Origin of the sequence: Pseudonocardia sp. 73-21 (genome assembly GCF_001899645.1) — a bacterium.
In the GTDB taxonomy this organism is placed as follows: domain Bacteria; phylum Actinomycetota; class Actinomycetes; order Mycobacteriales; family Pseudonocardiaceae; genus Pseudonocardia.
Map to the genome: position 1 here is coordinate 1 of NZ_MKVV01000043.1, position 57671 is coordinate 57671.

46 protein-coding genes, 7 pseudogenes and 1 riboswitch (1 of these 54 running past the window's edge) are annotated in these 57671 nt (G+C 70.5%); of the genes and pseudogenes, 26 read left to right on the forward strand and 27 right to left on the reverse strand.

Going from position 1 to position 57671, the window contains the following annotated elements; translation table 11 throughout:
• Together BGP03_RS11945 and BGP03_RS11950 are read right to left on the reverse strand one after the other, a co-directional pair.
• Positions 1–235 (reverse strand): annotated as a pseudogene (locus tag BGP03_RS11945) (cation acetate symporter); the annotation flags it as partial.
• A gap of 519 nt (positions 236–754) precedes the next feature.
• Positions 755–1510 carry an SDR family oxidoreductase gene (locus BGP03_RS11950; RefSeq protein WP_296377632.1) on the reverse strand — a complete coding sequence of 252 codons (756 nt, stop codon included), beginning with the start codon at positions 1508–1510 and terminating at the stop codon, positions 755–757.
• An 87-nt stretch (positions 1511–1597) separates the two neighbouring features.
• On the opposite strand from BGP03_RS11950, the gene BGP03_RS11955 reads away from it, so the two are divergent.
• Complete coding sequence (locus BGP03_RS11955) at positions 1598–2080, forward strand: Rrf2 family transcriptional regulator (protein WP_296377634.1); 483 nt, start codon at positions 1598–1600, stop codon at positions 2078–2080.
• 6 nt (positions 2081–2086) lie between these two features.
• On the opposite strand, the gene BGP03_RS11960 is transcribed toward BGP03_RS11955, so the two are convergent.
• The 6 genes from BGP03_RS11960 to benA all read right to left on the reverse strand — a co-directional run bounded on the left by BGP03_RS11960 (position 2087) and on the right by benA (position 9989).
• Positions 2087–2218, reverse strand: coding sequence for a hypothetical protein (locus tag BGP03_RS11960; RefSeq protein ID WP_298800841.1), 132 nt, complete (start codon positions 2216–2218; stop codon positions 2087–2089).
• 477 nt (positions 2219–2695) lie between these two features.
• Entirely contained in the window at positions 2696–5410 is a 2715-nt protein-coding gene (locus BGP03_RS11965; RefSeq protein WP_296377630.1) for a LuxR family transcriptional regulator, read from the reverse strand.
• Between the two features lie 20 nt (positions 5411–5430).
• Positions 5431–7815 carry a benzoate diol dehydrogenase BenD gene (benD, locus tag BGP03_RS11970; RefSeq protein WP_298800842.1) on the reverse strand — a complete coding sequence of 795 codons (2385 nt, stop codon included), beginning with the start codon at positions 7813–7815 and terminating at the stop codon, positions 5431–5433.
• 56 nt (positions 7816–7871) lie between these two features.
• Positions 7872–8105: a 2Fe-2S iron-sulfur cluster-binding protein gene (locus BGP03_RS11975; RefSeq protein WP_298800843.1), complete on the reverse strand. Its 234-nt coding sequence runs from the start codon at positions 8103–8105 to the stop codon at positions 7872–7874.
• Positions 8106–8115: 10 nt separating this feature from the next.
• Complete coding sequence (gene benB, locus BGP03_RS11980; RefSeq protein ID WP_298800844.1) at positions 8116–8631, reverse strand: benzoate 1,2-dioxygenase small subunit; 516 nt, start codon at positions 8629–8631, stop codon at positions 8116–8118.
• Between the two features lie 5 nt (positions 8632–8636).
• The gene (benA, locus tag BGP03_RS11985; protein WP_296377627.1) at positions 8637–9989 is read right to left on the reverse strand and encodes a benzoate 1,2-dioxygenase large subunit; all 1353 of its coding nucleotides are present in this window, start codon (positions 9987–9989) and stop codon (positions 8637–8639) included.
• 210 nt (positions 9990–10199) lie between these two features.
• Here benA and BGP03_RS11990 point away from each other — a divergent pair, with 210 nt between their 5' ends.
• From BGP03_RS11990 to thiC, 5 genes are all read left to right on the forward strand, one after another.
• A complete protein-coding gene (locus BGP03_RS11990) occupies positions 10200–11120 on the forward strand; it encodes a LysR substrate-binding domain-containing protein (RefSeq protein ID WP_298800845.1) in 921 nt (306 codons plus the stop codon).
• Positions 11117–12217: an enolase C-terminal domain-like protein gene (locus BGP03_RS11995; RefSeq protein WP_298800846.1), complete on the forward strand. Its 1101-nt coding sequence runs from the start codon at positions 11117–11119 to the stop codon at positions 12215–12217. Before BGP03_RS11990 ends, BGP03_RS11995 begins: the two co-directional genes overlap by 4 nt.
• Positions 12218–12243: 26 nt before the next feature.
• A complete protein-coding gene (gene catA / locus BGP03_RS12000) occupies positions 12244–13098 on the forward strand; it encodes a catechol 1,2-dioxygenase (protein WP_298800847.1) in 855 nt (284 codons plus the stop codon).
• Positions 13095–13427, forward strand: a complete 333-nt coding sequence (gene catC, locus BGP03_RS12005; RefSeq protein ID WP_296377623.1) for a muconolactone Delta-isomerase — start codon at positions 13095–13097, stop codon at positions 13425–13427. Before catA ends, catC begins: the two co-directional genes overlap by 4 nt.
• Positions 13428–13664: 237 nt before the next feature.
• Positions 13665–13798: riboswitch (TPP riboswitch) on the forward strand.
• Positions 13791–15494 (forward strand): phosphomethylpyrimidine synthase ThiC, encoded by a 1704-nt coding sequence (thiC, locus tag BGP03_RS12010; protein ID WP_298800848.1) that lies wholly within the window; start codon positions 13791–13793, stop codon positions 15492–15494. Its footprint overlaps the riboswitch before it by 8 nt.
• A 94-nt stretch (positions 15495–15588) precedes the next feature.
• Here the strand turns inward: thiC and BGP03_RS12015 are convergent.
• Positions 15589–15786, reverse strand: a pseudogene (locus BGP03_RS12015) (IS30 family transposase); the annotation flags it as partial.
• A 124-nt stretch (positions 15787–15910) separates the two neighbouring features.
• On the opposite strand from BGP03_RS12015, the pseudogene BGP03_RS12020 reads away from it, so the two are divergent.
• Positions 15911–16057, forward strand: a pseudogene (locus BGP03_RS12020) (hypothetical protein); the annotation flags it as partial.
• A 160-nt stretch (positions 16058–16217) separates the two neighbouring features.
• Here BGP03_RS12020 and BGP03_RS12025 read toward each other — a convergent pair.
• Positions 16218–16430, reverse strand: coding sequence for a response regulator (locus BGP03_RS12025; protein ID WP_296377621.1), 213 nt, complete (start codon positions 16428–16430; stop codon positions 16218–16220).
• Between the two features lie 616 nt (positions 16431–17046).
• Here BGP03_RS12025 and BGP03_RS12030 point away from each other — a divergent pair.
• From BGP03_RS12030 to BGP03_RS12045, 4 genes are all read left to right on the forward strand, one after another.
• Complete coding sequence (locus BGP03_RS12030; protein ID WP_298800849.1) at positions 17047–19335, forward strand: hypothetical protein; 2289 nt, start codon at positions 17047–17049, stop codon at positions 19333–19335.
• The gene (locus BGP03_RS12035) at positions 19332–21632 is read left to right on the forward strand and encodes a phosphotransferase (protein WP_296377619.1); all 2301 of its coding nucleotides are present in this window, start codon (positions 19332–19334) and stop codon (positions 21630–21632) included. Before BGP03_RS12030 ends, BGP03_RS12035 begins: the two co-directional genes overlap by 4 nt.
• 365 nt (positions 21633–21997) lie before the next feature.
• Positions 21998–22168, forward strand: coding sequence for an SDR family oxidoreductase (locus tag BGP03_RS12040; protein ID WP_296377618.1), 171 nt, complete (start codon positions 21998–22000; stop codon positions 22166–22168).
• 157 nt (positions 22169–22325) lie between these two features.
• The gene (locus BGP03_RS12045) at positions 22326–23348 is read left to right on the forward strand and encodes a helix-turn-helix domain-containing protein (protein WP_298800850.1); all 1023 of its coding nucleotides are present in this window, start codon (positions 22326–22328) and stop codon (positions 23346–23348) included.
• 42 nt (positions 23349–23390) lie between these two features.
• Here the strand turns inward: BGP03_RS12045 and BGP03_RS12050 are convergent, their stop codons facing one another.
• From BGP03_RS12050 to BGP03_RS12070, 5 genes and pseudogenes are all read right to left on the reverse strand, one after another.
• Entirely contained in the window at positions 23391–24788 is a 1398-nt protein-coding gene (locus tag BGP03_RS12050) for an acyl-CoA dehydrogenase family protein (RefSeq protein WP_363093639.1), read from the reverse strand.
• A gap of 39 nt (positions 24789–24827) precedes the next feature.
• A pseudogene (locus BGP03_RS12055) lies at positions 24828–25028 on the reverse strand (hypothetical protein); the annotation flags it as partial.
• Between the two features lie 100 nt (positions 25029–25128).
• On the reverse strand, positions 25129–25596 hold the full coding sequence (locus tag BGP03_RS35885; protein WP_363093641.1) for a phosphatase PAP2 family protein: 468 nt from the start codon (positions 25594–25596) through the stop codon (positions 25129–25131).
• 60 nt (positions 25597–25656) lie between these two features.
• Positions 25657–25818: a lmo0937 family membrane protein gene (locus BGP03_RS12065; RefSeq protein WP_296377614.1), complete on the reverse strand. Its 162-nt coding sequence runs from the start codon at positions 25816–25818 to the stop codon at positions 25657–25659.
• Positions 25819–26591: 773 nt separating this feature from the next.
• Positions 26592–28040, reverse strand: a complete 1449-nt coding sequence (locus tag BGP03_RS12070; protein ID WP_296377613.1) for an alpha/beta hydrolase — start codon at positions 28038–28040, stop codon at positions 26592–26594.
• A 20-nt stretch (positions 28041–28060) separates the two neighbouring features.
• Between BGP03_RS12070 and BGP03_RS12075 the strand changes: the two are divergent.
• A pseudogene (locus BGP03_RS12075) lies at positions 28061–28418 on the forward strand (ISL3 family transposase); the annotation flags it as partial.
• A 57-nt stretch (positions 28419–28475) separates the two neighbouring features.
• Entirely contained in the window at positions 28476–29048 is a 573-nt protein-coding gene (locus BGP03_RS12080; protein ID WP_298800852.1) for a VanZ family protein, read from the forward strand.
• A gap of 163 nt (positions 29049–29211) precedes the next feature.
• Here the strand turns inward: BGP03_RS12080 and BGP03_RS12085 are convergent, their stop codons facing one another.
• Positions 29212–29688, reverse strand: coding sequence for a plastocyanin/azurin family copper-binding protein (locus BGP03_RS12085; protein WP_296377611.1), 477 nt, complete (start codon positions 29686–29688; stop codon positions 29212–29214).
• Between the two features lie 151 nt (positions 29689–29839).
• Here BGP03_RS12085 and BGP03_RS12090 point away from each other — a divergent pair, with 151 nt between their 5' ends.
• Positions 29840–30421 carry a sigma-70 family RNA polymerase sigma factor gene (locus BGP03_RS12090; protein WP_296377610.1) on the forward strand — a complete coding sequence of 194 codons (582 nt, stop codon included), beginning with the start codon at positions 29840–29842 and terminating at the stop codon, positions 30419–30421.
• Positions 30414–31082 (forward strand): hypothetical protein, encoded by a 669-nt coding sequence (locus BGP03_RS12095; protein ID WP_298800854.1) that lies wholly within the window; start codon positions 30414–30416, stop codon positions 31080–31082. The genes BGP03_RS12090 and BGP03_RS12095 overlap by 8 nt, the downstream gene beginning before the upstream one ends.
• Positions 31083–31404: 322 nt before the next feature.
• Here the strand turns inward: BGP03_RS12095 and BGP03_RS12100 are convergent, their stop codons facing one another.
• Positions 31405–31869: a hypothetical protein gene (locus BGP03_RS12100; protein WP_298800855.1), complete on the reverse strand. Its 465-nt coding sequence runs from the start codon at positions 31867–31869 to the stop codon at positions 31405–31407.
• A gap of 111 nt (positions 31870–31980) precedes the next feature.
• Here BGP03_RS12100 and BGP03_RS12105 point away from each other — a divergent pair, with 111 nt between their 5' ends.
• Complete coding sequence (locus BGP03_RS12105) at positions 31981–32316, forward strand: tyrosine-type recombinase/integrase (protein ID WP_296377607.1); 336 nt, start codon at positions 31981–31983, stop codon at positions 32314–32316.
• A gap of 249 nt (positions 32317–32565) precedes the next feature.
• On the opposite strand, the pseudogene BGP03_RS12110 reads toward BGP03_RS12105, so the two are convergent.
• The 4 genes and pseudogenes from BGP03_RS12110 to BGP03_RS12125 all read right to left on the reverse strand — a co-directional run.
• Positions 32566–33036, reverse strand: a pseudogene (locus tag BGP03_RS12110) (MaoC family dehydratase); the annotation flags it as partial.
• A gap of 10 nt (positions 33037–33046) precedes the next feature.
• The gene (locus BGP03_RS12115; protein WP_298800857.1) at positions 33047–34267 is read right to left on the reverse strand and encodes an acyl-CoA dehydrogenase family protein; all 1221 of its coding nucleotides are present in this window, start codon (positions 34265–34267) and stop codon (positions 33047–33049) included.
• A 49-nt stretch (positions 34268–34316) separates the two neighbouring features.
• On the reverse strand, positions 34317–35855 hold the full coding sequence (locus tag BGP03_RS12120) for an AMP-binding protein (protein ID WP_296377604.1): 1539 nt from the start codon (positions 35853–35855) through the stop codon (positions 34317–34319).
• Between the two features lie 105 nt (positions 35856–35960).
• The gene (locus tag BGP03_RS12125; protein ID WP_296377603.1) at positions 35961–36770 is read right to left on the reverse strand and encodes a LuxR C-terminal-related transcriptional regulator; all 810 of its coding nucleotides are present in this window, start codon (positions 36768–36770) and stop codon (positions 35961–35963) included.
• Positions 36771–36879: 109 nt separating this feature from the next.
• Here BGP03_RS12125 and BGP03_RS12130 point away from each other — a divergent pair.
• Positions 36880–37054, forward strand: a pseudogene (locus BGP03_RS12130) (MFS transporter); the annotation flags it as partial.
• A gap of 55 nt (positions 37055–37109) precedes the next feature.
• Here BGP03_RS12130 and BGP03_RS12135 read toward each other — a convergent pair.
• Positions 37110–37664, reverse strand: coding sequence for a TetR/AcrR family transcriptional regulator (locus tag BGP03_RS12135; RefSeq protein WP_296377602.1), 555 nt, complete (start codon positions 37662–37664; stop codon positions 37110–37112).
• Positions 37665–37758: 94 nt separating this feature from the next.
• On the opposite strand from BGP03_RS12135, the gene BGP03_RS12140 reads away from it, so the two are divergent.
• Positions 37759–38499: an SDR family oxidoreductase gene (locus BGP03_RS12140; RefSeq protein ID WP_296377601.1), complete on the forward strand. Its 741-nt coding sequence runs from the start codon at positions 37759–37761 to the stop codon at positions 38497–38499.
• Between the two features lie 61 nt (positions 38500–38560).
• Here BGP03_RS12140 and BGP03_RS12145 read toward each other — a convergent pair whose 3' ends face one another.
• Complete coding sequence (locus BGP03_RS12145; protein ID WP_298800858.1) at positions 38561–39322, reverse strand: SDR family oxidoreductase; 762 nt, start codon at positions 39320–39322, stop codon at positions 38561–38563.
• A gap of 37 nt (positions 39323–39359) precedes the next feature.
• Positions 39360–40289, reverse strand: a complete 930-nt coding sequence (locus tag BGP03_RS12150; protein ID WP_296377299.1) for a TIGR03619 family F420-dependent LLM class oxidoreductase — start codon at positions 40287–40289, stop codon at positions 39360–39362.
• A gap of 99 nt (positions 40290–40388) precedes the next feature.
• Here BGP03_RS12150 and BGP03_RS12155 point away from each other — a divergent pair, with 99 nt between their 5' ends.
• From BGP03_RS12155 to BGP03_RS12170, 4 genes are read left to right on the forward strand one after another with little or no spacing between them, the layout of a single operon-like run.
• The gene (locus tag BGP03_RS12155) at positions 40389–41114 is read left to right on the forward strand and encodes a TetR/AcrR family transcriptional regulator (protein ID WP_296377298.1); all 726 of its coding nucleotides are present in this window, start codon (positions 40389–40391) and stop codon (positions 41112–41114) included.
• Entirely contained in the window at positions 41111–41902 is a 792-nt protein-coding gene (locus BGP03_RS12160) for an enoyl-CoA hydratase-related protein (protein WP_296377297.1), read from the forward strand. Before BGP03_RS12155 ends, BGP03_RS12160 begins: the two co-directional genes overlap by 4 nt.
• Positions 41903–41912: 10 nt before the next feature.
• A complete protein-coding gene (locus BGP03_RS12165; RefSeq protein WP_296377296.1) occupies positions 41913–43058 on the forward strand; it encodes an acyl-CoA dehydrogenase family protein in 1146 nt (381 codons plus the stop codon).
• Entirely contained in the window at positions 43055–43831 is a 777-nt protein-coding gene (locus BGP03_RS12170) for an enoyl-CoA hydratase/isomerase family protein (protein ID WP_296377295.1), read from the forward strand. Before BGP03_RS12165 ends, BGP03_RS12170 begins: the two co-directional genes overlap by 4 nt.
• A gap of 13 nt (positions 43832–43844) precedes the next feature.
• Here BGP03_RS12170 and BGP03_RS12175 read toward each other — a convergent pair whose 3' ends face one another.
• The gene (locus tag BGP03_RS12175) at positions 43845–45473 is read right to left on the reverse strand and encodes an AMP-binding protein (protein ID WP_298800860.1); all 1629 of its coding nucleotides are present in this window, start codon (positions 45471–45473) and stop codon (positions 43845–43847) included.
• A gap of 433 nt (positions 45474–45906) precedes the next feature.
• Here BGP03_RS12175 and BGP03_RS12180 point away from each other — a divergent pair, with 433 nt between their 5' ends.
• A complete protein-coding gene (locus BGP03_RS12180) occupies positions 45907–47616 on the forward strand; it encodes a CocE/NonD family hydrolase (RefSeq protein WP_298800861.1) in 1710 nt (569 codons plus the stop codon).
• A gap of 296 nt (positions 47617–47912) precedes the next feature.
• Here the strand turns inward: BGP03_RS12180 and BGP03_RS12185 are convergent, their stop codons facing one another.
• Positions 47913–48710, reverse strand: a complete 798-nt coding sequence (locus tag BGP03_RS12185; RefSeq protein ID WP_296377292.1) for a LytTR family DNA-binding domain-containing protein — start codon at positions 48708–48710, stop codon at positions 47913–47915.
• A 757-nt stretch (positions 48711–49467) separates the two neighbouring features.
• On the opposite strand from BGP03_RS12185, the gene BGP03_RS12190 reads away from it, so the two are divergent.
• Positions 49468–50139 (forward strand): helix-turn-helix domain-containing protein, encoded by a 672-nt coding sequence (locus BGP03_RS12190; RefSeq protein ID WP_363093648.1) that lies wholly within the window; start codon positions 49468–49470, stop codon positions 50137–50139.
• A 118-nt stretch (positions 50140–50257) separates the two neighbouring features.
• Positions 50258–50401: a hypothetical protein gene (locus BGP03_RS12195; RefSeq protein ID WP_296377290.1), complete on the forward strand. Its 144-nt coding sequence runs from the start codon at positions 50258–50260 to the stop codon at positions 50399–50401.
• 93 nt (positions 50402–50494) lie between these two features.
• Here BGP03_RS12195 and BGP03_RS12200 read toward each other — a convergent pair whose 3' ends face one another.
• A complete protein-coding gene (locus BGP03_RS12200; RefSeq protein WP_296377289.1) occupies positions 50495–50671 on the reverse strand; it encodes a LuxR C-terminal-related transcriptional regulator in 177 nt (58 codons plus the stop codon).
• Positions 50672–51061: 390 nt separating this feature from the next.
• Here BGP03_RS12200 and BGP03_RS12205 point away from each other — a divergent pair, with 390 nt between their 5' ends.
• A protein-coding gene (locus tag BGP03_RS12205) for a hemopexin repeat-containing protein (protein WP_363093651.1) crosses the window boundary here: on the forward strand, positions 51062–57671 show its 5' portion. 7094 nt of this gene lie beyond the right edge of the window; 6610 of the gene's 13704 nt are visible here — the first part of the coding sequence; it begins with the start codon at positions 51062–51064; its stop codon lies off the right edge, out of view.

The window sequence follows — 57671 nt, forward strand, 5'->3', positions numbered from 1 at the left end:
CGACCGCGCCCGCGATCCCCAGGAACGCCGCCGCGGACAGGTAGTCACCGGCCAGCGCCGTGCCGTTCTGGGCGCCGGTGAAGGCACTTCCACCGGTGTAGTAGTCAGCGGCCGACCTGGCCCCCCGACCGGACAGATACACCACGATGACGGCCACCAGCGCGAACACCGCGAACACCGCGATATTGATCGCCGGACTCCCGACGACCGGCGCCTGAGCAAGCTGGACTGTCATAGTCAAACCTCCGCAACCCCGGACAGGGCCCGGACACCCACGTTGCTCGCCTCAACGACTCCCCACCCAGAAGGTCACGAAGCATCTGCCGACCTGACGGCCTTCCTGCCTGCCAGGAGTGTCTCCGGAGTCGGCCGCAGCTGCCCCGGCCAAGAACTGTGCAGGCGCGCTGGAGCAACGAATCGGCCAGCGTCAGTTGCGATCGTGAGGGTCTGGATTGCGGCAGCGAGCTCGGACCTGGGTCCCGCAGCCAACTCGGGTCGACGGCGCGTCGGGATTGACCCCCTGACGACGCTAGAGGGTCAGTCACAGCACGTCGTCGACTGGCGCCGGCGGGTCCGCCGGTTGCAGCAAGCACCTCATCTGATCATCGTGTGGTCCGATCCGGGAACTGCCGCCACATTCGGCCTCGCCGCAGCGGGCGCCGACCTCATCCGACGCTCGGCGGCATCGACACGGTGAACGGTTCGCAGGGTGAACTGACCATGTCCACCCTCTGACCACCACGCGACGTCGAGCTCAGACGCGGGCGGAGCGCTCCGCAAGCCATGCCTCGAAGCCCGTCGGGGCGATGCGGGCCTCGCCGGTCGGAACCAGCTCGTCGTGTTCGAGCACGGCGCCGAAGTACGGGGCGTCAGGGCTGGCCGTGACCGGGCGCTCGTCGTTCTGTGCGGCGAGCACGGGGCGGACGAACTCGGCGAACGGCCGCCGCTCCGGTCCGGCCAGGTCGATGTGGCCGTTGCGCGGTGGCGCGACGGCGACCTCGGCGAGCGTCGCGGAGACGTCGGCCGCGGCGACGGGCTGGAGATCCGCGGTCGGGAGCACGACCGTGCCGTCCTGCCCCGAGCCCGCGGCGATCAGGTCGAGGAACTCGAAGAACTGGGTGGCCCGCACGATCGTGAACGGCACGCCACCGGCACGGATCAACTGCTCCTGCCTGGTCTTCGCCCGCAGGTAGCCGCTGGCGGGAACGCGGTCGGTGCCGACGATCGACAGGGCGACGTGGTGGCCGACACCCGCCACGAGTTCGGCGTTCAGCAGCGTCCGGGTCGAGCGGGTGAAGAAGTCCAGCACAGGGCCGTCCTCGAACGACGGGGAGTTCGTCACGTCCACCACGACCGTCGCGCCCGCCAGCGCCTCGGCCACCCCGGCACCGGTCAGTGTGTTCACCCCGGTCGACGGCGACGCGGGCGCCGCGTCGTGGCCCGCCTCCCGCAACAACGACACCAGTGCCGACCCGATCAACCCGGTTCCACCCACGACGACGATGCGCACGGCCACCACTCCTTAATTCGGATACCTTCTGTCCGAGAAGATACCCGGACAGTACCTGTCCGAGTCAAGTACGCTGTGGCGGTGAAGATGTCCGGTGGTGTCGAGTGGGGTCTGCACTGCTGCGTCGTTCTCAGTGGCGTGAGCGGTTCCCCGGAGCCGGTGTCCGCTGCACGGCTCGCGGAGTTCCATGACGTGTCGCCGACCTACCTGGCCAAGCAGATGCAGCTGCTGTCACGAGCCGGACTCGTGCGCTCGACGCAAGGCCAGGCGGGTGGATACCTGCTCACCCGGCCCGCGACAGAGATCACGGTGCTGCAGGTCGTCGAGGCGATCGACGGTGGGCAGCCCGCCTTCCGCTGCACGGAGGTACGGCAGCGGGGGCCGCTCGCCGCCCCGCCACAGAGCTGTACGGCACCCTGCGGGATCGCCGCGGTCATGGATGCCGCCGATCGGGCCTGGCGGGCGGCGCTCGCAGCGGTCAGCATCGCGGACCTCGCCGCTGATCTGGCCCGGACCGTCGGGGCCGGCACCCTCCCCCGGGTCCGGGAGTGGCTACGGACGGGCGTCTAGCCTCCGTTACCTGCCGCTCGCGGAGGTGCCGTGCCGGGGCGACGACGTCGAGCTCGCGGCGTGATGGGTCCGCAGCAGCATTGCCAGGTCGGCGACGCTGGCGTCACGGGTGGTCAGGAAGGTGTCGGTGCTGGTCACGATGGCTCCGAAGATCCGCAGTACGCTCGATGAATTCGGGCGGCCCCGCTGTCGTGGTGGGGCGCGACTCGCAGGCCCGGCGTCCGGTCCGACCACGGAGTACCTGGGCGCTCGCCGGATCGACGTGGGAGCGTCGGCCGTCCGAATGATCGAGGAGCAACTCACCAGCGGGCCCACTCGGGCCGGGCGCACAGCACTTCGCGGCGAGGGCGGCGTCGGGCAGAGTCGGCAGCCCTACCGCTCCCGCCGGGCCGGCGACATCATCAGCCTCGGTGGTCCGCCATTGCGGTCGACACCGCCTGGTTTGCTTGGTCCGCTGCACGTCCACATAGCCGCGGATGAAGGCGTCGTCATCGAATCACCCACCGACGCCGGCTCGACCCGGCGGTGCCGACTCATGACCGGCCGGGCCGCAGCGAGTTCGCTGGGGACTGATCGTGACCGAACTCCGGGTCATCGTGGGGACGGCGGGCGTGGTCAGCGTCGTGTCGTCACCCTTGCTGCGTGTGCTGCCAGCTCCGTGCGGGACCGCAGGCCCAACTTGGCGTACACCCGAGTGAGGTGGAACTGGACCGTCTTGACCGACAACATCATCTCGGCCGCGACCTCCCTGTTGCTCATCCCCTTGGCCACGAACACGGCCACGGTCCTCTCCTGGTCGGTGAGAGTATCCACAAGGGATCCGCCACCACGGTGTCCCGGACGGCCGGTATTCAGCTCGCGGTCGCACCGTTCGACGTAGACCTGCGCGCCGAGCTCGACGAACAGCTGGCGGGCGGCCCTGAGCAGGTCGGCGGCGTCCCGACGTCGACCGGCACGACGCAGGGTGATCCCATGGGCGAAGTCGACGCGGGCACGGTCGTAGGGCAGGGGCAGGCGCTCGAGCCGCGCGCGGGCGCGGGTGAACGACTCCTCGGCCCCCCCGAGATCGCCGCGGGCGGCCAGCAACCGACCGCGGACGGACCCGAGCCGGGCGGACACCGAACCGTGTCCCCGCCGCGTCGCGGTCGACTCCAGCGGCGTGAGGAACTCGTCGGCCTCGGCCAGGCGATCGACGAGGACGAGCGCGTTGGCGTAGAGATCGTGCCAGGGCCAGAACCCCGGCTCGTCGATGCCGCCACGCGGACCGCGCGCGACGAGCGGAGCAAGGTGCCGGATGACGCCGCCGTAGTCCGATGCCGCCTCCGCCACGTAGGCACGGGCCAACAGAGCCGGAACGGTCATCACCGTGTAGTCGTGGTCGGCGGCACCGCCCAGGCGGAGGTGGCGCTCGGTGGCGTCGCGTTCACCACGCAGCGAGTGGATCTGGGCACCGGTCCAGTGCACGATGGGTCGCAGCAGCTCCAGACCGGTGGCGCCGAGGAGGATCTCGGCTCGGTCCACCGCCTCGAGCGCTCCCGCCCAGTCCCCGAGCGCGAACCGTGCACGAGCGAGCCAGGCCAGGGCCCACAGCGAGATCCGGTTCGACCCGGTCTGCGCGGCGTGCGGTGCCGCGAACTCCAGCTCCCGGCGGGCCGCCTGCGGATCGTCCTGGGAGAGGTGCAACCAGCCGAGGCCCATCCGCACCCGTTGATGCTGCGGCCCGGTCGGGCTCTCCTCGATCGCCTGCCGATAGGCGGTGAACGCCTCGGCGATCTCGCCGCGCGCCGCGTGTCCGAGCCCGACGATCGCCCGCGACTCGACCGCTGCCGGGGACCCGGGCGCGGCGTGCTCGACCGCGCGCCCTGCCCAACGCACCAGCTCGTGACCGTCCCATTCGGCCAGCGAGTGCAGGACGCGCCGCTGGCAGACCACGGCCGCGTCCTCGCGATCGTCGCCCCGGAGTCGCCAGGCGGCGTCGAGGTACGAGGCTGCCTCGGCCCGGCGTCCACGTTGCACCGCGACATAGGCCAGCACCGCGTTCCGGCGGGATCCGGAGGGAAGGGCCTCCACCTCGGGCAAGGCGTCGACGGCCTGCCCGAGGAGGCCCGCGCCCGCCAGTGCGTCTACGGCCTGGATCAGCCGATCAGCGCGGTCGGCCCTGGTCGCGCTGATCCGGCTCGCGTCGATCAGCGCGCCCGCAACAACGGCCCACGCGCCGTCCTCGGCCTTGCGCTCGGCGAGAGCGACCAGTTCTGCAGCGAGATCGGGGTCGGGCAGTGGCGCGGCCTCGACGCGATGCCGCAGCCGCTCCGTGTCGTCGCTGACGATGCCGGCCGCCCGCAGGTGCAGGTCGTGCCGGCGGGCTGGTGTGAGTGAGGCGTGGACGGCGCCGCGGACGAACCGGCCGGGGAAGGTGAGCGCGTCGAGCCCGTGCCCCGCGGCGGGCTCGAGCAGCCCTGCAGCGTGAGCCTCGTCAAGGGCAGCGATCGGGTCCGGGACCTCGCCGAGCGCGGACGCGTCGGCGAGCACGGGATCGGCGCCGAGCACCGCTGATGCCTCGACGAGTGCCCGCGCGCCCGGCGTGCAGGCATCCAGAGCCGCCTGCACCCGGCTCTGCACCGACGTCGGCGCCGGTAACCGGGTCTGCCAGTCCGACCAGCGGACGGGTGGCGTGTCGCGAAGGATCTCCAGCAGGTGGCGCGGTAGCCCTCCCGCGTGTTCGTTGAGACGCCGGGCGACCGGCATCGGCAGGTCGATATCCGCCACCCGGGCGGCGAGCAGGCGCGTCTGCTCGGCGGTCAGCGCCGCCACCCGGATGTGGACCGCCGGAAGCCGGTCGAGCGTATCGGCCACTTCGGGAGCGGCGACGGCGTCCGACCGCACGAGCAGGAGCAGCAGGCACGAGCCGTCGATCCGGGCTACCGCGGACGCGATGGCCCGGATCGAGACCACGTCGGAGTGGTGGGCGTCGTCGATGACGACGAGCAAGGGTTCCGCGGTGGTCCAGCGCCGGCACAGCAGCGATCCGAGCTCGATCGGGCCGGCCGCGCCCTGCGCCCCGCGGGGGCCCAGCAGCCGGTCGACCAGCGCCCCGTCGACAGCGCCCTCCCAGGGCAATCCGCTGACCATCGTCGCCCGAACGGAGTCGTGCCGTCGGCGGAAATGCCGCAGCAGCGTCGTCTTCCCGACGCCTGCCGGACCGTCGACAACCGCGACCACCGGCACCCCCGAGCTCGCCAGCTCGAGGAGTGCGTCGAGCCTGACAAGCTCGGTCGCCGACCCGACGAAGTGCACGTCGTCGTCCGGATGGTCGTCGGAGGCCGGATGCACGCCACCCACCGTAGAGCGGATCAGCCCAGATCCCCACCGGCCACCGGCAGTACCGTGCCGGTCACGTAGGAGGCCTCGTCGGAGGCGAGGAACAAGATCGCTGCTGCCTGCTCGTCGAGCGTGCCGTAGCGCCCGAGCAACGAGGAGTCGAGCGTCTGGTCGACGTGAGTCTGGAACCAGGCCCGCTCCTGATCGCTGCGGGCCTCCGGGGTACCACGGGAGATCCGCCGCGGCGGTGCCTCGGTTCCCCCCGGGGCCGTGGCGACGACCCGGATCCCCGCGTCCGCGTACTCCAGGGCGAGCGATGCGGTGATCGCGTTGATCCCGCCCTTGGCCGCCGAGTACGGGATGCGGTGCACTCCGCGGGTTGCAGCGGACGAGACGTTGACGATCACCCCGCTGGAGCGCTCGACCATCCCGGGCAGTACAGCGCGGCAGCACCACAGGGTGGGCATCAGAGACCGCTGGATCTCCGCGTTGATCTCGTTCTCGGTGAACTCGACGAAGGGCTTGAAATGGATCGCACCGCCGACGTTGTTCACGAGGACGTCGATCCGGCCCTGCCACGCCTGTGCCTCCCGCACAGCGGCCGCGGTCCCGCCCCACTGCTCCAGGTCGGCCTCGACGGCAAGTGTCTTGACGCCGTCCGCGAGCAGTCCGTCGGCCACCTCGTGGACCAGCGGGGACCTGTCGATCAGCACGAGCTGCCCGCCCTCGGCGGCGGCACGCTCCGCGACCGTGCGGCCGATCCCCTGCGCGGCGCCAGTCACGACGACAACCTTGCCGGTGAAGCGGCCGGGGGTGACGAACCGCGGGCGGCGTCGGGCGGTGTTCTCCGCCATCGCCCGGCGGGTGGTCTCCGTGGACCGGTCGGCGTGGTCGGCGACCAGATGCCGGGCGCGTTCGCGGTCCCCGGCCTCGATCGCGTCGACGATGTCGAGGTGGTCCTGCGTGCACAGCGGGTGGCACCAGGTGGCGGTGCGCAGCGACTGCTCCATGTGCCCCCGCACCCCCAGCGCCCCGTACGTCTGCGACAGGTGCTGGTTGCGGGTCAACGTGAACAGGTAGTCGTGGAAAGCGCCGTTGGTCTCGGTGTAGCCGGCCGCGTCGACGAAGCGGTCCCCCTCCACATACGGGACAGTGGCCTCGGCCAGCAACCGGTAGCCGTTGATCTGACCTGGGGTGAGCCGCCCGATCACCAGCTCGAGCGCCCCGAGCTCCAGTGCCCGACGGGCGTCGAAGATCGCGTCCGACTCGTGGACGGACGGGTGCTCCTCGCCGATCTCGTAGCCGTCGGTGCCGACGGTGCCGGCCGGCAACGGGGCCGGCGCCGGCGCGGCGACCGGTTCCAGGCCGGACGCGGGGAACACCCCCTGGCCCACCAGGTGGCGCCCGGCGACGACGATCAGCTCGCCGCTGTCCGCGTCCAGCTCAGCGGGTCCCGCACCGGCGAGATCGGACGACGCTCCGAGAAGCTCGCGCCCGAATATGCCGCGGGCCGACTCGGCGTCACGTGCGTTCGACGCGTACAGCGGCGTGAGCCCGATCAGCGGTGCGAGCACCTGACCGGTGATCGCACGCCCCTCGCCCGCGAGCACGAGCAGCTGCTCCCCGTCTCCACCACTCGCGGCGACGGGGGCCGGCTCGGGCTCCGCGCCGTCCTCGTCGGACTCGCGCTCCCCGTCGGTCGCAGCAGCCAGGGCGAACTTCTCGTAGAAGAAGCCGCCGGGTGACATGCCCTGGTCGAAGAAGTGGCTGCGCACCCCGTCGACCATCGCCGGCGGACCGCACAGGTACACCGCGGCCGTGCCGTCGTGCAGGTGCTCCGGCTCGATCAGCGAGGTCACGTAGCCCTGGTGTGGGGCGGTGGTGTCCTTGTCCGCGACGCAGTGGGCCCATGTCATGCCCGGGATCGACGCCGCCAGCACCTCGATGGTGTCGGTCTCGACGACGTCATCGTCGGTCGTGGCCCCGTAGAGCAGGTGGATCGGCCGCTTGCTCTGCTGCGCGCCCAGGGTCCGCAGGATGGCCAGGATCGGGGCGAGCCCGGTGCCGCCGGCGAGCAGGAGCAGCGGATCCGATGCCTCGCGGAGGAAGAAGCTGCCGTGCGGGCCGGTGAAGGAGATCTCGTCACCGACCTCGGCGCGCTCGTCGAGGTAGGTGGACATGACGCCACCGGGCGTGATCTTGACCAGGAACGTCAGCGCCTCGCCGTCGGGGGCGTTGCTGAAGGAGTACGAACGCGACTCCTCGGTGCCCGGCACCGCGATGTTGACGTACTGGCCGGGGAGAAAAGCGAGCTTCTCCCGGTCGAAGATCTCCACGGTCAACGCCACGGTGGTGGGCGAGAGCCGGTCCACGCCGGTGACGGTGCCGCGGTGGGTGGCGGCGCTGGTCTTGGCCACCGCCGAGGTACACGCAATCTGCAGTGCCAGATCCGACCTCGGCTTCATCTGGCAGGTCAGGACGTAGCCGTCCTGCTCCTCGTCGCCGACAGCGCGTCGGGCAGGTAGGAGCCGCCGTCGAACTCCCCCGAGTCGCAGAACGCCTTGCACGTCCCGCAGACCCCGTCACGGCAGTCCATCGGGATGTTGATCCGCGCGCGGTAGGACGCGTCGGCGACGGTCTGTCCCTCGGCGACGGTGATGAACCGGGTGACGCCGTCCTCGAACGCGAGCGCAACGTGATGAGACATCGTCGTCCCTTCAGAAGTGATAGACGTCGACCACGTGGTGGATGTAGTCGTTCTTCAGCACCACGGTCTTGCGGCGGATCAGTGGGGAGTCGCCGGAGAAGTCGATCGTGTAGAACGACGTGCCGTAGTACGGGTCGATCGTCTTGTAGCGGAAGTACATGGTGTGCCAGTTGAAGCGCACGTCCACGAGGTCGCCGCGGCGCTCTATCACCTCGACGTTGCTGATGTTGTGGCTGGTCCGGGGCTCGGGCAGCGAGGTGGCGCTGGAGCGCTCGGTGCGGATGCGGAAGACCCGGTCCTCGAGCCCACCCTTGTTGTCGTAGTAGATCAGCGAGACGTCGCGCTGCGGGTCCTCGATGAGCCGGTCGGCGTCGTCCCAGCAGGGCATCCAGTACACGACGTCGTCGGCATAGCAGTCGAGCCACTGCTCGAACTCGCGGTCGTCGAGGTGGCGGGCCTCGCGGTAGAGGAACTGCTCGATGGCGTTCTGCGTGATCAGGGTCGAGCTGCGTTCGGTGGTGGTCATCGGGATCAGGCCTCCCGCTTGTCGATCGCGGCCTGCAGGGTCTTCTGCCAGTAGCCGTGCTGTACGGGGAACAGTCCCTCGTCCTCGTTGCGCTGTCCGGCCGAGACGACCCCGTCCATGCCCAGGGAGGTGGCGACCTCGTCGGGCCCGCTGAGCCAGTGCTCGGCGCCGCGGCTCATGTCGTTCCACGGTGCCGCGCCGGCGCGGAAGGTGAGCTGGCAGGAGCGGAACTCCTCCAGGTCGTCGGGGGTGGCCATGCCGGAGGCGTTGAAGAAGTCCTCGTACTGGCGGATGCGGTGCGTCCGCGCCGCGTTGCTCTCGCCCTTCGGGGCGATGCAGTAGATGGTGACCTCGGTCCTGTCCGGCGCGATCGGGCGGAACTGCCGGATCTGCGTGGAGAACTGGTCCATCAGGTACACGTTGGGATAGAGGCAGAGGTTGCGGGAGCCCTTCACCATGAACTCGCCGGTGGCGTCCCCGAACTGCTCCTTGAGCTCGTCCATCTTGTCCCACAGCGGTCGGTCCTGCGGGTTGGCCGCCCACGTCCACAGGCACAGGTGCCCGTTGGGGTAGGACCAGTAGCCGCCGCCGGTCTTGCCCCAGCCGCCGGCGTCGAGCGCCTTGGTCTGGTTCTTCGACTCGCCGGTGCCGCGCCGGGAGGTGGTGGCCGCGTAGTTCCAGTGTGTCGCGCTGACGTGGTAGCCGTCGGCGCCGTTCTCCGCCTGCACCTTCCAGTTGCCGTCGAAGGTGTAGGTGGAGCTGCCGCGCAGCACCTCCAGGCCGTCGGGCGACTGGTCCACCAGCATGTCGATCACGACCGTGGTGTCGCCCAGGTGCTCGGCGAGCGTGCTCACGTCGGGGTTCAGGCTGGCGAACAGGAAGCCGCGGTAGGAGTCGAAGCGGGCGACGTGGGTGAGGTCGTGCGAGCCGTTGACGTCGAACGTGGCGGGGTAGCCGGCTCCGTCGGGGTCCTTGACCTTGAGCAGCTTTCCGTCGTTGCGGAACGTCCACCCGTGGAACGGACATGTCAGCGTGGGCCGGTTGTCGGTCTTCCGGCGGCACAGCATCGCCCCGCGGTGCGCGCACGCGTTGATCATGCAGTGCAGCTCGCCGTCCTTGTCCCGCGTGATGACGACGGGCTGCCGGCCGATATAGGTGGTCAAGTAGTCGCCGGGGTTCGCGATCTGGCTGTCGTGCGCCAGGTAGATCCAGTTCCCCTCGAAGATGTGGGCCATCTCGAGTTCGAAGATCTCCTCGTCGGTGAAGATCCGACGATTGGCGCGGTAGACACCTGCTTCCGGATCGTCGATGACGGCGTCGGCGAGGACGTCGCTGACATGGGAGACATCGAGGGTCATGGAGGACCTCCGGTCGATTCGGCGGTGAGTCGAGTTCGGTTGCCTCACTCTCCTGACCGGACATCCAGCACCGCGCCAGGTGTATGCCTAGTCCTGACCTAGGCATTTTTCAGACTTCGTGGATCTGAATCAAGCCGGACTAGGTCTTTGTGGATGCATGGTCTACCCCCTACCGTGGTGCACCTCGGTACCCGACGAAGGGAGGAGCACGTGGAGATCCGCCAGCTCCGCTACTTCGTGACCGTGGCACAAACCCGCCACTTCGGGCAGGCAGCAGAGCGCCTGCACATGGCGCAGTCGCCGCTCTCGCAGGCGATCCGGCAGCTCGAGTCGCAGGTGGGCGCCGCATTGTTCGTCCGCACCACCCGCCGGGTCGACCTCACTCCCGCCGGCGAGGCGCTCCTCCGTGACGCCCTCCGGATCCTGGAGTCCGTGGACGCCGCCCAGGGGCGGGTCCGGCTGATCGGGGAGGGCAGCAGCGGGCTCGTCCGCGTCGGGGCGACGGGGCTGGCGGCATTCCGCCACCTCCCACAGCTCGCCCGGATCGCCGCGCGCGAGCTGCCCGGCCTCGTGCTGCGCTACGTGCCCGACCTCCTGACGCCGGCCCAGGAGCGCGCGCTCGAGGAGGACCGGATCGACCTGGCCGTGCTGCGGCCCCCGTTGCGCGGTGACGGACTGGAGTCCCGGCTGATCGCCCGGGAACGAGTGGTGCTCGCCGTCCCGACGACCCATCACCTCGTCGGGGACGAGCCGGTGGCGCTCGCCGAGCTCCGCGAGGAGGACTTCGTGGTCTACGGCGCCCGCGACTCCGTCGTCGACGCCGCGATCACGCAGGCCTGCTTCGCCGCGGGGTTCCTGCCGCGGCGCGCCCACGAGGTGGCCGAGACCTCGATCATGCTGACGCTCGTGGCCGCCGGCCTCGGTGTGGCCCTGCTGCCCGAGTCGGTGCTCGCCCTGCGCATCGACGGCGTCCGCTACGTGCCGGTCGCCGACGACATCCACATCGATCTCGCCCTCGCCTGGCGCCGCGACGACGCCTCTCCGGTGCTCGCGCGGCTCGTGGAGGCGTTGGAGGCCAACGGGTTCGTGCCGCCGGTGCGCCTCGATGTTCCCACCGGAGGTACCCCGTGAAGATCGTCAGGATCGAGGCGATCCCGTTCGCCATCCCGTACAAGAAGCCGCTGCGCTTCGCCAGCGGCGAGGTGCACACCGCCGAGCACGTCCTCGTGCGGGTGCACAGCGACGACGGCCTCGTCGGCGTCGCCGAGGCCCCGCCACGGCCCTTCACCTACGGCGAGACCCAGGAGTCGATCATCGCGGTGATCGAGAAGATCTTCGCGCCCGAGCTCGTGGGCCTCTCCCTGCTGGAACGCGAGGTCATGCACGCCCGCATGGACCGCACCGTCGGCAACCCGGCGGCGAAGGCCGCGGTCGACATGGCGGTCTGGGACGTGCTGGGCCGCACGCTGGAGGTGCCCGTCACGCAGCTCCTGGGTGGCTTCACCGACCGGATGACCGTGTCCCACATGGTCGGCTTCGCCCCCGACGACGTGATGGTCGCCGAGGCCGAGCGGATCCGCGACACCTACGGCATCCGGGTGTTCAAGGTGAAGGTCGGGCGCCGCCCCATCGCTCTCGACGTCGGCGCCTGCCGGGCTCTGCGCACCGCGCTCGGCCCGGACATCGAGCTCTACGTCGACGGCAACCGCGGCTGGTCACCCTCCGAGGCGGCCCGCGCGCTGCACGCCATGGCCGATCTCGACCTCACCCTCGCCGAGGAGCTCTGCCCCGCCGACGACGTGCTCGGCCGCCGCTGGCTGGTCTCGCAGACCACTGTGCCGACCGTCGCCGACGAGAGCGCCACCACGCCCGGCGAGGTCACCCGGGAGCTACTGGGCGGCTCCGCCACCATGATCAGCATCAAGACGGCCCGCACCGGGTTCTCGACGTCGCAACGGATCCTGCACCAGTGCGAGGGCATGGGCGTCGAGGTGGTCATGGGCAACCAGATCGACGGCCAGCTCGGCACCGCGTGCAGCGTCACGTTCGGCGCCGCCCACCGGCTCACCTCCCGGCGCGCCGGTGAGCTCTCCAACTTCCTCGACATGCGCGACGACCTGCTCACCGAACCGCTGGAGATCTCCGGCGGCGAGCTGGCCGTCCGCCCCGGTCCCGGGATCGGCGTGGCCGTCGATCCCGACAAGCTCGCGCACTACCGAACCGATTGATCAACCCGACACTGGAGTCCACCACCATGACCACCACAGAAGAAGCGACCGCCACCGCCGCCGCCTCCGGCCGCTCCGCCACCGAGGCCTTCACGCAGAAGGCCCGCACCGGCGGTCCCGTCGACCACGCCCGTGTGGGCGCCATCGCGACCGACGCGCTGGCCGCCCTGCACGACGTGATCCGCAAGCACCAGGTCACCTACGACGAGTACGACGCCCTCAAGGCGTGGCTGATCCGCGTCGGCGACGACGGCGAGTGGCCGCTGTTCCTCGACGTCTTCGTCGAGCACGTGGTCGAGGAGGTCGCCAACGCCGACCGTCTGGGTGCGATCGGCACCATCGAGGGCCCGTACTACAAGCCGGGTGCCCCGGAGTCCGTCAGCGAGCAGACGCTGCCGATGCGCGACGGCGAGGCCGGCACGCCGTTCCTGTTCCAGGGCACCGTCACCGACCTCGACGGCGCCCCGCTCGACGGCGCCCTGGTGGAGCTGTGGCACGCCGACGACGCCGGCTACTACTCGCAGTTCGCCCCCGGCATCCCCGAGTGGAACCTGCGCGGCCAGATCCGCACCGCCGCCGACGGCCGCTTCACCTTCCACACGATCCAGCCCGCGCCGTACCAGATCCCGACCGACGGCTCCACCGGCGCGTTCGTCGACGCGGCCGGCTGGCACCCGTGGCGGCCCGCGCACCTGCACCTGAAGGTGTCGGCGCCCGGTAAGCAGCTCGTCACCACCCAGCTCTACTTCGACGGCGGCGACTACGTCGCCGACGACGTCGCCCAGGCCGTCAAGCCCGAACTCGTACTGCACCCGACCCCCGCCACGTCGGGCACCGGCAACGAGGTGACCTACGACTTCCCCCTGGACCCCGTGGCATGACCGAGCTCTTCGCCGTGCGGATGGACGTCGCGCTCCCGCCGGACATGGATCCGGCGGAGCGCGACGCCCTCCTCGCCCGCGAGAAGGCCTACTCCCAGCAGTGGCAGCGCTCCGGGCACTGGCCACAGATCTACCGCTGCGTCGGCGAGTACGCGAACCTCAGCATCTTCGCCGTCGAGGGCAACGAACAACTCCACGAGATCCTCTGGGGCCTTCCGCTCTTTCCCTACATGACGATGGCGATCACGCCCCTCGCCCGGCATCCGTCGGACATCTCCCCCGGGCGAAACCCCGTCGACGACCTCGTTCCCGGGGAAGCAGGGTTGTGACCTGCCCGAACGAGCCCGTCCCCGCTGTTGCTCGGTGCGGTGCGACCCGGGAGTGCCGGCCGACAGGGCTGTGAGCGGTCTCCGCGTGATCCGGGTGCGGTGATCAATCAGACGGCGTCCACTCGACGCGGGTGCTGAGCCGGGCTGCGCACCGTGCGGCGCGTAGGTGCTGCGGGCCGGGCCCGCGGTTGATAGTGTCTTCGTGCACGAAGGTCGAGCACATTGTCTGGGCGACATCTTCGTAACCACGGGAGCTCGCGCGTGAGCGGGCTGAGAGGGCGGCTTTTCCCTCCTACGACGAGGGAGCGGCGCCGCCGACCGACTGAACCTGTCCGGGTAATGCCGGCGTAGGGAGGAACAGCCATGACGGCGCTGCACGATCGTACGGTCGAACCCCAGGTCACGACGGGCCCGATCCGGGGCTCGCACAAGGTGTACATCGACGGGCCCGACGGCCTGCGGGTGCCGGTCCGACGGGTCGAGCTCAGCAACGGCGAGCACCACGACGTCTACGACACCTCCGGCCCGTACACCGACGAGAACGCCCACATCGATCTGCGCGCCGGACTGCCCGCGGTCCGCGCGGACTGGATCGCTGCACGGGAACCGGTCAACGGCGCGGTCACCCAGCTGGCCCACGCCCGTGCCGGGATCGTCACCCCGGAGATGCGGTTCATCGCCATCCGAGAAGGCGTGGACGTCGAGCTGGTCCGCTCCGAGGTGGCCATCGGGCGGGCGGTGATCCCGGCCAACCGCAACCACCCCGAGTCCGAACCGATGATCATCGGCAAGAAGTTCCTCGTGAAGATCAACGCGAACATCGGCAACTCCGCGGTGACCTCGTCGATCGCCGAGGAGGTGGACAAGATGGTGTGGGCGACCCGGTGGGGCGCCGACAACGTGATGGACCTGTCCACCGGCCGCAACATCCACGACACGCGTGAGTGGATCATCCGCAACTCGCCGGTCCCGATCGGGACGGTGCCGATCTACCAGGCGCTGGAGAAGGTCGACAGCGACCCGGCGAAGCTGTCCTGGGAGATCTACCGCGACACCGTGATCGAGCAGTGCGAGCAGGGCGTCGACTACATGACGGTGCACGCCGGCGTGCTGCTGCGCTACGTGCCGCTGACGGCGAAGCGGCTCACCGGGATCGTCTCCCGCGGTGGGTCGATCATGGCGGCGTGGTGCCTGGCCCACCACCGGGAGTCGTTCCTCTACACGCACTTCGAGGAGCTGTGCGACATCCTGCGCACCTACGACGTCACGTTCTCCCTCGGGGACGGGCTGCGGCCGGGGTCGATCAACGACGCCAACGACGACGCCCAGCTCGCGGAGCTGAGGACCCTCGGCGAGCTCACGCAGATGGCCCGCGCCCATGACGTGCAGGTGATGATCGAGGGCCCCGGCCACATCCCGATGCACAAGATCGAGGAGAACGTGCGGCTGGAGGAGCAGTGGTGCGACGAGGCGCCGTTCTACACCCTCGGCCCGCTGGCCACCGACATCGCGCCGGGTTACGACCACATCACCTCCGCGATCGGCGCGGCGACGATCGCCAAGGCCGGCACCGCGATGCTCTGCTACGTCACCCCCAAGGAGCACCTGGGCCTGCCCAACAGGGACGACGTCAAGACCGGCGTGATCACCTACAAGATCGCGGCCCACGCCGCGGACCTGGCCAAGGAACACCCGCGCGCGCAGTCCCGGGACGACGCGCTGAGCCAAGCACGCTTCGAGTTCCGCTGGCTCGACCAGTTCCACCTCTCCCTCGACCCGGACACAGCGCTCGCCTTCCACGACCAGACCCTGCCCGCCGAGCCGGCCAAGACAGCGCACTTCTGCTCCATGTGCGGGCCCAAGTTCTGCTCGATGAAGATCACCCAGGACGTCCGGGACTACGCCGAAGAACACGGCTTCACCAGCGTCGAGGCCATCGAAGCAGGAATGGACGAGAAGTCCACCGAGTTCACCGACCACGGCAGCCGGGTCTACCTCCCCATCACCGACCAACAAACACCCGGCCACGCACCCCGGAAGTCCGAGCGGGACTGGATGTCCCGTTGACGATCGCCGAAGGCCTGCCCGCTGCGCCGCTCAACGGCCTCCTCAGACAGGATCGGTTGTTGAGCGGTCGGGCGACCGCACGGAGGTCGGCGGCGGTGTAGCCGGACAGGTCGGTGTGCTTGGGGAAGTACCGGCGCAGCAGCCCATTCATGTTCTCGTTGGAGCCGCGCTGCCAGGGCGAGTGCGGGTCGCGGAACTAGATGTCGAAGCCGGTCGCGGCGCTGGTCTGGGCGTGCATGGACATCTCCCGGCCCTGGTCCCAGGTCAGCGTCCGGCGCATCGCGGCCGGCAGGTGCGCGGTCTGGGCGATGAGCGCGTCGCGCATCTGCGGCGCCTTGTGCCCTCGGGGCAGGTGGATCAGCACGACGAAGCGGGTGACCCGGGCCAGGTCCTGACCCGCACGCGGATCCTCGAACGTCGTGGACCAGAACGTGCTCTACCTGCGACGCAAGGTCGACCGACCGTTCGACGTGGAGCAGTTCGAGACCGTCCGCGGGTCCGGCTACCCCCCTGCGGACCGAGCCGGTCGCGGTCAGCTCGGCATGATGGCCAGTGGCGCATGAACAGCTCGAGCAGCACGAACTCCCTGCTGGAGAGCTCCAGCCCGACGGCACCCCGCCACGCCCGCCGGGTGGCGGGTCCAGCCGCAGATCCGGGGTCTGCAACTGGGTCGGGCACTCCGCCGCGCCACGGCGGATCGACGCCCGGACCCGTGCGGCGAGCTCAGCGAAAGCTGAACGGCTTGGCCAGGTAGTCGTCGGCGCCGGCGTCCAGGCCCCGCACGCGGTCCTCGATCGCGTCCCGCACGGTGAGCATCAGGACCGGCGGCCGGCGGCCGGCGCTGCGCAGCTCACGGCACACCTGCACCCCGTCAATCGCGGGCAGCATCAGGTCCACCAGCTCCGCGTCGTAGTCGAACTCCCGGGCCTGCCACACCGCGTCCGGACCGGTCCGGCCACGTCCACCGCGTAGCCGTCCTCCTCCAGACCGCGCTTCAGCGATGCCGCCACCCCCAGCCCGTCCTCGACCGGCAGTACCCGCACGCGGCTGACCGTAGTCGCCACCGATGGGACCGTCATGCGAGCAAATTTGCATTTTACTAACCTTTCTTAACCATCACCTAACCTCCCTCGGGTTTCGTCACTCGTGAATTCACCCATCGTTAGACTAGTTGTTCCGTAGATTTCGACGGCAGCTCGAAATGAGGTAGTCCGAGGTGCTTCGCGCGGATCGTCCATTATCGACCGGACCTCGACTGACGGATCTTCTCCTGGGGCTCGACGAGGTAGCGGCCGAGCTGCCTGCCTGTGTCGCGGCCGGAGATTGGCTGGACGCCTTTCTGCTGGCTGCCGCCGCCGTGCAGATTGTGGAGGACCATCTTCAGCCCAGCACCGCCGCCCGCCGGGCGGGCGAACTGCTCGGCGGACTCGCCGGCCGGGTGGCAGCACGGACGGCCGACAACCATGACCGACTCCGGCTCGCTCTCAATGGGGGCTGCCGGGCCTGGCTTCCGGGAGCCCAGTCACTCCGCGACGATCTGGCGGACATCGTCATGGCACATGGGGCACCCACCGAGCAGAGCATCACCACCGCGGTCGACGGCGCGACCGGGCTGGTCGTCGCGGGCGTCGCCGGACTGCCCGCGACCGCACGGGCGGAGCTGCTCCGGCTGCCCTCGGCGATGCGGACGTTCGACCTCTCCCCCACCGATGCCGCCCTGCTGGCCCGCGACCTCCAGTCGCCGGACGGCGACACTCCCGGTGATGTCGTCGTGGTCGGCGTCAGGACCTCGGGCTCCTACCTGGGGCCGTTGGTTGCTGCTGAGCTGCGCCGTGCCGGGGTGCGCGCGCGGGCGGTCACCGTCCGCCCCGGTCGGCCCCTGTTGCCAGGAGCACGGACGCAGCTGCGCGCGGGGGTGGGCCGGGCAGGGTGCGTCGTCGCCGTGGTGGACGACCCACCCAGTACCGGCTCGGCCTACCTGAAGACCTGCGCGGTGCTGCACGCCGCGGGAGTGCCGGACGCCGCGATCAGGCTGTTGGTGCCGCTGTGCACCGATGTCGTGCCGGCCGCCCTGACCGGCATGCCCACGACGACGTTGCCGTTCGACCGCTGGTCGGTGCACGCACGACTGGAACCGGCCGCGGTCGCCGCGGTCCTTCAGAGGTGGTGGCATCAGCCCGTCGAACACATCCGGCACTGCTCGGACGCCACACCGCCCACCGGCCGCGGACACGTCACCGCGACATACGAGGTCCTCACGGCCGACGGATATCGGCACGTCGAGGTTCGCGGGGTCGGACAGGGCCTGTTCGGGCGCCACGCCGTCGCCGTGGCGGACGCGCTGGGATCGGCGGTGCCGGCCGTCCACGGGTTCGAGGAGGGCTTGCTGTACTCCATCGCCCCCGCGTCCCCGCACGCCCAACCGGTCACCGGGCCTGCGGACGCCCGGCGACGGGCCGGCTACGTCGCCACCCGGGCCGAAGCACTGCCCGCCAGGGTGGATCGTGCCCGTGGTTTGACCGGCCGGGCCCCGGCCTGGGAGGTCGCCGCCCGGCGGCTGGGCCGCGGTTACGGGCGGCTCGGCGACGCCCTACGGCTCCCGCTCATCGATCCGATGGTGCGGAAGCTCTGCACGACGCCGCACCCCTCGATCGTCGACGGCGCGACGGGCCCGGAGCACTGGCGGACAGGACCGGACGGGGACCTGATCAAGATCGATCCCGACACCGCGGACTTCGGCCACACCGACCGTTACTCCTACGACGCCGCGTTCGACCTCGCAGGTATCGCACCCGGGCATCCCGACGACACCGTCGTGGACGCCCTCCGCGCAGTCCTGACCTGCTCCGACGAAGCCTTCCTGCTCTACGAGCTCGTGCAGCTCGAGAATCCGGAGACGGGGCGACCGTCCGACCCGATGGCCTGCAGCCGCGCGGTCCGCCGCTACCTGAGCAGGACGCTCCCGCCACCGTCGACCGGCCAGGGTCCACTGTGCGCGCTGGATCTCGACGGCGTCCTCGACTCGACGGCACTCGGCTTCCCGATGACCACCCCGACCGGCGTCCGTGTGCTCAACGCCCTGGCCCGGCACGGCTACCGGCCCGTTCCGGTCACCGGACGCTCCCTCACCGAGGTACAGCAGCGCTGCGACGCCCACGGTCTGGTCGGCGGGGTCGCCGAGTACGGCGCTGTCGTCCACGTGGCCGGCACCGGCGCCACCATCGATCTGCTCAGCGCGGCCGACCGGGCGCTGCTCGACGAGATCCGCGTAGGGCTCGGCACCGACCGGCGGATCACCGTCGACCACCACCATGCCCACAGCGTGCGGGTCGGCTTCAGCCCGGAGCGGGCCTCGCGCCCGGGCCCCGTGCCCGACGAGGTGCTACGGGAGCTCCTCGGTCCGGACCGGCACCGAGGCGTCCGCGTCGTTCACGGCGACCGACAGACCGACATCGTCGCCGCCACCACCGACAAGGGACGGGGTCTCGCACGGCTCGTGGCCGAGGTCGGCGGGCCCGTCGCACTGGCCGTCGGTGACACCGCCGAGGACATCCCGTTCCTGGTCATGGCCGAGCGGGCGCTCGCTTCCGGCAACGCTACCGACGCCCTCGCGACGACCGGGATCCGCCGCACGCGGCGGCACTACGCGCAGGGCGTCGCCGAGGCGGCGGGCCAGCTGCTCGGCCACCGCCCGGGTGGATGCCACATCTGCCGTGAGCCCACGGTCGCCGACCAGGACGCCCGGATGCTGCTCGCGCTGCTCGACGCCTCGGCCGGAGGCCGTCACGGCCTGCCGTCCACCATCTGGGGTGCCGCCCGATCGGCGTTCGGCACGCGATGAGAGGCGTACTCGCCCCCGCCCACCGCGACGGGCTGGCCCTGGTCCTGAGCTCCGGACTCACCTCCGTGATCGGCGTGCTCTACTGGGTACTGGCGGCGCGGCTCGTCCCCCCTGCCGTGCTCGGCCTCGACCAGGTCGCTGTGTCCACGATGATGTTCCTGGGTGGGCTGGCCCAGCTGAACCTGGGCTACGCACTCCTCCGGTTCGTCCCGGTCGCCGGCCGAGCGACCCGTCGTATCGTCGCCGGTGGCTACGCGGCCGCGACGCTCAGCTCGGTGCTCATCGGGGCCGTCTTCGCCGTCGGCGCACCGCTGTGGGCCCCGCGCATGGTCGAGGCGTTCGGGCCCACCCGAGTGCTGGTGTTCTTCGTGATCGCCGTCCCGGTCTGGACGATCTTCACCGTGCAGGACTCCGTGCTCACCGGGATCGGGTACGCCTCGGCGGTCCCCGTGGAGAACCTCGTGTTCGCGATGCTCAAGATCGGGTTGCTCGCGGTGGCGACCGTCGGGGTCGTGCTCCCCGGACGCGTCGCAGTCTCCTGGGCAGCGGCCACGGGCGCGGCAGTGCTGGCGGTCAGCCTCTGGCTCTTCCTCCGCGGCCTGCCCGCTCACGCTCGGACGACGGCCGGGATCGGCGGCCCGGCGGCTCCGACCTCGTTCCGCGCGGTCGTCCGGTTCGTCCGTGCGGACTACGCCGGCGGGATTCTCTGGCAGGCCGCGCAGTTCGGACTCCCGCTGCTCGTGCTCGGTGCGCTGGGCACCGAGCAGGCCGCCGTCTACGGCATCGCCTGGATGATGGCGCAGGCGCTCTACCTGGTCGCGGCGGGGATGGGCCAGTCCATGGTCGCCCATACCGCAGCCGACGTCGAGGCGACCGACGTCGCCCGCAGGCAGATGGTGCGCCGGACGCTGGCCCTCGTCGTGCCGGCCGCCGCGGTGCTCGCGCTCGGCACGCCCTGGATCCTCATACTGTTCGGCCCCCGCTACGCCGCCGACGGCGGGCCCGTCCTCGTGCTCACCGCCCTGTCGGCGATCCCGAACGTCGTCACGGCCGCAGCCGTCGCGTCGGCGAGGGTCCGCCAGCGGGTCGTCGTGCAGTTCGGGGTGCCGTCCACCATCGCCGCCACCGTCATCGTGCTGACCTGGATGCTGCTGCCACGGCTGGGCATCACCGCCGTCGGCGTCGCCTGGCTGGCCGCCCAGTCCGCCGTGGCCGCCGCGATTCTGCTCACCGGTGCGGCCTGGCTTCCGCCCGGCATCGCCCGACCCGTCTCCGCGCTACGGACGACGGCTCTGCTCCGTCGGGTCCGCGCCGTTGCCGAGGACAGGACAGGCCGCGGCCCCTGTGTTCTCGGTGATCGGCTCAGCGGCGGATCCGGGACCGTGGTCATCGGATTCGGTCCCAGTGCCGAGGACACCCGCAGGACCCTCCTCAAAGCCAGCGACACACTCCAGGGTCGCGCCCAGCTCCTGCACCAGACCGAGGTCCTGCGTCGGCTGCACAACGACCGCCGGCTCGGGGACTGGGACGTCCTCGTACCGCGGGTGATCGGCGACGGCGAGGCACACGGCGCCTATGCCGTGCTGGAGACCAGGCTGACCGGCGTCGGCGGAGCGGCAGCGCTGAACGACCCGGCCCGATGCGAGGCCTTCCGGGAAAGCGCCGTTGCCGCCATCACCGACCTACACCGGCGGACGGCCACCCCGATCATCGTGGGGCCAGACGAAGTCGACGCCTGGGTGCGCGAACCGATGGCGGCCGTCGTCGCGGCCCTCCCCCACCGCGCGGGCCCCACGGCATGGGCACTGGCCGATATCCTCGCGGCCCAGCTGCTGGACCACGGCGTACTGACCGCCTGGACGCACGGCGACTACACCCCGGACAACGTCCTGACCGACGAACACGGACACGTCAACGGGATCGTCGACTGGGGCCAGTCGGCCCCCGACGGTCTCGCCGTTGTCGACGTGATCACCTTCCTGTTGACCGCGCAGCGCTCGATGACCGGCGACGAGCTGGGCGCCGTCGTCCTGCGCCGCCTGACCGAGACGCCCGCGGCCGAGAAACACCTGCTGGTCCGCACGCAACGCGAAGCCGGCATGCCCGCACTCGACACGGTGACGCTGACCCTGCTGGGCTGGCTCCACCACGCCGCCCAGAACCTGCAGAAGTCCCCCGTGTTCGCAGCCAACCCCATCTGGGTGCGCCGCAATCTCCTCGCTGTCATCCGGGGAGCGGACGCGATCCTGCTCGGCCGTCCCGGCACTGGGCCCCCACGTGGTCTCGCAGGGCCGTGACCCGGACGGCGCCTCCCGAGGTTCCACCACAACGGTGGTGCTGTGGTCCTGCTCGGCGCGGTCGCCGCGGCCTCTCCGACACCGGTATGAAATCCGCCCGGACAGACCGAAGGACGCGCGACCGAACATGCATCACCATCCTCACCCCCGCTTGATGTCGACACTCCGCGTCGCGCCGGCGCCGACTGCGCCGTGGGATCACCGCCAAGACCGCCGAGCGGCGCCGCCTGGAACTCGACCTGCCGTCCGCAGCGAGGATGCCGTCGCCGGCTAAGTACAGGCGGTGAAGGAGGCCTTCGGCGGGCTCGACGTCTTCTTCAACAACGCCGGTGTCGAGGGGCGGACTGGCAGCCTGGTCGAGACCGATGCTCAAGGGCCAGTTCGCCGACCTCGTCGCGCTCAAGCGCTATGCCGAACCCTCGGAGGTCGCCGAGGTCGCCGAGGTCGCCGAGGTCGTCCTCTTCCTCGCCTCCGACAATGCCGGCTACGTCTCCGGCAGCGTCTACACGGTCGACGCCGGCATGACCGGAATGTGACCCGTCCGCGGCAAGCACGTGCACAACCGGACGTCGCGGCGGTGCAATTGGCCGGCGCCCCTCCCCGAGGCGTCCCACAGCGGGTAGCGTCCATCGTTCCGAACCCGCGCCGGTTGGCACCGGTTCTCGCTGGTGTCCGGGGCGAGAAGGGTGAGCGATGCGCTACTGGACGACGACGGACCGGCCGGCGGGTGAGCAGTTCAGCTACTGGCGCGAGGTGATCTGCGAGGCGTTCACACCGCTCGCCACCGAGCGGCGTTCGGCGCACCGCCCATCCGGACCTCGACAGCCGGGAATCGAGAGCTGGGTGCGGTCGAATGCTCTGACGGGCACCAACTGCGCAGAGGTCGTCTCCGCCACGCAGCTGATCACCCACGGCGAGGCCGAGGTTCGCCGTACGGACTCCGACCACGTGTTCGTCAACCTGCAGTTGCGTGGACACTGCGTCGGAGGGCAGGGCGACCGGACCTGTCTCGTGCAGCCCGGCGGTTTCGCGATGTTCGACACCACGAGCGAGTACCGCCTGGAGTTCGTCGGCGAGCCCGCGACCCAGGAATGGCATGTCGTGTCGTTCCGCGTGCCCCGCATCCAGCTGATCCGGCTGCTCGCTGATCCGCACGCCTTCACCGCGGTGACCCACGACGCGTCGACGGGAGGCGCGGCGTCCCTGGTCGCCTCGACGATGATGTCGATCTGGAAGACGGTCGACACCCTCGACCGCTCCGCGACGGAGGCGGCCGACACCGCCTTCACCGCGCTGCTGGCTGCCGCAGCGGGCGGCGGGGACCAGCTGCGCGACGCCTGCCGCGACGAGCTCGACGCGGCGCTGCGGGCGTCGATCAACCGGTACGTCGTGGCCAACCTGCGGCACTCGGACCTGTCTGCGGCCCGGGTGGCGCGGCGGTTCGGCATCTCCCTCCGCAAGCTGCACCGGTTGTACGAGGGCACCGGTCAGAGCTTCACCCAGACCGTCATGACCCTGCGCGTCGAGGGGTGCGCACGCGAGTTGGCATCGGGCACCCGCCTGTCCCTGACCGAGCTGGCCAGCAGGTGGGGGTTCTGCGACCTGTCGCACCTCAACAAGGTCTTCCGGACGCGTTACAACTGCCTGCCCTCCCAGTACCGCAACCAGGCACCCGCGACCGCCGGATCGGCCGGGGCAGCGACCACCGTCCGCTGAGAGCCGGGCGGTCGCCGAGCGCGTCGGCGACCGCCCGTCGGCTCACGCCGTGGAGAGCCGGTTCTCGGCCGGCCCGAGCGGGTCGTAGGTCGGGTTCTGGAACATCTCGTGCAACTGCCGGCGCCGGACGCCCATGTTGCCGCCGTCGTACACCGGGAAGCACAGCACGTCCTGCATGATCCCGGCGATCGGCGTCAGGTCCGTGTACGCGTCCACCCCGACCAGCCGCATAGCGTCGTAGACGACCTGGACCGACGTCTCCGACGCGAAGACCTTCACGATGTTGGCCAGCTCGCGGTCCTTCCCACCGGTCTTGTCGAAATGGTCCGCCGCCTTCCACGTCAGGTAGCGGGCCGCCTCGATCCGGATCTTCAGATCCGCGAGCATGTAGCCGGCGTTCTGGTACTCGATCACCGGGTGGGGGCCGGAGCGGTTGTCGGTCCTGGCGAACTCGTAGGCGTAGTCGAACGCAGCCCGCATCCGACCGACGCAGGCCGCCCCGATCGGGGCACACGTCCACGAGAAGGCGGTCTTGACGATCTCCATGCCGTCACCCGGCTGGCCCAGGATGTTCGCGGCCGGCACGCGGACGTTGGTGAACTCCAGCCGCGGGGAGATCGTGGCACGGTGGCCGATGGTGTCGATGATCCCGGTGATCTCGACACCCGGAGTGCCCTTCTCCACAACGATCACCGCGAGCGATTCCTGCGGCGGCTTGTCCCGATCGGTGCGGCACACCAACGTGAGCACGTCCGGGAGCTCGCGGTTCCAGCCGGAGCCGTTGGTCGTGTAGTGCTTCGCACCGTTGATCACCCACTCGTCGCCATCCAGCTCGGCGAAGGTCTGGACACCGACCTTGGGGTCCACCGAGTCGAAGTTCGCACCACCGGTCACCTCGGTGAACCCGAACGCCGCCAGCCGCGGCTCACTGTCGGTGAACGGCCGGAGGAACTTCTCCTTCTGCTCGGGAGTGCCGAAATGGATGATCGGCGCCAGGCCCAGCCCGGTGGCCAGCACCGCGGTCGGGGTGTTGATGTCCACGCGCGCCAGCTCCTCGGCGGCGAGCACGAACGCCAGCGACGAGAACTTGGCGCCGCCGTACTCGTCGGGGATCAGCGCCTTCAGGAAGCCCGCGTCGACCATCTGCTGGTAGAACGGCTTGATCGCGTAGAAGCGTTCCTCCGGCCCGGGATGTTCGCGAGCGCAGCCGCAACACCGGTCAGAACTCCGTCGGCGAATTGCCGGGCCCCGGCGCGCAACTCCAGCTGCTGCTCGTCCAGGCTGAAATCGAGTCCCATGTCCGTCCTTCCGTGCGTGATGCCCCGACCGATCGGCCGGAGCGGTGCAGGAAGTGTGGAGCCGGAACACCCGCCGGCACTTGGACGAGAGCGCCTCTCCACTGGTACAGCTGCGTCGCAGATTCCGTCGCCTTCGGTTCACGTCGGCCGAACGGGACCGGTTCTGTCCCAGCAGGACAATTCAGTTCTCGCTGCCTGTCGGTGAATCCGTCGCGTCGCTCCGTCCTGACCGGAGTTCGGGGAACTGGTCGTCGCGCCATTCCGTCCGGGCCGCCGCGGCTGCTTCGTTCGCCTCCCGGTTGCGCAGTTCCACCCGGCGGATCTTTCCGGAGATCGTCTTGGGCAGCTCGGAGAACTCGAGCCGTCACACCCGGAGGTAGGGGGTCCGGCGCCGGCGCGGCGCGCATCGAGATCCGGGCCGCGGCAAAAGAGGTGCGCCTCAGGGCGTTAGCCCGAAATACGTACGTCAATCCGGTGGTCGGTCAACGACGCGAGACCCTGTGGACGGCGGCGCCGATCATTGCTCCGCAGCTACCACCTGCAGCGACGTCGGTCGGCCAATGGGCGCGGGTGCGGACCCGGCTGTAGGCCACGAGGGCGGCGATGGGCGTCACCGCCATGCCCCATCCGCGGTGCCGCGCCATCACCGCGGCGGTGAAGACGGCAGCCATCGCCGCGGCGCTCACTGCCGTGACCGGCCACGCAGGACGCTCAGGGGACAGTAGCGAGCTGTGCTCCACCGCCGACGCCTCGCGTTGACTCACCCGGCCCGCGACATGGGGTGGCACGTTGACTCCCGCTGCGTCGGTGTCGGGTCGGCGGTAGGTCTCGGACGGGTGGTACGCCCTCCGCCGGTGGCAGGAGCCGCACGCTGCCGGAGTGCGGGCTTGGCCAGTGGCGCCGTTGGGTCCGGGTTGGATGGCGTCACCTGTGACCGCTTCAGCGGTCACCGTGCCGCCCTACCGCCTACCCGAGCATCCACGAAGGACTCGCGGATGCTCGGGCGGCTATCAGACACCTGCCCGGCGGCCGCGAACGAAATGGAAGATGGCCACAATTACGGCGATCACGATGAGGGCGTGGATGAATGCTCCGACGTGCAGGACGAAGAAGCCCAGCAGCCACAGAACGAGCAGAACAGCGGCGATGGCCAGCAACATGATGATCTCCATCTGTGAGGTGCGGTCTCCTGATGAATGCCCACGCTCGGAGATCCATAAACCGGGGCACAGAATCTACCTGCCGTTGACCGATGGTTGACTCAAGCTTTACACCGGGAAACGGGTGATGTCGAACGACTCGCACGGATCCCTGCCGACCTCGCCGCAGGGGTCCTCGTTATGACGCTGTTCTGCGTGCTCCTGATCTCGATCTTCTGCGTGGTGTGGGGCACCAGGTGACCCGTCCACGTCAAGGGAAGCTGCTGAGTTCCATCGGTGTGGGTACTTCAAGCCTCCGACGAACTCGCCTTCGTGCTTCCGTTCGTCGCGTGGACCTCGGTCCAGCTACTACCGGCCCATCCGCGAGCTCATGGCGGGATCGCGCTGACCACCGTGGCACCCGACTGACCAACGAGCGCAACGACAGCCACGTCCTTGCCGTGGTCAGGCTCCGCGGGGGCGGACGCGATCGGCACCGGCTTCGGTATCCGGTCTGCGACTGTCCGGTCGGAGTGTTGCCCTGAATGCCGTTGATCCAGGCGCCGGCCGGCTGGCCGGCGAGGTGCTGATCCCGGTCGAAGGACGCACTGACCGACGTGATCGCTGAACCACGAGAGCCGGGAGCGGGGCCACATGTGTGGTGAGCGACATGACGCTGACGGAGGATGCCCAACGAGTGGTCGACGGGGCCCCGACTTCTCACGCCATGCCGACCAGGCATCCGACGAGCGGGCATCCGACGAGCGGGCGCACCCACGGCTCGCGCCAAGCGCGCGGCTGCGGTATCAGGGTGTGTGCTGAACGACCACCGGTGAATACGGTGTCGCTCGGCCGGCGAGCAACGGTTCGGGGTGCCCGCTGGTGACCTGCGTGACGAACGCGGCCAGGTAGGCGTTGGTGATGGACAGTGCGTCGTCGCCGTCGATAGCCCCGAGGGCGAGCTGGGAGCGGACCGGGGCGGCGATGTAGTAGGCACCGTAGTCGCTGAAGTTGAAGTGCTCGGCGCCGTTGAGCTGGTAGCACCACGTCGGTCCGCTAGTCGCGGCCACCAGGGTTCGGGCGGTGCTGAGGCTCGATTGGTCGTCGGCGTTGACCGGCTGGCAGGTTCCGGTGATACAGGAGTTCTCGCTCCCGATGAGGAGCGCGGGCTTGGTCAGTCCAGTGTGGACGACCGAGCCGTATTGAGTGCCGTCGAGGTCGACGGCGCCGACACAGTGCTGATCCGTGCGGCAGGCCTCGAGGGCGGCGGCGCCGCCGAAGGAATGTCCGAAGTAGACGATTTTCGTGGTGTCGACATGCCCGGCGAAGCGGCCGGCACCGGCCTGGGACGCGGCGAATCGGGCGTCGGCGGCCCACACGTCGATCAGCCGGTCGCCCGCGGCTTGGGCCTGGCTCGCGTGCTCGTCGTCCCCGTTGAACGCATCGGGGTTGCCGGCCTCGGTCGTGGACACGGGTTGGCCGTTCAGAACGGTCAGGTTGGCGCTGTAGGTGGGGGTGACGCCGATGACGAGGTATCCGTTGCTGGCCAGGCTTTCCGCCAGGGTCGTGTACTGCAGGGCGGCGAACCCCAGGCCGGGCTCGAAGACCACGGTGGGGAACGTGCCCTCGGCGACGGGGGCCTCGGCGACGGCGTGGACGTGCACGGCGGCGAAATCGGTCTCGGCCAGTCCCAGAGGTCCAGGGAGATGCAGGCCTGCCCACGCGCCGGGAGCGTAGGCCGTGGGCGCGGGGTCGGGTGTGCGTGTGGCGGGGTACCACAGCCAGGCGGACAGGCGCCGGGGTGGGCCGGGGTGTGGGGCGAGCGGATCGGTACGGGCGCTGTCCGTCCAGTCGACCATGGTCCGGCCGACCGGATAGCGCCCTGTGGGGGCGGGCAGTGTGATCGGCTGTGCCGACCTGGTGGCCACGTAGGCGAGGTAACCGCCGACGGCCAGGACAACCGCGAGTGTCAGGACGAGCAAGGTGCGCAACCATCGCCTCATATCCGCATAGTACGTGTCGCGTACTACTCGTCGCGTACTGTGCTGAGAATGGACTGAGGAAGGCGTATGCGCGGCAACGACGCACAGATGCTGGTGCTGACCGTTCTCGCGGGAGGCCCCCTGCACGGGTACGCCATCAACGTGACGATCGAGACCTTGACGGGCAGCCGGCTCAGCCCGGGCCGCACAGGTGCGGGCGAAGCTTTCCCGCGCCGGGCTGCGGTGGCGCTGGAGGTGATCGTGGTCCAGCACTTGACCGTCTCACCACGACGCAGGCCGACCGCCTGCGCAGCTTGTTCGCCGACGCCCGGCACGTCGAGGTGGAAGCGACCTGGGGGATCTACCTGCGGATGATTCCCGCCTACCGCGACCTTGATCCCGCGCCGCCCGCGACCATGGTCAACCTGATCGACTCCGTCAGCCATGGCGTCCCCGAGGCTCTCACCGAGATCACCACACCGGGCAGGACCGTGAAGAAGCGGCCGCCGACGTCCTGGCGTACTCCGACCGACCCGGCACCAGCGAACACCTCCGCGGCTCCGCCCGGGTTCAGCACCCCTCACGAACTACATCGCACGATCCCTACTCGAGACCGGCGGCTTCAGACCCCGACCACACCCTCGATCATGAAGAGCCCAAAACGATGGTCTGCAGCGTTTGCACAGGCTCCGCGCGTACCGTGCGGGAATGCCTGAGCGATCTCTACCCGAGATTGTCGAGGATCGGTCGACCTGGCGACTCATGACGACACGCGCGAAGCTCGAGACCGTCGTCATCTGTGCCACATTCGTCCTCTACACCGTGTTCGCGCTGAAGCTTCTGCTCTTCTCGCGGCCGCCCGGTTCGGAACGATCGTTCAACCTCGTCCCGTTCGCGAGCATCTCTCACTACCTGTTCAGCAGTTCATCCGACGTGAGGAGGTTCGCGTTCAGCAACATCGCCGGGAACGTCCTCCTCTTCATCCCGCTCGGCTCGGACTTATCCGTACTGACGAAGTGGACCGTCGCGCGGACGATGCTCATCGTCGCCTCGGCGAGCGTGGCGGTGGAGATCCTCCAGGGCGTGTTCGCCTTGGGGGCGTCGGACATCGACGATGTGATCTTGAACTGCCTCGGAGGTCTCATCGGCATCCCGTTGTTCCTCCTGCTCAGGGTGATCGTGCGAGACCGCGAACGGGTGCGCACGGTCGTCGCGGTGCTGTCGGTCGTCGCGCTTCCGGTCCTGTCCTACTTGCTGTTCGTCATCAGACTGCGCATGTGAGTCCAGGCCCCCCCCCCCGGGGTGCGGCAGCCGATCCATCCACGCGCTTGTTCCCGCAACGCCACCGGCCCCAGGCCAGGTCTCCATCAACGTGGCATTCGTGCAAGCTGCCACGTCTCCGCGGTTCCGCAGCGGTTCCGGGACGGGTGGGCCGGGTTCATCGTCAGTAGGCACCGGCACCGGCACCGGCACCGGTGCCTGCCGGTGTGGTCGCTGCGGCGGCGCCGACGGTGAACCGCACCTCCATGCCCATCGCGCGGTGGTTGCCGACCGGGCAGTACATGTCGTACGCGCCGTTCTGGAGCGTGACGGTGAGATCGGCACTCTGGCCGGGCCGGACCACGCCGGCGATCCGCTGGGCGGCCACCCCCGGGCCGTCGAGGACGATCGAGTGCGGCGCCTGCCCCGCGTTTTCCGTGTGGAAGGTGTGTGGGCCCGGAGCGATGACGGCCGGATCGAGAGCCAGGTGGAAGTCGGTCATCTGCACGATGACGACGTCACCTGCGGACGGGGCGGCGGACGGCACCGTGGCGACCGGAGCCGCGGTGCCCGCGGGCGCGGCGCAGCCGGCGAGCACCAGGGCGGCGGCTGCTGTCGCGAACGGGAGCAGGACGCGTACGTGGGGGCGGATGGTAGGCATGGGGTGCCTCCGTGTCGGTCGGGTGCACCCACTACGGCGGGATCGGGCCGCCGGATTGCCCGCAGCGTCGTCGTGATGCGATTGTGATCTTCTCGGAGGAGAAAACGGTGCCAGCAGTCATCCCTGTAGGCCCACGCTCCGTAGGAGAGGTATGCCGTTCCGACACCCGCGCGCGGACGGCCGATCCGACGACCTGCTGCTCGCAGGTCTCAGGGCGGCCGATCCCGAGCTGTCGCTCGCGTTCGTGCGCCGGTTCCAGCGCACGGTCTTCGGGGTGGCCTACACCGTCCTGGCGGATGTCCGGCTCGCCGAGGACGTCGCACAGCAGGCGTTCGAGCGGGCGTGGACGCATGCTGCGATGTACGACGCCCGGCGGGGCTCGGTCGGGGCGTGGCTGGCAGGCATCACCCACAACCTCGCCGTGGACGCGGTGCGGGCGCGCCGCCCCACACCCCTCGACCCGGCCGACCTCGACGCGCTCCTCGACGCCGTCACCCGCACCCCCGAAGGCGACGCCCTGGCCACCGAGGCGGCACGGGAGCTGCGCGCGGCCATCGCCGCACTGCCACCGGAGCAGACCAGGGCCCTCGTCCTCGCCGCCTACCGGGGGATGACCGCAGCGCAGGTCGCGGCGGCCGAGTCGATCCCGTTGGGCACGGCGAAGTCCCGGATCCGGGCCGCCATGCTGCGCCTGCACGACGTGCTCGACACCCGGCGGGTGGGCAATGACTGACCTCAACCCCTGCGCGGCGGTGCGGAGCCACAGCGCCGAGCTCGCCCTCGGGCTCGTCACCGGACGCGAGCGGGCCCAGGCCCTCGCCCACCTCGACGAATGCCCGCAGTGCCGCAACGAGGTCGAGGGGCTCTCCCGGGTCCAGGACGCCCTACGGCTGCTCGTGCCCGCGCACGACCCGGCCGTCGGGTTCGAGAACCGCGTGCTGGCGGCCCTGCCCCGTCCCCGTCATCACCGGTGGACGACGGTGCTCGCCGCCGCCGCCGCGGTGGCCGCCGTGGTCGCCGGTGGCTGGGTCGCCGACAGCGTCGTCTCCCCCCGGCCCGTACCGGTCGCAGCGGCACCGGCTGCACCGGCGCTGCGCGTGGCGGACGTCGTCGCCGCCGGGCGCGACGTCGGCCAGGTCTTCACCCACCCCGGCCCACCCGCATGGCTCTACATGTACCTCGACCTCGGGAGCACCCGAATCGGCGGACCCGTCACGTGCCGGGTTGTGCGTGCGGACGGCACCCGAGCCGTCGTCGGCACGTTCACCCTGGCCCGTACCGGCGACGCCTACTGGGGCGGTCCCGCCGGAACCACCGACGTCACCGCCGTCGAGGTCACCGACTCCACCGGCGCGGTCCTTGCCACGGCACATCTCGCCGGGCCGAGCGGCTGAGCGACGGGAGCACCGCTACATCACAGCTCGGGATCGGGGCGAGCGTTCGGTCGGAGGCGATGCGGCTGAAGATCTGGTCGATCAGCGTCAGCACGTGGGGGTCGTCGATCGTGTAGAAGGTGTAGCGACCCTCGCGGCAGGCGGAGATGACGCCGCCGGTGCCACCACCTACTCCTCAGCCGGGTCCCAGTCGTCTACCTCACGCTGTTCTTCATGGTGGCCCCGCTCGGCGTTGGCCGGGTCGAAGCCGCGGCCGTCGTCACCGGCCTCGAGGCGCAGCAGGTCGTTGCGCTTTCGATGGCGAGCCAGGCGCGGGCGGGTTTCACGGTGTACTGCAGTGCTTCCACGCAGGAGACGTACACGGCGGTCTCGATCTCTCGAGCGAAGCGCTGCTCCCCGCCCCGGACCTGGACCGGGAGAGGGAGTCGGCGGGTGTGGGCCACAGGGTGAACCACTTGATCTGGCGGCGGACGACGATCGTGCCCGACCGGTAGCGGATCACCAGTGCGACCGCTGCGACCAGCACCGCCACCGGGAACAGCGAGAACGAGCTGAGCGGCGCGAGCACCGCGGCCACGGCCGGGTTCACCAGGGGGCTGGGCGGCAGGCCCGGGATCGACGAGTCGGGCTCCGGGGCGGTGACCTGGTAGACGGTCACGACCGCGCTCAGCCCGCCGATCACCGCGACGAACCACCGCCAGCGCCGCGACGGCAGCCACCCGTCGGGGAACACGACCAGCAGCACCACGATCAGACTGGTCGAGACGATCCCGGCCGGTGTGGTCACCGCGACCAGCCAGCGGGCGAGCCCACGGGCCGCAGGCGACGTTGCGAGGTGACGGGTCGGCAATCACTTCGCCGAACCCTGTTCCGCACCCGAGTCCGGCGCCCGGCACTCGTGCGCGCGCGTCTCCTCGGCGACGTCACACCGACCTACGACGGCTTCACCGCAACCTGGCTCGAACCCGACGGAACCACCGCCAGCAAGCCGTTCTCCACAGAACCGGCCGCAGTCGCCTGCGTCGCCGAGCGCGCCTCGGGCGGACTCCGCTTCCACGACCTTCGGCACTCCTACGCCACCTGGCTGGTCGACGACGGCGTGCCGATCAACATGGTCCAGAAGGTAATGGGCCACGAACGCTCATCCGCCACGCTCGACCTCTACACCCACCGCACCGACAACCACGACCGCATCCTGCAGGCGACGGACGGCGACGAGGACCGCAGGCATTGACCGCTCGTGCTGACATCTCGCTGACCAACACGTCTGAGGCCCGGTTCGACGATCTCGCGGAGAGTCGCAGGTCAACAGCCAGGTCACGTCCGCTGACGTCTGGTTGTGGTCGAGGATGAACGGGCCGACTGTCACGCAGTTGGACACGCACGCGCGACTCGGCTGGAGCCCCATCACCTCTCGTTCACACCCCCGTCTACCGCCGGTGGTCGCCGGCTGAGCTCGGGCCCCAGCACCCGACGGGTCCGGTCAGTGGGCATCGGCGGGACGGCGGTGCATCAGGCCGGTCCGACGGGCCTTGCAGACGAGTTCGTCACGCTGGTTGTGGGCCCGGTGCTCGAACACGACGAGCCCGGCCGAGGGACGTGAACGAGACGCCCGGACCTGTACGACCTCCGACTCGACCCGCAGCGTGTCACCGACGAACACCGGTGCCGGGAAGGACACCGCGTCGAGCCCGAGCTGGGCGACGATCGTGCCGAGGGTCAGCTCCGGCACCGAGATGCCGACGACGAGCGCGATCGTGAACATGCTGTTCACGAGTGGTCGGCCGAACTCGCTCGCGGCCGCGTGCTCGTGGTCGAGATGCATGGGCGCAGGGTTCATCGACATCGTGGTGAACAGGACGTTGTCGGTCTCGGTGACGGTCCGGTGGATCGCATGGGTGACGACCATGCCGACGGTGAGCTCCTCGAACCACAGGCCGCTCATCTGCCGGCCACCCGTCCGGTCACACCGACAATCCGAGCGACCGGGCGATCAGCATCCGCTGTACCTCCGAGGTGCCCTCACCGATCGTCAGGATCCGGGCGTCCTGGTGGTGACGGGTCGACGCCGTCTCCTCGATGAAGCCGTAGCCGCCCTGCACCTGTGTCGCGGTGGCGGCCGCCTCCACCGCCGCCTCCGACGCGACCAGTTTGGCGATCGCCGCCGTCTCGCGGATCGGGTACCCGTGGTCGAACTTCCAGGCACCGTCGTAGGTCATGGTGCGCGCCGTCGAGGCGAGCGCCGCGATCTGGGCGACCTGGAACGCCACCCCCTGGTGGGCGCCCAGAGGTCTGCCGAACGACTGCCGTCCGGTGACGAACCGCAGCGTGTCGTGCAGACATCCCCGGGCGAGTCCGGCACTCATCGCCGCGATGGGAAGCCGTGCCCAGGTCAGGAACTCCAGCACGTCGCGATAGCCGCGGCCCGGCTCGGACAGCAGCGCATCGGCCGGCACCCGCACCCCGTCGAAGAAGAGCGGGTGGGTGTCGGACGAGCGCCACCCGGCTTTGGGATAGGCCTTTCCGACGGTCACCCCGGGGGCGTCGAGCGGCACGAGGAACGCCGAGACGGGCGGCCGGCCGCCGACGTTCTCGCCGACCGCGGCCAGGAGGATGACGTAGCGGGAGAACGGCGTTCCGGAGTTGGTGATGAACTGCTTCGCGCCGTCGATCACCCAGTCGCCGCCGTCCTGGCGGGCGACCGTGGCGATGTTGCCGGCGTCGGAGCCACCGGAGGGCTCGGTGAGCCCGATCGACACGAACACCTCGCCGCTCGCCGCGCCGGGCAGGATCTCGCGCAGCAGCTCGGGGCGGTCCTTCGCGAGGTGGGCCAGGAGGGCGACGCAGATGGCCTGGACGTGCACGGTGACCGCCAGCGACGAGTCGACCGTCGCGAGCTCCTCGACGGTGATGCAGTGCGTGCGCACGTCGGCGCCCGCGCCGCCGTACTCCTCGGGCGCCAGCAGCCCGAACACACCCAACTGTCCCGCCCGGCGCACGAGGTCGGGATCGAACCGCGACGCGATGCTCCGTTCGGCGGCGCCCGGCTCCACGAACTCGGCGCAGAACGTGCGCATGGTGGCGGCCCAGTCGAGGTGGTGCTGGTCGAAGGCCCACGGCACCTCGTACCCGAGGCGGGCGAGTGTGCTGTCCCCCGCCGCCCTCGCCGTGGTGGTGGTCGTCATCGCGCACCGTCGCTCTCTCCGGCGCCGGGCGCCGGGCTCGTCGTGAAGGTCATGCGCCGCTCACACGTTCGGAGCGACCGGCCCAGTGCGGCGCCCGCAGCGCCTTGCGGAGGAGCTTGCCGACCACGTTCTTCGGCAGCGGTTCGGTGGTCAGCTCGACGCGCGCCGGTTTCTTGTACGACCCGAGCCGCCTCGTGACGAGGTCGATCACGTCCTGCTCGGTGACGGTGGCTCCGTCGCGCACCGTGCAGACGGCCATCGGCGACTCGCCCCAGGTGTCGTGCGGGATCGCGAACACGGCGACCTCGACCACCTCGGGATGGTCGGCGATCACGGTCTCCAGCTCGGCGGGCCAGATGTTGAAGCCGCCCGAGACGATCATGTCGTCGACCCGGTCCAGGACGTAGACGAAGCCGTTGTGGTCGATGCGCCCGATGTCGCGGGTACGCACCCAACCGTCGACCAGCCGTTCCGCGGTGAGCGCGTCGTCGCCCCAGAAGCCGCGCATCTGGCCCTCGACCTGCGCCCACAGCTCCCCCTCCGCGCCCAGCGGGAGCGGGTTGCCCTCCTCGTCGCGGGTCTCGATCCGGGCGAAGGGCAGCACCCGCCCGGCCGAGCGCATGGGCGTGGAACCGGGGTGGTCGCCGAACCACTCCTGCGGGGTCATGACGGTCAGCGGCACGGCCTCGGTCTGCCCGAACACCTGGTGGAGCACGTCGCCCAGGGCCGCGCGACCCGCCAGTGCCGTGGCGTCGGTGATCGGGGCGCCACCGACGAGCACGCACTCCAGGCTGCTCAGGTCGTGGTCGCCGACCGACGGGTCGGCGGCGAGCATCGCCACCATCGACGGCGGCGTGAACATGTGCGTCACGGCGTGGCGTTCGACCATGTCGAGCACCTTGGTGCTGTCGAACGCGCCGAAGAGCAGGTTGGTGCTGCCGGCCAGCCACGCGGGCAGGAAGAGATAGCCCGATGCGTGCGAGATGGGGCCGGCGTGCCCGACCACGCTGCCCCACCGCAGGTTCGGCAGTCGGTAGAACCAGTTCCGGCAGTTCACCAGCCAGTCGTGCTGGGTGTAACCGATCCCCTTGGGCCTGCCCGTCGTACCGGCCGAGTGCCGGATCACGCACCAGTCGTCGGAGTCGACCTCGACCATCGGATCGGTGGCAGGCATGCCGTCCACCCACTTCTCGTACTCCGCGTCCCGGACGACCACGTGGTCGAGGCCGGGTACGCGGTCGGCGAGGCCGGCCAGTGAGTCGGCGTAGGCCTGATCGGCGAGCACGACCTTCGTGCCGGTCTGGGCGATCATGTGCTCGTGCGACTCGGCCGAGTTCCGCGCGTACAACGGCACCCGGACCGCTCCGGCGATCGCGGCGCCGAGGAAGAGGTCGGCGGCACCGAGGTTGTTGTCCTCCACGCCGGCGACCCGGTCGCCCGGCTCCACACCCAGCTCGCGCAGGCCGTTCGCCAGGCGGACGCCGCGTTCCCACATCTGGGCGAACGTCAGGCTCCCGTGCTCGGTGATGATCGCGACGCGGTCGGCGTTGAGGCCGACGGCCTGGCGCATCATGCTCGGTACGTCCATGTGCACACGCCTCCGTCGCTGCGCCGACCAGGCCTCGATGCCTGGTCAGGGACGGTAGGACGGACGGTCGGAGGACCGATACCCTCGATCGAGGGGCCGGCCTGGTCAGGGCAGGATCCCCGCGCTGCGTGCGCGGTGCACCGCTTCGCCCCGGGTGTGGCTGTCGAGCTTGGCCATCGCGCTCTTGAGGTAGGACTTGACCGTGTACAGGCTCAGGCCGAGCCGCTCGGCGACCTCGCCGTTGGCGTACCCGACGGCGACGAGCGCCAGCACATCGTTCTCCCGGCGCGACAGCGCGGCGACGTCGGGCACTGCGGGTACCGACGCCTGCAGTACGTCGAGCAGCGCGAGGACGCGGCCGCGCTGCTCGACGTCGGCCGCCGCCGCGATGGCCCGGATCTCGGCACGCACAGTCCGCAGCTCGGCCTCTCCCAGCACAAGAGCGGGTGAGTCCACAGCGGGCGGCGGTTCCGCGGCGGCCGCCCGATGACGGCCGATGACCTTGACGACCTGCTCGACGAGTCGGCCACTCAGCCCCGCCGATCGACGCGCCCCGGCGTAGACGACCCGCTCGACCCGGCCGGCCCACATCACGGGCACCGCCAGCACCGCCCGCAGGCCCTCACCCGCCACCTGTGCGTCGTAGAGATGCGAGATCCCCTGCGCCCGCGCATAGTCCTGGACGACGACCGGGCGCCCCAACCCGATGCAGCGCCCGCCCAGTCCCTCACCGAAGCCGCTGACCACACCGTTCAGGGTGCCGCTGCGAGCCCCGTCGAACCGGTCCAGCACGAACGTGCGCCGATCACGGTCGACGGTGGCGGAGAACGCGATGTCGACCGAGTCGAGAGCGCGCACCACGCGAAGCAGTTCCCGCTCCGGATCCAGCCCGTCCGCCGCGCCCAACCCGGTCATGGCGCTCCCGTCCAAGCGATGAGACGTACATCACTGTAGGCAGATCGGGCGGCCGGGTCCACCGCATCGTCGTCGGCACGGACCGCCCCTGAGCCGGGTATGCACCGGCGTGGCCGACACCTCCCAACCCGATCCCCGCCGCTGGAGCGCGCTCGCCGTGTGCCTCATCGGCGGGCTCATGACGCTGCTCGACCGTGCAGGCGGGGCTGGGCGCCTCGACGGCGGAGCTGTCGTGGGTGGTGTCCGGTTGCGCGCTGACGTTCGGGCTCGTCCTCGGGCGCCTACCACCTCGTCCTGGCGCTGACCTCCGACAGCCAGGACCGCACGGTGTCGGTGCTGTCATCCTTCGCGGAGCCGTAGGCCGTCGAGGACGACGTGCAGCAGGTGCCGGGCGCGGGTGTCCCATTCCGCGTCGTCGAGCCGGGTCAGACAGCCCAGCAGCAGGATGACGTCACGCGCATCGACGTCGGGACGCACGACCCCGGCGGCCCTGCCGGCATCGAGCAGTGCGGTGATCGCGTCGCCGATCGGGCCGACGCTGCCCGTGGACAGGTCCTGCCACACCCCCACCTCGACAGCGGCGAACACCTCCCGCTTGACCCGCGCGTAGTCGGCGACGCGATCGAACCACCGGGCCAGCGCGGTCACCGGGTCGTGCTCGGCGAGCAGCAGCGGCGCGGCTGCGACGAGCTCCTCGACGTCGTGCCGGTAGACCTCGGCGAGCAGGTCCTCCCGCGTCGGGAAGTGGCGGTAGAGGGTGCCCTGGCCGACTCCGGCCCGCCGGGCGACCGCATTGAGCTTCAGCTCGCCCGACGCCGACACCACCGACCGCGCGGCCTCGACGATCCGGGCGCGGTTCTCGGCGGCGTCGGCACGCAACCGGGATGCGTTCATCCGACCTCCCCTGCACGACGTGGACAACCGGACACCTGTCCGCTAAAGTCGATCCAAGTGGACACGTGTCCACTTTATTGGGGGACGAGGCACCATGTCACCGATCACCGGAAAGGTCGTCGCGATCACCGGGGCGAGCAGCGGAATCGGCGAGGCGACGGCACGCCTCATGGCCGAACGTGGCGCCGCGGTCGTCCTCGGCGCGCGCAGGAGGGACCGCCTCGAGGAACTCGCCCGCGACATCAACGACCACGACGGGCGCGCCATCGCGTGCGCCGTCGACGTCACCCGCCGCGAGGATCTCGAACGCCTCGTCGACCGGGCCGTGACCGAGTTCGGCCGGCTCGACGTCCTGGTGGGCAACGCCGGCATCAGCAAGATCGGACCCGTGGCCGACCTCGACGTCGACGGCTGGTCCGCGATGATCGACGTCAACGTCCGCGGCGTCCTCCACGGCATCGCGGCCGCGCTGCCGGTGTTCCGCCGACAGGGCCGCGGGCATCTCGTGACCACGGTGTCCACCGCCGGGCTGAAGATCACGCCCACCATGGCGGTCTACGCCGGGACCAAGAACGCCGTGCGCACGATCATGGAAGGTCTGCGGCAGGAGTCGACCGACGGCGTGCTGAGGACGACCTCGATCTCGCCCGGTTACGTCAGCACCGAACTCGCCGACTCCATCGACGATCCCGTCGTGCGCCGGGACATCCGGAAGAACATGGCCGAGTTCGCCCTCCCGCCGGGCGCCGTCGCCCGTGCCGTCGCCTTCGCCGTCGAACAGCCCGACGACGTCGAGATCGGCGACATCACCATCCGTCCCACCACCCAGGCCTAGACGTCATTGTCAGAAGCGGTGGCCGGGTCCGGCCGCCGTCGGTGGACCTGACGGCGTTGCGTCATCCCGCCATCGTGAGGCCGCCGCTGACCGAGAGCACCTGCCCGGTGACGTAGGAAGCGCCGTCGGAGGCGAAGTACGCGACCGCGGACGCGATCTCCTCGGGCCGGGCGAGCCGCCGCAGCGGGATGGCCCGGATCAGCGCCTTCGCGAGGTTCTCGTCGACGCCGGCGTGGAACAGCGGGGTGTCGGTCGGGCCGGGGCAGACGACGTTGACGGTGATGGCGTGGCGGGCCATCTCGCGGGCGAGCGACTTGCTCATCGCGATCACGCCACCCTTCGCGCCGGCGTAGATGGTCTCCCCCGAGCTGCCGACCCGACCGGCGTCGCTGGCGATGTTGATCACACGGCCACCGCGGCCGGCCTCCACCATGGCGGGCAGGAACGCCTGGCAGACGTGCACCTGGCCCAGGTAGTTGATGGCCACCACCTTCTGCGCGAACTCCGGGGTGGAGCCGATGAACGGGCCGGTGCGGTCCCAGCCGGCGCAGTTCACCAGGACGGCCGGGACCCCGACGTCGGAGGTGACGGCGCCGGCGAGCGCCACCACCGAGTCGGGATCGGCCACGTCCACGGCCAGCGGCACCACCGGTGGCGCGTCCACGGCGGCGGCCTGCTCGGCCGTGGCGCGGGCCCCGTCGATGTCGAGGTCGGCGGCGACCACCGTCGTCCCGGCACCGGCCAGCGCGAGGGTGATCGCCCGGCCGATCCCCGATCCCGCTCCGGTGACGACGGCGATCCGTGGGGCGACCGGCTCTGACATCACAGCTCTCCTCGTACTGGGGGGCGACGCATGACCGTCATGCGTCGATCAACGTGCGGGCGACGGCGAGTCGCCGGTACTGCTCGAGCGGGTCCGCCGCCGCAGCCATCAGGACGAACCCGCCGGCTCCCGCGGCCCGCAGCTCCGCGAGCCCGGCGGCCACGTGTGCCGGGTCACCCACCAGCACCCAGCGGTCGAGCCGTTCGAACGGGAGGCCGTACTGCCCCCTGACGAAGGCGGCGGCCTCGATCCGGCCGGCCTCGACCGCAGCCGGGCTGGCGTCCACGGTGACGTGCACGAACACCATCAGCTGTGAGGCCACCGGCGGACGGCCGCAGTCGACCGCGAGCTCGTCGAGCCGGGAACGGACCTCACGCACCCGGCGTGCTGACATCCAGACCCCCAGCCACCCCTCGGCGGTGGAGGCCGCACGGCGCAGGGCCGCGTCCGAACGCCCGCCGACGATCAGCGGCGGCGGTGCGGCCGGGGTGGGTTCGAGTGCCGGCGAGCGCGTCGGCAGGAGCGGCCCGGGGTGGTCGACCGGGTCACCGCGCAACAGCGCGGTGAGGATGGCGATGCCCTCGTCCAGGCGCCGTCCGCGGCCGGCGACGGGCACTCCGACGGCCTCGAACTCCGCCGGGTTCTCCCCGCCCACGCCCACGCCGACCAGCAGCCGGCCGGGGGCCAGCGCGTCGACGGTAGCGAGCTGCTTCGCCGTCCACACCGCATCCCGCAGCGGCAGCAGCAGCACGCCGGTGCCGAGCACGAGCCGTTCGGTGCGGGCGGCGACCGCGGCGAGCGCCGACACGGCGTCGAGCACGGGAGGGTGGAAGGAGAGGTGGTCGCCCACCCAGCCCGAGTCGAATCCCAGCTCCTCGGCCAGTTCGGCCCCGGCGAGCAGCGGCGGAGCACCCGTCCGGAACGGGTCGAAGCTCGGGAGCATCACCCCGAACCCCGTATCGGTCACGCGTGCCACCGCGCCTCCTCTCGTGCCGGACCGTTGACCGCGGGCCCGAAATGAACGTACCTTCACTGTCAATAGAACCCACGTTCACCGGAGGTCGGTGTGCCGGACGCAGCGGGTGGGACGGGCAGCGCGCGCGCCACCGACGACCGGGTCGCGCAGGAGATCCGCGATGTCCGCGCCCGGTGGCGCACCCGCCAGGTGCTCGACGCCGCGGTACGGCTGATGCACGGCAGCGGCTTCCAGGCCGTGTCGATGCAGGCGCTGGCCAAGGAGGCGGACGTCAGCGTCGGCCTGATCTACAGCTACTTCGGCGGCAAGGAGGACGTCGTCGTCGCCGTCGTCCTCGACCTCGTCGAGCAGATCCGCAGCGCGATGCAGGAGCGCATGGCGGCGGCCGGAGCCGACCCCGTCGAGCGACTGGTGGCGGGCTTCGCCGCCTACTGCTCGGTCATGGACGCCCAGCGCAACGCGGGCCTGCTCACCTACCGCCAGTCGGGAGAGCTGGGCCAGCAGGCCCGGCTGCGGCTCAAGGAGGCGGAACGCGTCAACCTCGGGCCGCTGCGCGACGCCGCCCAGGAGGCGGCCGACTCCGCCCTGCTCGTCGACACCGCGGACCTCGACCTGCTGGCGTTCGACCTCATGATCCTCGCCCAGACCTGGGCGCTGAAGCACTGGCACTTCCCCGACGACTACGACGTGCACCGCTACGTCGCGGCCCAAGCGGCCACCCTGCTGCGTTCCGTACTCGCGCCGGCGCAGCACGAGCGCTACCGGCACCTGATCCATCCCCGCGACACCGAGCAAGGAAGCAGGACAGCACCGTGAGCTACGAGGACATCCTCTACGAGGTCCAGGGCACCACAGCCGTCATCACGATCAACCGGCCGCAGCGCTACAACGCGTTCCGGGGCAGGACCGTCGAGGAGCTCATCGGAGCACTGCGCACCGCGTGGGCCGACCGCGGCGTGCGCGTCGTCGTCCTGACCGGCGCCGGCGACAAGGCGTTCAGCACGGGCGGCGATGTCAAGCAGCGCGCCGAGACGGGCGACTACGGACCGACCGAGAGCGGGCTGTTCGAGATCGACGCCCTGCACCGGCTGATCCGCGAGATCCCGAAGCCGGTGATCGCGGCGGTGAACGGCCTGGCCATCGGCGGCGGCCACGTGCTGCACGTGATCTGCGACCTCAGCATCGCCAGCGAGACCGCCCGGTTCGGGCAGGCCGGCCCGCGGGTGGGCTCGTTCGACGCCGGGTTCGGCACCACCTACCTCGCCCGGGTCGTCGGGGAGAAGCGGGCCCGCGAGATCTGGTATCTGTGCCGCCAGTACGACGCCGCCACGGCCGAGCGCTGGGGTCTGGTCAACACCGTCGTCCCCGCGGCCGAGCTCATGACCGAGGCGCTGAGCTGGGCCGCTGACATCGCGAAGATGAGCCCCACGGCGATCAAGTTCCTCAAGCACTCGTTCAACACCGACACCGAGCAGCAGGCCGCCGTCGCGAACCTCGCCGGAGCGGGGCTGGCGCTGTTCGTCGAGTCGGAGGAGGGCAGGGAGGGCGCCCGCGCGTTCGCCGAGAAGCGCGCCCCCGACTTCAGCGGCTACGCCGCGGTCTGAGAGACCACCCATGGACTACGGATTCAGTGCCGAGCAGGAGGCGTTCCGCCAGGAGCTGCGCGCCTTCTCCACGAAGGAGCTCGCCCCGCACTACCGCTCCGACGACCTCGCCGCCACGCTGCGGCCCGACCTCGCACCCACCCTGGCCCGCATGGGCCTGACCGGCCTGCGGGTGCCGGAGCGGTTCGGCGGCCAGGAGGCCGACGCCGTCACCACCGGGATGGCCGCCGAGGAGGTGTCGCGCGCCGACTTCAACGCCTGCTACCTGCTGCTCAACAGTGCGCTGGTCAGTGAGATCCTGCTGGCCGGGGCCGGTGAGGAGCAGCTGGCCCGCTGGCTGCCCCCGATCGCGTCGGGTGCATCGGTGCCCGCCCTTTGCCTGACCGAACCGGCACAGGGCTCCGACGCGGCCAACCTGCAGCTGCGGGCCGAGCCCGACGGCGCCGGCTGGCGCCTGTTCGGCGAGAAGACGTCGATCTCCCTGGGCATGCACGCCGACGTCGGCGCCGTCTTCGCGCGAACCGGTGGGCCGGGCGCGCGGGGGGTCTCCGCGTTCATGGTCGACCTGGGCGACGAGCACCTGGCCCGCACCCCGCTCGACGACCACGGCAGCCGGGCCATCGGACGCGCCAGCCTGTACTTCGACGGCCTACCGGTGGGTCGCGACCAGCTCATCGGCACCGAGGGTGAGGGATTCATCTCGGTGATGAAGGGGTTCGACTACTCGCGTGCCGTCATCGGCCTCATGTGCCTGGGGATCGCGTCCGCGGCACTCGACGACGCCTTCGCCTACGCCCGCGAGCGGGAGGCGTTCGGCAAGCCGATCGGGACCTTCCAGGGGCTGGCCTTCCCGCTCGTCGAGTGCGCCACCCATCTGCGGGCCGCCCGGTTGCTCTGTTACGAGGCGCTGGCGCTGAAGGACGCCGGGCGGGACCCGGCCGTGCCCGCGAACATGGCCAAGTGGTGGGCGCCCAAGCTCGCCGCCGACATCGTGCACCAGTCGCTGCTCACGTTCGGGCACGCCGGGTGGTCCACCGACAACCCGCAGGGGCAGCGCCTGCGCGACGTCATCGGCCTCGAGATCGGTGACGGCACCGCGCAGATCGCCAAGCTCGTCGTCGCGCGGCACCTGCTCGGCCGGGCGTTCGCGCCGTGACCACACCCGTGCTCGCCGCGCGCACGGAGGGACGCGTCCGGCACCTCACGTTCGACCGGCCCGACGCGCTCAACGCCCTCAACGGCGACGTCCTCGCGGCGCTGGAGAGCGAGCTCGCCGCCGTCGCGGCGGACCAGGAGATCGGCGCGGTGCTGCTCGACGGCGCGGGCGGGCGCGCCTTCTGCGCCGGCGCGGACCTGAACGAGCTCGCCGGGCTCGACGCCGCCGCCGCCCACGACCTCATCCGACGTGGGCAGCGGATCGTGACGGCGCTGGAGGAACTCCCGGTCCCGGTGGTCGCGGCCGTCGACGGCTACGCGCTGGGCGGCGGCTTCGAGATCGCGTTGGCCTGCCCGGTGCTGCTGGCGTCGGACCGCAGCCGGTTCGGGCTGCCCGAGTCGCGGCTCGGCCTGGTCCCCGGCTACGGCGGAACGCAGCGGCTGCGCCGTTCGGTCGGGCACGCCGCGGCGCTCACGCTCCTGCTCACCGGGCGCCCGGTCGACGCCGACCGGGCGTGGGCACTCGGCCTGCTCTCGGCACCCCCAGAGTCACCACCCGATCTGGCCCGGACCGCGGGAGAGCTGGCCGCCGACCTCGCCGCTCTGAGCCGGCCCAATCTCGGGCTGATCCTGCAGGCCGCCCGCTCCCCCGTCGACACCTCGGAGGGGCTGCGGCAGGAGGCCGCGCTCTGTGCGCTCGCGATCTCCTCCCGCGACGGTCAGGAAGGGATCCGGGCCTTCCGCGAGAAGCGCGCACCCCGCTTCGACCGCTGAGGTCCGGCCCCGGCTACCCGTTGAGGAGCTCGCGGAGCTTGAACTTCTGGATCTTCCCGGTGAGGGTCCGCGGCAGGGCGTCGACCAGTTCCAGCCGCTCCGGGAGGTACTGCGTGGCCGTGCCCAGCGCACGCAGGTGCGCGGTGAGGTCGTCGAGGGTCGGGCCGGCACCCTCCCGGGCGACCACGAACGCACAGGCCCGCTCCCCCAGCCTCGGGTCGGGCATCGCGACGAGCGCGACCTCGGCGACGTCGGGGTGGCTGTAGATCAGGTTCTCGATCTCGACGACGGGGATGTTCTCCCCGCCGCGGATGATGATGTCCTTGGACCGGCCGGTGATCCGGAGGTAACCGTCGGCGTCGATGCGCGCGAGGTCACCGGTGTCGAACCAGCCCTCGGGATCGAGCCCGCGCAGGTCGGGACGTTTGAGGTAGCCGCCGAAGAGGCTGTCGGCGCGCAGCTGCAGGCGACCCTCCGCGTCCGCCGGGGCGGCCTCCCCGTGGTGGCCGAGGATCCGCAGCTCGACACCCGGCAGCGGGTAGCCGTCGGTCTCGAAGACCCGCTCGTCGGGATCGTCCGGGCCGGTCAGGGTGACCGCACCCATCTCGCTCATGCCCCAGCCCGAGCTGATCCGGGCCGACATCGCCTTCGTCGCCCGCCGGACCAGGTCACGGGGCACCGGCGCACCGGCGCAGAGGAACAGCCGGAAGGTCGCGAAGGCGTCCGGATCGGCTTCGGCCGCCTCGGTCAGGTCGGTGAGGAAGGGGGTCGAGGCCATGGAGAACGAGATGGCCTCGGAGCGGATGATCTCCACGGCGTGCGCGGGCCGCCAGACGTCCTGCAGGACGACCGTCATGCCCCGCATCAGCGGCATCATCAGGCCGTACAGGAACCCGGTCTGGTGGGCCAGCGGCGAGGCCATCAGCACCGTGTCCGCGGCGGTGAGACCGAGCCGGTCGGCGAAGTCACGCACGTTGCACAGGGCGGTGTTCGAGGTGACCATCACGCCCTTCGGCTCCCCGGTGGTGCCCGAGGTGTAGGCGAGCTGGGTGACGTCGTCGGGTCCCGGCGCGCGACGCGCGAACTCCTCCCGGTCGGCGGCGGTCGGCGTGCGGGACAGCAGCCGCTCCTCGAAATCGCCCCCGCCGTCCGGACGCACCGTGACCACGTTCTGCAGCGCGGGGAGCATCCCGCCGAGCTCGGCGGCCAGGGACTCGTGGTCGAAACCGTTGAACGTCTCGGGCGCGACGAACACCACGGACTCGGCCAGCCCCAGCATGAACTCCAGCTCGCGCCGGCGGAATATCGACATCAGGGCGTTGGTGACCGCGCCCACCCGCAGGCACGCCAGGTGGAGTGCGGCGAGCTGCCACCAGTTCGGCAGCTGGATCGAGACCACCTGACCCGGCCTGATCCCGAGGTCGAGCAGGCCCGCCGCGATGCGGTCCGCGCGCTCCGCGAGCTCGCGGTAGGTGAGGCTGTGCCGCGCATGATCGGCGTCGACGTGCCCGATGACGGCGACCTGGTCCGGATGAGCGGCCACAGCGTCGTCGAAGTAGGACAGCAGGGTCCGGTTCGGCCAGTAGGTACGGGCCATGCGGTCCCGGTACTCGTCACTGAAGTCCGCGGTCAGGAGGGTCATCGTCGACTCCCGGAGTGGGTGGGATCCTGTGCCGATCATGGTTCGATCGCCGCCCGAGCCCGGATGGGCCGGTGGACGCCGGCGCAGGCGACGCGGACAGCAGGGCGAACACCACTGCGGCAACGACCGTACCCAACCATGCGCCCCGTGCCCCAGCGCCCCGAACCGGAAGTCCGTGCGGTTCGGACACCAGCTCCGACATCCGGGATCGAAAGCGGGCACTGGTGCGCACCATGATTTCTGGAGCGCCAGCGCCTGGGCCGCGGTGGCCCCGACGTGCCGGGCGCCCGGTCGTGGACGTCGCTCGGGATCTGGGTACCAGTGCCGGGCAGCGATGTCGGGGACCTGTCGGTGGAGCATCGCCACACCCCCTACCGCCCAGGATTACAGTGCCACCAAATTGAATTGAGGTCCCTATCAAGTGGAGTTCGAGATGGCCCCTGTCGGCACCCCCGTACTGGACCGGCCGTGGCGGCGGCCGGGTGGCCTGCGCTACGCCGCCGGGCGGGCACGCAACTTCCTGCGGCCCCCGGTGACGGTCTGGGAGCCGACCCCGGGGACGGTCGTGTCGGAGCGGAACGCGGAGGTGGTGACCCGCGACGGCACCGTGCTGCGGGTCAACGTCTACCGGCCCCCGGGGGACGGGCCATTCCCGGTGCTGATGTCCGCGCACCCCTACCGCAAGGACACGCTGCCGCGGCGCAGGGGGCGACGCTCGATCGTCGCGGCGCAGTACCGGCTCATGAACCAGCCCGCCCCGGTCGAGCACTCGACGCTGACCGGGTGGGAGGCACCGGACCCGGCCTGGTGGGTGGAGCAGGGCTATGCGGTGGTCAATGCCGATCTCCGCGGGGCGGGCACCTCCGACGGGGTGGGGTCGCTGCTCTCCGATCAGGAGGCCGAGGACGTCTACGACCTGGTCGAGTGGGCCGGTGCCCAGGCCTGGTCGGCCGGGAAGGTCGGTCTGGTCGGCGTGTCCTACCTGGCGATGTCGCAGTACAAGGCCGCTGCTCTGGGGCCGCCGAGCCTGGCGGCGATCTGCCCCTGGGAGGGGATGACCGACATCTACCGCGACCTGATGTGTCCCGGTGGTGTGTACGAGAAGGGTTTCGCCACGATCTGGACGGCAGCCAGCTCCCGGGTGGCCCGACTGAGCGTGAACATGGGCCGGGAACGCAGCCACCGCCCGCTGCGCGACGACTGGTGGCAGTCCTACGCCCCCGACCTCGCCAGGATCACCGTGCCGATGCTGGTCTGCGCCAGCTTCTCCGACAACAACCTGCACAGCCGCGGATCGTTCCGGGCGTTCGAGCGGGTCGGGTCCGCCGACCGGTTCGCCTACACGCACCGGGGCCCCAAGTGGGCCACCTTCTACAGCGCCGGAGCGCGGCAGGCCCAGAAGGACTTCTTCGACCGGTACCTGTGCGGCGACCCCGTCGCCCCGCCCCCACCGGTGCGGCTCGAGGTACGCGAGAACGGCGACGACGTCCTCGAGGTCCGCAACGAGCAGGAGTGGCCCCTGGCCCGCACCGAGTGGCGGTCGCTGTACCTCGCACCCGGCGGGCACCTCACCGACTCCGTCCCCGAGCGACCGGGACACATCGGCTTCAACCCCCGACGTCGCGCGGCCGCGTTCACCTACACCGTGCCGGAGGACCTGGAGCTGACCGGACCCATGGCGGCGAGGCTGTGGGTCGAAGTCGACGGAGGCGACGACATCACCCTGTTCGTGGGCATCGAGAAATGGCGCGGAGACCGGTGGATACCGTTCGCCGGGTCCTACGGCTACGGCCGGGACCGGGTCACCACCGGCTGGCAGCGGGCGTCCCTCCGCGCGCTCGACCCGGCACGATCGACCGAGGAGCAGCCTGTCCACACCTTCCTCGACCCCCAGCCACTACGCCCGGGCGAGTGCGTCGGCGTCGACGTCGCCCTCGGCCCGTCATCCACCGTGTTCCGCGCCGGCGAGGCGCTGCGTCTGCTCGTCGCCGGGCGCTGGCTGACCCCGCACAACCCGCTCACAGGACAGTTCCCCGCCCGCTACCGGCACAGCACCGCGACCCGGTCGTACCTGCGGTGGGGCGCCGATCGCCCCGCACGCCTGCTCGTCCCCGCGATCCCGCACCGGCGACAGGCACCATAGGTCGCGCGTCGGTGTGCCGCGAAGGATCGGGTCATCGGGATACGACGACGGCTTCGGGTGGGATCTGCAGATCGATGACCAGGGGCCGTACCGAGAGCGCCTTCCGGCCTGGGTGTGGGACGACGTGCGCCGCTGCGTGCCCGCCGAGCTGCGGGTGGCGCTGACCGCTCTCCCCATCCGAGGGCGTCTCAGTTGTCACGCCGCATTCTGATCGTCATGTTGACAATTCTGTGTACGCCCTCCGAGGAGGTCCCACTCCGTACACCCCGTACTGGATCCGTCCGCGCGGCTCCACGTCATATTCCCAGTGCGGCGCGCAGACGGGGCGCGTGGCGGCGCGCGACCGGGATGGACTCGTAGCCATGGTGCTGCGTACTCACCGTGAGCGTCCCCGTGCCGGCGCCTTGGCCGACCTCTCGTATCCGGTGCAGATTGACGAGGTAGCTCCGGTGCACGCGCAGGAATCCCGACGATCCGAGCGTGTGTTCGATGTTGTCGATCCCGTGGTCGGCGGCCCGTACCCGTCCGCGGTCCGTGACGAGCCAGACGATGTGCCGGTCGGCCGCCGCATAGCGGATCTCCTGCGGCGACAGGATGATCAAGTGGCTCTCGTGGACGCCGACGACACGCACCGGGGCCTCCCCGACCGCGGCCGCGCTGGTGTCGTCGATCGGATGTGAACCGTCCGCGTCGAGTGTGCTCACAAGCAGGATGCCGATGAACCTGCCGCCGTGGTGCACGGGACTCACCCTGAACGCCATCTGCTCGTGCAGGAGGTTGACACGGAAGTCGCCGGTCCATGACGGATCCGACCCGAAGTGGGCCTCCGCGGTGGCCGCGATCTCCCTGAGCTCGACCGAGAGGAACCTCCGACGTGGGGTCGGTTCCACGGCAGCCACCGGAGGGAGGTGACTACCGAGATCGTGGGCGTATTCGTTGGCCGCCACGACATTGCCGGCGACGTCAGCGACCACGACGGCCTCGCGCGTTGCCGCACTTTCCGCTGCCGCCATGAACGCCGCGAGCAGGGCTCTGCCCTCTCGGACCGCCTCCTCCCGCAACTGCGCACGGATGGAGGTGACGGCCCGCTCCATCCCGTCGGGAGGGCCGCACGCGGATCTCCAGAACGACACGGTGACGGCGCCGATGGGTCGGCCGGTCACGGCGTCGCTGACCGAGATCCCGTGGGAGGTCCAGTCGTGAAGTGCTTCCCGCCAGTGCTCCGGCCCCCGGACCGAGACGGGAAAGGGCCTGCCCAGCGAGGTGCCGAGCCCGTTGGTGCCGGTGGTGGACTCCGACCAGGTGTACAGGGGCGCGAGGCCGACGTCCTCTGCACGCCGTCGGGTGCTGCCGCCGCCCCACGAACCCAGGATCCGTCCCGACCCGTCGGTCACGGTGGTGAGCGATCCGTCCGTACCCGACGCGATGGCGCCGGCGACGCCGCCGAGTTGGGCGACGACGTTCGCGTGCAGCAACGACCTGATGCTCGTGGTGTCGGCGCCTCCGGCCCGCGGCGGGGCTGCATCCCATGGATCCACCCCGTACAGGTCCCTGCTGCGCTGCCAGGACAACAAGATCACGTCGGGAACCCCCCGAACGTCATCCTCGCCCGCCACGAACCGCTCCCACGCCGCCCGCGTCGATCGGCCGCCCTCGTCGAATGCCTGCACCGGCGCAGACGGCAGCGCCTCCCCGTTCTCGACGATCACGCCGCTCACCCGCTGCTCCTGCCCGCCCGCGCTCGCCCGTCAGCGCCCTATAACACTATGACGATCCGCTTTAATAGGCCAGAGGTGCACGAGGGGAGTCAGTGCCATGGTTCAACGCCACCTGGCGCACGAGGCGTTGGCCGTGGCCAGCCGCGTCCAGATGATCGACTCGCTTCGCGCGAGCGCCCGATCCCTCACCGCCGCGGAGCTGGCATCGGTCTGTGAGCTGCATGTCAGCACGGTCCGGTTCCACCTCGAGATCCTCGAAAGGGCGGGGCTGGTGCACAGTCGGTCCGAGCAGAAAGGCACCCGAGGCCGGCCGCGCCATCTGTACACCGCCACCATGGCGGGTGCCCCGCAGTCATCCACGGGTGCCGGCTACGAGTTGCTCGCCGGCCTCCTCGCGGCGCACTGGGACGGCACGGCGGACGAGCGGGCGTCGCGCGCCGAACGGGCCGGTCGGGCCGCGGCGGGCGCGCAGCAGGTCTCGGCGCGGCAGATCTCGGGGTCGCCTCGGAGGTCGCTGTCCCTGCGCGACGCGGTCACCGAGGTCGCTGCCACGTTCGCCGAGCTCGGTTTCGAGCCGGAACTCGTCACGGAACGGGCAGGCGTGCAGATGAATCTGCACGCCTGTCCGTTCCGCTCGGTGGCCACGGCACACCCGGAGGTCGTGTGCTCGTTGCACCTCGGACTGATCCGGGGTTCGCTGAGTGAGCTGGGCGGTGCGGCCGAGGCGATCAGCCTGACCCCCTTCGTCGAGCCGCATCTGTGCGTCGCCCGCATCGTCGCGGCCGATGAGGTGGCTCTCCCGTGAGCGCCGGCGACCCGATCCCTGTTCCCCGTGAACATGGAGGTGCAGCGCAGCGTCGAGTTGGACCTTCTTCCTCCGCGAGGCCGCAAGCTTCCCGATCTACGACGGTGGCAACTTCGGCATGCAGCGCCGCCGTGTCCACGGCATCCTGGCCAGCTCCGACCTCGACCCGAGAGCCCTGATGGACAACAACTACGTCGAGTTCACCAAGGAGATGGAGACCATCGACACCATCGCGACGCCCACACCCGTCGGAGCCCGCTGAGCCCGCGCTGCGATCCGGGCGCTCTGGTTGAGGCCAACGGCCGACTCCGAGGTGGGGGTGCTCGGCCGCTGAGGAGGGGGTGCCGCTCGCAGGTCAGCGGTTTCCCCCTCGTGCCTGACCCGCGCGAATCAGACGCTGGTGGGTGCCGGTCGTCCGGCCTCGCCCTAACCGGAGCCCCTGCTGGCGGCCGGTGATGTCGAGCTTGGTGTAGATGTTGCGCATGTGGTACTCGACCGTCTTCACCGTGAGGAACAGTTCGGGGACCGCCACGCCGGGAAGATCACGATCTACGGCTGGAGTATTAGCACCACTCGGCGGGGACGTGACCCGCACCTTCAGACTCCGATCACACCCTCCATGTGCAGACGTTCCACACGGCGTACTCCGAATAGTCCAGTACCCGCAGTAGTAACTACTCGGACCAGGTTCCGCTCTGGTGCGTCGCTCAGATTTCGGTGAAGATACCCCGGGCGATGCCGGTGTAGCTGCGACCACGCAGGAACTACCGGCTTCGCTGCACGACCCCTGGTGGCAGCCGACTGTCCGTATTGGAGATTTCTGATGACGGACGCGGAATCCATCCCCAGCTATGAGGGAATGTTCTTCGAAGCGGCTCGGGCGAGTGCCGAAGCTACGTCAGTGTATTCTCCCGCTGCATATTTGGCCGATCTCCTGCAGTTGGTGGACGACCATTTCCAGGACGCCTCGATCCTGCGCAACCGGCCGGGGATCACGAGGGTCCCCCTCGATCCCGCGCACACCGACACCGAGGTGCCGTACCTCGACGTCGTGAACGACGTGCTGGCCCAGCGCCTGGCGGAGGAGCTCGGCGAGAACGCCTACGAGGCGATGCTGACCTTGCCCTATCCGTTGACGATGCCCTTCTCGCGCGAGGACGTCCGGCGGCGGCGGGTCCTCCACCACGCCGGCGTGCCAGCGGCCCAGGTCTACCGCCAGTTCGCCCCCGCTCCCGACGCCGATGTCGTGGCACGGGAGTGCCTCGGCCTGACGCCGCAGGATGTCGACGCCGTCACGACCGTCCTGCCAGGGGACAGGCACGTGCTCGCCGGCTTCGGACTCCCCCCGGACGCGAACCTCTCTGTCCTGGACGAGGTCGAGAAGTTCCTCGAGCGGACCGGCATGGCCGCCGATGACCTGCGGGAGCTGCTGTTCCAGAATCTGAGCCAGGCCGCAACGGACCCCGCGGGCGACACCGAGCGTGTGCTCGCGACGGGGTTCTTCGTCAACAACGGCCAGACACCCGTCTCCGTCACGGCTGACGGAAAGCGGTTGACCTGCGGCGACGCGCCGGTGCCCTGGCAGTGGTTCGAGCGGACGGCCCGGTTCGTGCGCCTGGCCGGCAAGATCGGGATGTCGTTCACGGACCTGGACCTCGTGCTGCGGACGTGCTGCGGCAATGTCATCGACGGCGCCGCGCTCCGCGTGACCGCGATGATCAGAAACCTGCAGGACCTCTACCAGCTCCCGCTCGACGTCGTGTGCAGCCTCGTCGCGCCGATGTCGACCAGCGGTATCGGAGACGCGGACATTCCCGCCGACCTGTTCAACCGGACGTTCAACGGCCCACCGGCGGCCACCGACCGGGCGGTCCTGCTCGGCGGCCCGTTCGTTCCCGCCGCCTACACCGGTTACCCACAGCTGACCTGCCAGGGCGACCTGTTCGACCCGCAGAACGCCGACTTCCTCCGTCGCGTCGCGGCCGGAACCGGCCTCACCGAGACCGATCTCGGCACGGCCGTGGCCCGATTCCGCGCCGGCCTCGTCGATGGCAACGGTGACGGGCCGTTCGAGGGGGAGATCGACACCGCCGCGCTCTCGCTGCTGTTCCGGATCGGCACGCTGACCAGGACGCTCGGACTCGCGGTGCCCGATCTCCTCGGCATCCTCGATGTCCTGCGGTCAGATCCCTCCACCCGGACGCTCAACCCGTCCGGCCTGGTCGCCGATCCCGGCCCCGTCGAGCACGATCCGTTCCGGATACTCGCCTCCGGTCGACCCACCGATGGGCTGTGGCTGGCCGAGATCCTCTTCGCGATCGCCCAGTGGACGAAGAACCACGACTTCGGGGGCGCCGAGCTCGGACGCACGCTGGGCGCCGGGCCCGAGACAGCGGACACCGGCGGCGACACCGGCCAGGTCATCGCGCTCGACGGGCTCTACCAGGCGTTCCAGAGCGTTCTCCTGACGCCCACGACGTTCGTGTCCGATCGGCTCGACGATCGCGACGCGGCGGTTGTCCACCGGACCATCTCCGCCGCGGGCGGGCCGGTGTCGAACCTCGACGCCCGCATCGTCCGCGACGACGGCCCGGCCGCCGCATCAAGGGCTTTCGAGGCGCTCGCCCGTCTCCCGCTGATCACCGACACCGACTTCCGCGAGATCGCGATCGAGGCACGGCTGCGGGACAAGATCTTCGCCAACCTGGTGTTCCGCGGCTACCTGGAGGCCGACGGCACCCTGGTCGAGCCGCAGTTCCCGATCCGGGTGGAGGACTTCCTGCTCACGGGTGGGTTCGCGGCGGTCCAGGCCGAGTTGTTCACCGTCATGAGCCAGTTGCGCCTCGAGGACGCCGAGGAACAGCCGAGCCAGGATTCGAGTGCCGACCCGGCTGCCGATCCAGCGGACTCCGCTACTGATTCCACAGCCGGCGATCCGGGTAGCGACGCGGGCGGTCCCACCGTGGCGGACGGGACGAATGCCGTGGCGGTGCACAGCGTGGTTCCCGACCAGCTCGACCCGGCCGGCTTCTACCCGTCGGACCTGCGCTGGGTGGAGGGGCTCTCCCCCGCTGACGACCTCGAGCTCTACGACAACCTCGTGTACAACCGCTACATCGACGCGGACGGCACCGTCCTGCGCAACGGCTTCTTCGCCGACGCCGGCAACGCCGACGCGTTCGTCGTCGACGCCGACCTCGGCGACGCCGCCCCCGCGGTCTGGACGCTGATCCACGACCGCGTCGCACGTTTCGTCACCGATGCGCTCACGTTGGACCAGACCATCTTCAGCCAGCTGCCACTCGATGACTCGGCGATCCGGCGCCTGGTGGACGACCTGCTGTTCAACGGCCACATCGACGCGTCCGGCGGCTACACCGACAAGGTCGCCCTGCTCGCGCTCGGACGCGACCGGCTCGAGGTCGCGCTCGAGTTCTACCCGCTCCGTCGCGGGATCCTCGAGGCGATGCAGGACCAGATCACCGCCTTCCGGACGGGCTACGTCACGTTCGCGCGCGAGTCGTTCGAGGAGATCGCGAGCGCGGTGCTCGCCACGCTGGTCGACCAGCGCCTCACCGGCACGTGGGTGGTGGACGGACGGGTGCCCGACAACCTTGCACCGGCCATCGTCGGCGGCACGGCCGACCTCGGGCTCGGGGTGGAGTTCGCCCCGGAAGAGCAGGACCTCGTGCTGGCCCGGCTGGCCGCGATCCTCCACAGCGTGCAGCGCTATCGCGTCGATCCGGCCGCGCTGGCCGGGCTCGGTCTGGACCAGGGCGAGATCGGTGTGCTCGTCGGTCTCCTGCAGTCCGCGGGTGACCTCACGGCCGAGTTGATGGTCGCGCAGGAGCGGCTCCCCTTCTTCGTCGACGTCCACAGCGCGCTCGGGTTCGCCGTTCCCGGCTTCAGCGACTACGACCGGGACGTGTTCTTCCTCCTGCACACGGTGGCGAAGGAGATCGCGGCGGCCACCGGCGAGATCGTCGGCGCCCTCGCCACGCAGGCCGGAACGCAGCGGTCGACGCTGTTCGCCGGCCTGCAGGACGTGTGGGGAGTCACCCCCGCGACCGCCACGGCGATGGCGGTCGCGGTGTGTGGTACTCCGGCGGCGACGATGGACACGCTGGTGGTGCCCGTGCTCAGGGCGGGTGCCGCTGCGAGCCGGGTCACGACCGTTCCGGCGGACGCCCGTTTCCGACTCGTGTACCGCAGGCTCGCGCGTTTCGCAGCCATCGCGGCCAAGCTGAATCTCGACGCCGTCCAGACCGAGATCGCATTCCGCGACCGCGACCTCGTGGGGAGCTTCCCCGAGCGGCTCGTCCTCCCGCCGGGCGTCACGACGGTCGACGCGCTGCTGCCCAGCGCCGACGGCACCGTCTCTCTCTTCGTGGGCACCAACTGCTGGCGCTACTCGGCGTCGACCTACGCGCTGACGACGACCACACCTGACCCGCTGACCGCGGTGTCGCACCGGTTCGCCGCGCTCACCGGCGTCGACGCCGCCTTCGTCGACGCCACAGGAACGGAATGGTTGGTGGGGCGCGACGGCGCCGGCGCCGCGCTCACCTTTGTCCGTGAGGGGCTCACCGCGGTGTGGGTGACGGCGGAGCGCACCTGGGGCGCGATCCGGAACACCTTCGCAGCGCCGTCCCGGATCGACTCTGCGCTGCGCGACCGCGACGGGAAGACCTACCTGTTCAGTGGCGACCAGTACGTGCGGTACTCGGGCGCCGACTACGCCGAGGTCGATCCCGGCTATCCGCGCACGATCGCCGGGAACTGGGAGGCGGAAGGTCTCGACGTCGTCCTGCCCGCAGAGTTCCGCGCCTCGGTCGACGCGTCGTTCCAGGGCCTGGACGGCGTGACCTACCTGTTCTCCGGGGGGAGTTGCCTGCCCGCCCCTGGCGGAGCGGACTCCGCACCGGTCGTGGGGCGGTGGGGCCGGGTGCGCAACGGTTTCGTCGAGGCGTCGGGTGTCGATGCCGCCTACGCGGCGGGTGGTAGGCAGTTCCTGCTGCGCGGCGACCAGGTGGTGAGCCGCACCGACGGCTTCGAGGCGGGTGACGCGACCGTCGACGAGGGCTACCCGCTGCGTCTCGAGACGTACTTCGCGGACCTGCCCGTCGAGTTCGAGGCCGGCGTGGATGCGGCCTTCTGCGACGCGGCCGGAGCGGTGCACCTGTTCCGCAACGGCCGCACCGTCGCGCTGGCCCCCGGCGACGGCCTCGTCGTGCCGGTGAACGAACGGTGGGGACTGATCGGTCCCGTACTCCCGACCGGCACGGTGGACGCGGCCTTCGTCGGCATGGACGGGAAGACCTACCTGTTCAGCGGAGGTCGCTACATCCGCTACTCCGGTGCCGACTACACGGCTGTCGACCCCGGCTACCCACGCCTCGTCGACGGCGACTGGGGCGGGCTGCGGACCGTCACGGCCTCCTTCGTCCTCGACGAGAAGACCTACCTGTTCGGTGCGGTGGGCACGCTGTTCTCACTGCCCGTGCCCGAGGGCGGTGAGAGAGCGGCGTTCACCGAGCACCTGAACGCCGGACAGGTGCCGCCGGTGCTGCGCGACACGCTGCGCCTGCACGGCCTGACCCCCGTGCTCGACAAGCCGGTGAGCGGGACGTCGCCGGAATGGGTTGTGCGGGCCGACGACGGGATGGCCTTCACCGTCCGCCTCGACCCCACGGCCGCGACCGTCACCGGCGATCGCGCCGACGAGAACGGCTTCTGCGTCCGGTACTCCACCCGTGATTACAGCACGCCGGACGCGGGCCACCCGCGTCCGACGGGTGCGGGCAACTGGTGGAACCTGCCCGACGCGCTGCTGGCCGGCGAGCCCGAGTTCGCGCAGGTCGACGCCGTCTTCGCCGGTACGGACGGACACACCTACCTGTTCGCGGGTGGCAGGTTCGTCGTGTTCGACAACCGGGAACGCTGGTGGTCGGAGCCACGCTCGCTGGCCGACGACTGGGACAGCCTCCCGTTCGACCGTGTCGACGCCGCCTTCGTCGGCAACGACGGACGCACCTACGTGTTCTCCGGGTCGCGCTACGTCCGGTTCTCCGGCGCCGACTACACCCGCCGCGACGACCGCTACCCGAACGACATCACCACGTTCTGGGGTGCGGTCCCCAACACCATCGCCAGGACCGGAGCGGTGGACGCGGCGGTGGTGCTCGACGGCTACACCTATCTGTTCTCCGGGGACCAGTACGTCCGCTACGACGGCGACACCTACGCCACCGTGGACAACGGCTACCCCAAGAACATCGCCGACTCGCTGACGAGCGAACCCCGGTTCGTGAACCTCACCGTGCCACCGACCGGGCCGATCGACGCGGTGACGGCCGACCGGCGCACCGTCGCTCTGTTCACCGGCGGGCGCTGCCACGTGGTGTCGGACTCGCTCTACCGGCTCTACGCGGACCTCTTCCCGGCCACGCCCGGCTGCGCCTTCGTCGAGGACGGAGCCGTACTGGCCGAAGGGCCGACGGGCTGGCACCACCTCGGCGCGCTGGAGGCCGAGATGCTGGTGCAGACCCCGGTGCGGCCCCGGAGCCTGCGCACCGCACCCGTCGCCTTCCGCAGCGGGCTCAGCGCGGTGCTGGCCGGAACGGACGGCAACACCTACCTGTTCCAGGGCACGTCGTGCTACGACGTGGCGCTCGGACGCGCGTTCCCCGCGGAGCAGGACTGGGGACGCCCGCGCAACACGGTCGCCCAGGCCGGAACCGTCGACGCCGGGTTCGTCGGACGCGACGGGCTGACCTACGTGTTCGGCGGCGACCAGTTCGTCGTCTACTCCGGCACCAGCTATGTCGATGTGGAGATCGACGGCCGCCCCCAGCCGATCGCCGAGCACTGGGGTGGGCTCGACAACGTGGCGATCGCGTTCGTCGACGGAGAGCAGACGTTCCTGTGCGAGGCGGCCGACGACGACGGCCGGTTCCGGTACGTCGTCTACTCGGGCACCGACTACACCCGCGCCGATCCGGGCTCTCCGCACACCGCCGACGCCGACTTCTGGGACATCCCCCCACAGTGGCGGGAAGAGGGCTTCGACCGGCTGGCAGCGGTGGTGGTCGAGCGGGGCAACCGGTTCCTGCTCAGCGGCACCCGCTACCTGCAGTACACGGAAGCGACGAACACGTGGTCGTACCCGCACGAGCTGAGCAGGCTGTGGCCCGGCCTGCCCTTCGACGCGGACGCGGGCTCGCCGCTCCAGAGCGCGTTCACCGGCGCCGACGGGGCCTACTACCTGTTCTCGCGGGGCAGGTTCTGCCGCCACGACGGCCTGCAGGCGAGCCCAGCCGAACCCGTCGAGGGTCGCTGGGGCCGGCTGCACAACAACTTCGCCTCCACCACCCGCACGAACCTCGTCGATGCGGCGTTCGTCTTCCAGAGCACCACCTACCTGTTCTCCGGGGACCAGTACGTCCGGTACTCGGGACCGGACTACCGCTACGTCGACACCGGCTACCCCAGGCCGGTGGTCGCGCTGCGCCAGGAGGACTGCTTCGCCAACC

Excerpts from the sequence above, each read along its gene's own strand:
- BGP03_RS12030 (WP_298800849.1), top strand. The coding sequence starts at position 17,047 with ATGGCACATGGGGCACCCACCGAGCAGAGCATCACCACCGCGGTCGAC.
- BGP03_RS11975 (WP_298800843.1), bottom strand. The coding sequence starts at position 8,105 with ATGTCTCATCACGTTGCGCTCGCGTTCGAGGACGGCGTCACCCGGTTC.
- catA (WP_298800847.1), top strand. The coding sequence starts at position 12,244 with ATGACCACCACAGAAGAAGCGACCGCCACCGCCGCCGCCTCCGGCCGC.
- BGP03_RS12165 (WP_296377296.1), top strand. The coding sequence starts at position 41,913 with ATGGACTACGGATTCAGTGCCGAGCAGGAGGCGTTCCGCCAGGAGCTG.
- BGP03_RS12175 (WP_298800860.1), bottom strand. The coding sequence starts at position 45,473 with ATGACCCTCCTGACCGCGGACTTCAGTGACGAGTACCGGGACCGCATG.
- BGP03_RS12080 (WP_298800852.1), top strand. The coding sequence starts at position 28,476 with ATGCCTGAGCGATCTCTACCCGAGATTGTCGAGGATCGGTCGACCTGG.
- BGP03_RS12145 (WP_298800858.1), bottom strand. The coding sequence starts at position 39,322 with ATGTCAGAGCCGGTCGCCCCACGGATCGCCGTCGTCACCGGAGCGGGA.
- BGP03_RS12185 (WP_296377292.1), bottom strand. The coding sequence starts at position 48,710 with ATGGAGCGGGCCGTCACCTCCATCCGTGCGCAGTTGCGGGAGGAGGCG.
- thiC (WP_298800848.1), top strand. The coding sequence starts at position 13,791 with ATGACGGCGCTGCACGATCGTACGGTCGAACCCCAGGTCACGACGGGC.
- BGP03_RS12040 (WP_296377618.1), top strand. The coding sequence starts at position 21,998 with ATGCTCAAGGGCCAGTTCGCCGACCTCGTCGCGCTCAAGCGCTATGCC.
- BGP03_RS12035 (WP_296377619.1), top strand. The coding sequence starts at position 19,332 with ATGAGAGGCGTACTCGCCCCCGCCCACCGCGACGGGCTGGCCCTGGTC.
- catC (WP_296377623.1), top strand. The coding sequence starts at position 13,095 with ATGACCGAGCTCTTCGCCGTGCGGATGGACGTCGCGCTCCCGCCGGAC.
- benA (WP_296377627.1), bottom strand. The coding sequence starts at position 9,989 with ATGACCCTCGATGTCTCCCATGTCAGCGACGTCCTCGCCGACGCCGTC.
- BGP03_RS12045 (WP_298800850.1), top strand. The coding sequence starts at position 22,326 with ATGCGCTACTGGACGACGACGGACCGGCCGGCGGGTGAGCAGTTCAGC.
- benB (WP_298800844.1), bottom strand. The coding sequence starts at position 8,631 with ATGACCACCACCGAACGCAGCTCGACCCTGATCACGCAGAACGCCATC.
- BGP03_RS12125 (WP_296377603.1), bottom strand. The coding sequence starts at position 36,770 with ATGACCGGGTTGGGCGCGGCGGACGGGCTGGATCCGGAGCGGGAACTG.
- BGP03_RS12195 (WP_296377290.1), top strand. The coding sequence starts at position 50,258 with ATGCAGCGCCGCCGTGTCCACGGCATCCTGGCCAGCTCCGACCTCGAC.
- BGP03_RS12115 (WP_298800857.1), bottom strand. The coding sequence starts at position 34,267 with ATGACGACCACCACCACGGCGAGGGCGGCGGGGGACAGCACACTCGCC.
- BGP03_RS12090 (WP_296377610.1), top strand. The coding sequence starts at position 29,840 with ATGCCGTTCCGACACCCGCGCGCGGACGGCCGATCCGACGACCTGCTG.
- BGP03_RS12120 (WP_296377604.1), bottom strand. The coding sequence starts at position 35,855 with ATGGACGTACCGAGCATGATGCGCCAGGCCGTCGGCCTCAACGCCGAC.
- BGP03_RS12065 (WP_296377614.1), bottom strand. The coding sequence starts at position 25,818 with ATGGAGATCATCATGTTGCTGGCCATCGCCGCTGTTCTGCTCGTTCTG.
- BGP03_RS11955 (WP_296377634.1), top strand. The coding sequence starts at position 1,598 with ATGTCCGGTGGTGTCGAGTGGGGTCTGCACTGCTGCGTCGTTCTCAGT.
- BGP03_RS12085 (WP_296377611.1), bottom strand. The coding sequence starts at position 29,688 with ATGCCTACCATCCGCCCCCACGTACGCGTCCTGCTCCCGTTCGCGACA.
- BGP03_RS12135 (WP_296377602.1), bottom strand. The coding sequence starts at position 37,664 with ATGAACGCATCCCGGTTGCGTGCCGACGCCGCCGAGAACCGCGCCCGG.
- BGP03_RS12180 (WP_298800861.1), top strand. The coding sequence starts at position 45,907 with ATGGCCCCTGTCGGCACCCCCGTACTGGACCGGCCGTGGCGGCGGCCG.
- BGP03_RS12095 (WP_298800854.1), top strand. The coding sequence starts at position 30,414 with ATGACTGACCTCAACCCCTGCGCGGCGGTGCGGAGCCACAGCGCCGAG.
- BGP03_RS12140 (WP_296377601.1), top strand. The coding sequence starts at position 37,759 with ATGTCACCGATCACCGGAAAGGTCGTCGCGATCACCGGGGCGAGCAGC.